At 40.8% G+C, this 57,671-nt stretch carries 52 protein-coding genes, 3 rRNA genes, 2 riboswitches and 1 other annotated feature (2 of these 58 running past the window's edge); of the genes, 33 read left to right on the top strand and 22 right to left on the bottom strand.

Features of this window, described 5'->3' with window-relative positions:
- Both dapF and MKY65_RS17130 read left to right on the top strand, forming a co-directional pair.
- On the top strand, positions 1–514 hold the 3' portion of the coding sequence (gene dapF, locus MKY65_RS17135) for a diaminopimelate epimerase (protein ID WP_339178913.1). Its footprint begins 341 nt before the window's first position; the window shows 514 of its 855 coding nt (coding positions 342–855); its start codon lies beyond the left edge, outside the window; its stop codon occupies positions 512–514.
- Between the two features lie 274 nt (positions 515–788).
- Positions 789–1,145 carry an iron-sulfur cluster assembly accessory protein gene (locus MKY65_RS17130; protein WP_042530651.1) on the top strand — a complete coding sequence of 119 codons (357 nt, stop codon included), beginning with the start codon at positions 789–791 and terminating at the stop codon, positions 1,143–1,145.
- A 216-nt stretch (positions 1,146–1,361) separates the two neighbouring features.
- Here MKY65_RS17130 and MKY65_RS17125 read toward each other — a convergent pair whose 3' ends face one another.
- Complete coding sequence (locus MKY65_RS17125; protein ID WP_339178909.1) at positions 1,362–2,345, bottom strand: NAD(P)/FAD-dependent oxidoreductase; 984 nt, start codon at positions 2,343–2,345, stop codon at positions 1,362–1,364.
- A 301-nt stretch (positions 2,346–2,646) separates the two neighbouring features.
- On the opposite strand from MKY65_RS17125, the gene MKY65_RS17120 reads away from it, so the two are divergent.
- Both MKY65_RS17120 and MKY65_RS17115 read left to right on the top strand, forming a co-directional pair.
- Positions 2,647–3,855: an FAD-dependent oxidoreductase gene (locus MKY65_RS17120; RefSeq protein ID WP_339178906.1), complete on the top strand. Its 1,209-nt coding sequence runs from the start codon at positions 2,647–2,649 to the stop codon at positions 3,853–3,855.
- Between the two features lie 122 nt (positions 3,856–3,977).
- The gene (locus MKY65_RS17115) at positions 3,978–4,289 is read left to right on the top strand and encodes a YuiB family protein (RefSeq protein WP_339178904.1); all 312 of its coding nucleotides are present in this window, start codon (positions 3,978–3,980) and stop codon (positions 4,287–4,289) included.
- Between the two features lie 71 nt (positions 4,290–4,360).
- Here the strand turns inward: MKY65_RS17115 and MKY65_RS17110 are convergent, their stop codons facing one another.
- Together MKY65_RS17110 and deoD are read right to left on the bottom strand one after the other, a co-directional pair.
- The gene (locus MKY65_RS17110; RefSeq protein WP_042530661.1) at positions 4,361–4,840 is read right to left on the bottom strand and encodes a divergent PAP2 family protein; all 480 of its coding nucleotides are present in this window, start codon (positions 4,838–4,840) and stop codon (positions 4,361–4,363) included.
- Between the two features lie 294 nt (positions 4,841–5,134).
- Entirely contained in the window at positions 5,135–5,842 is a 708-nt protein-coding gene (gene deoD, locus MKY65_RS17105; RefSeq protein WP_042530663.1) for a purine-nucleoside phosphorylase, read from the bottom strand.
- 319 nt (positions 5,843–6,161) lie between these two features.
- Here deoD and MKY65_RS17100 point away from each other — a divergent pair, with 319 nt between their 5' ends.
- The 3 genes from MKY65_RS17100 (at position 6,162) to MKY65_RS17090 (ending at position 7,450) form a co-directional block, all read left to right on the top strand.
- Entirely contained in the window at positions 6,162–6,425 is a 264-nt protein-coding gene (locus MKY65_RS17100; RefSeq protein ID WP_339178899.1) for a phosphocarrier protein HPr, read from the top strand.
- 132 nt (positions 6,426–6,557) lie between these two features.
- Entirely contained in the window at positions 6,558–6,770 is a 213-nt protein-coding gene (locus tag MKY65_RS17095; RefSeq protein WP_042530667.1) for a hypothetical protein, read from the top strand.
- 71 nt (positions 6,771–6,841) lie between these two features.
- On the top strand, positions 6,842–7,450 hold the full coding sequence (locus MKY65_RS17090) for a superoxide dismutase family protein (RefSeq protein WP_339178894.1): 609 nt from the start codon (positions 6,842–6,844) through the stop codon (positions 7,448–7,450).
- A gap of 101 nt (positions 7,451–7,551) precedes the next feature.
- Here MKY65_RS17090 and MKY65_RS17085 read toward each other — a convergent pair whose 3' ends face one another.
- The 5 genes from MKY65_RS17085 to MKY65_RS17065 form a co-directional block, all read right to left on the bottom strand.
- Positions 7,552–8,739, bottom strand: coding sequence for a MalY/PatB family protein (locus MKY65_RS17085; RefSeq protein WP_339178892.1), 1,188 nt, complete (start codon positions 8,737–8,739; stop codon positions 7,552–7,554).
- 320 nt (positions 8,740–9,059) lie between these two features.
- Entirely contained in the window at positions 9,060–10,406 is a 1,347-nt protein-coding gene (locus tag MKY65_RS17080) for a glucose-6-phosphate isomerase (protein ID WP_339178890.1), read from the bottom strand.
- A 259-nt stretch (positions 10,407–10,665) separates the two neighbouring features.
- Positions 10,666–11,034, bottom strand: coding sequence for a S1 domain-containing post-transcriptional regulator GSP13 (gene yugI, locus MKY65_RS17075; protein WP_339178888.1), 369 nt, complete (start codon positions 11,032–11,034; stop codon positions 10,666–10,668).
- Between the two features lie 216 nt (positions 11,035–11,250).
- A complete protein-coding gene (locus tag MKY65_RS17070; RefSeq protein ID WP_339178886.1) occupies positions 11,251–12,255 on the bottom strand; it encodes a potassium channel family protein in 1,005 nt (334 codons plus the stop codon).
- A 749-nt stretch (positions 12,256–13,004) separates the two neighbouring features.
- Entirely contained in the window at positions 13,005–13,559 is a 555-nt protein-coding gene (locus tag MKY65_RS17065; RefSeq protein WP_339178884.1) for a thioredoxin family protein, read from the bottom strand.
- 167 nt (positions 13,560–13,726) lie between these two features.
- Between MKY65_RS17065 and MKY65_RS17060 the strand changes: the two genes are divergently transcribed.
- Positions 13,727–14,797 (top strand): M20/M25/M40 family metallo-hydrolase, encoded by a 1,071-nt coding sequence (locus MKY65_RS17060; RefSeq protein ID WP_339178882.1) that lies wholly within the window; start codon positions 13,727–13,729, stop codon positions 14,795–14,797.
- An 82-nt stretch (positions 14,798–14,879) separates the two neighbouring features.
- Positions 14,880–15,003, top strand: a riboswitch (FMN riboswitch).
- Between the two features lie 217 nt (positions 15,004–15,220).
- Positions 15,221–15,802, top strand: a complete 582-nt coding sequence (locus MKY65_RS17055) for an ECF transporter S component (protein WP_339178880.1) — start codon at positions 15,221–15,223, stop codon at positions 15,800–15,802.
- 125 nt (positions 15,803–15,927) lie between these two features.
- On the opposite strand, the gene MKY65_RS17050 is transcribed toward MKY65_RS17055, so the two are convergent.
- Positions 15,928–16,281, bottom strand: coding sequence for a hypothetical protein (locus MKY65_RS17050; RefSeq protein WP_339178878.1), 354 nt, complete (start codon positions 16,279–16,281; stop codon positions 15,928–15,930).
- Between the two features lie 158 nt (positions 16,282–16,439).
- Positions 16,440–17,375, bottom strand: coding sequence for a 1,4-dihydroxy-2-naphthoate polyprenyltransferase (locus MKY65_RS17045; protein ID WP_339178875.1), 936 nt, complete (start codon positions 17,373–17,375; stop codon positions 16,440–16,442).
- A 291-nt stretch (positions 17,376–17,666) separates the two neighbouring features.
- Here MKY65_RS17045 and MKY65_RS17040 point away from each other — a divergent pair, with 291 nt between their 5' ends.
- The 9 genes from MKY65_RS17040 (at position 17,667) to ytkD (ending at position 27,226) form a co-directional block, all read left to right on the top strand.
- The gene (locus MKY65_RS17040; protein ID WP_339178873.1) at positions 17,667–19,067 is read left to right on the top strand and encodes an isochorismate synthase; all 1,401 of its coding nucleotides are present in this window, start codon (positions 17,667–17,669) and stop codon (positions 19,065–19,067) included.
- A gap of 4 nt (positions 19,068–19,071) precedes the next feature.
- Entirely contained in the window at positions 19,072–20,817 is a 1,746-nt protein-coding gene (gene menD / locus MKY65_RS17035) for a 2-succinyl-5-enolpyruvyl-6-hydroxy-3-cyclohexene-1-carboxylic-acid synthase (RefSeq protein WP_339178871.1), read from the top strand.
- The gene (menH, locus tag MKY65_RS17030; RefSeq protein ID WP_339178868.1) at positions 20,775–21,608 is read left to right on the top strand and encodes a 2-succinyl-6-hydroxy-2,4-cyclohexadiene-1-carboxylate synthase; all 834 of its coding nucleotides are present in this window, start codon (positions 20,775–20,777) and stop codon (positions 21,606–21,608) included. Before menD ends, menH begins: the two co-directional genes overlap by 43 nt.
- A gap of 27 nt (positions 21,609–21,635) precedes the next feature.
- Positions 21,636–22,454 (top strand): 1,4-dihydroxy-2-naphthoyl-CoA synthase, encoded by an 819-nt coding sequence (menB, locus tag MKY65_RS17025; protein ID WP_339178865.1) that lies wholly within the window; start codon positions 21,636–21,638, stop codon positions 22,452–22,454.
- 88 nt (positions 22,455–22,542) lie between these two features.
- Entirely contained in the window at positions 22,543–23,979 is a 1,437-nt protein-coding gene (locus tag MKY65_RS17020) for an o-succinylbenzoate--CoA ligase (RefSeq protein ID WP_339178863.1), read from the top strand.
- 118 nt (positions 23,980–24,097) lie between these two features.
- The gene (locus MKY65_RS17015; protein WP_339178862.1) at positions 24,098–25,645 is read left to right on the top strand and encodes a mechanosensitive ion channel; all 1,548 of its coding nucleotides are present in this window, start codon (positions 24,098–24,100) and stop codon (positions 25,643–25,645) included.
- A gap of 100 nt (positions 25,646–25,745) precedes the next feature.
- Positions 25,746–26,066 carry a hydrolase gene (locus tag MKY65_RS17010; RefSeq protein WP_339178860.1) on the top strand — a complete coding sequence of 107 codons (321 nt, stop codon included), beginning with the start codon at positions 25,746–25,748 and terminating at the stop codon, positions 26,064–26,066.
- Between the two features lie 149 nt (positions 26,067–26,215).
- Positions 26,216–26,725 (top strand): hypothetical protein, encoded by a 510-nt coding sequence (locus MKY65_RS17005; RefSeq protein ID WP_339178857.1) that lies wholly within the window; start codon positions 26,216–26,218, stop codon positions 26,723–26,725.
- A 30-nt stretch (positions 26,726–26,755) separates the two neighbouring features.
- A complete protein-coding gene (gene ytkD / locus MKY65_RS17000) occupies positions 26,756–27,226 on the top strand; it encodes an RNA deprotection pyrophosphohydrolase (protein ID WP_339178854.1) in 471 nt (156 codons plus the stop codon).
- A 27-nt stretch (positions 27,227–27,253) separates the two neighbouring features.
- Here ytkD and MKY65_RS16995 read toward each other — a convergent pair whose 3' ends face one another.
- The 4 genes from MKY65_RS16995 to pckA all read right to left on the bottom strand — a co-directional run bounded on the left by MKY65_RS16995 (position 27,254) and on the right by pckA (position 31,621).
- Positions 27,254–28,045, bottom strand: a complete 792-nt coding sequence (locus tag MKY65_RS16995) for an ABC transporter permease (RefSeq protein ID WP_339178852.1) — start codon at positions 28,043–28,045, stop codon at positions 27,254–27,256.
- Positions 28,032–28,838 (bottom strand): ABC transporter ATP-binding protein, encoded by an 807-nt coding sequence (locus MKY65_RS16990; protein WP_339178850.1) that lies wholly within the window; start codon positions 28,836–28,838, stop codon positions 28,032–28,034. Before MKY65_RS16990 ends, MKY65_RS16995 begins: the two co-directional genes overlap by 14 nt.
- A 12-nt stretch (positions 28,839–28,850) precedes the next feature.
- Positions 28,851–29,837, bottom strand: coding sequence for an ABC transporter substrate-binding protein (locus MKY65_RS16985; protein ID WP_339178848.1), 987 nt, complete (start codon positions 29,835–29,837; stop codon positions 28,851–28,853).
- A gap of 197 nt (positions 29,838–30,034) precedes the next feature.
- Positions 30,035–31,621, bottom strand: a complete 1,587-nt coding sequence (gene pckA, locus MKY65_RS16980; protein ID WP_339178846.1) for a phosphoenolpyruvate carboxykinase (ATP) — start codon at positions 31,619–31,621, stop codon at positions 30,035–30,037.
- A gap of 182 nt (positions 31,622–31,803) precedes the next feature.
- A riboswitch (SAM riboswitch) is annotated at positions 31,804–31,909 on the top strand.
- Between the two features lie 168 nt (positions 31,910–32,077).
- On the opposite strand from pckA, the gene metK reads away from it, so the two are divergent.
- The gene (gene metK, locus MKY65_RS16975; RefSeq protein ID WP_042530704.1) at positions 32,078–33,277 is read left to right on the top strand and encodes a methionine adenosyltransferase; all 1,200 of its coding nucleotides are present in this window, start codon (positions 32,078–32,080) and stop codon (positions 33,275–33,277) included.
- A gap of 360 nt (positions 33,278–33,637) precedes the next feature.
- Here metK and MKY65_RS16970 read toward each other — a convergent pair whose 3' ends face one another.
- On the bottom strand, positions 33,638–34,165 hold the full coding sequence (locus MKY65_RS16970) for a gamma carbonic anhydrase family protein (RefSeq protein ID WP_339178843.1): 528 nt from the start codon (positions 34,163–34,165) through the stop codon (positions 33,638–33,640).
- A gap of 503 nt (positions 34,166–34,668) precedes the next feature.
- Between MKY65_RS16970 and MKY65_RS16965 the strand changes: the two genes are divergently transcribed.
- Positions 34,669–35,058 carry a hypothetical protein gene (locus tag MKY65_RS16965; RefSeq protein WP_193065448.1) on the top strand — a complete coding sequence of 130 codons (390 nt, stop codon included), beginning with the start codon at positions 34,669–34,671 and terminating at the stop codon, positions 35,056–35,058.
- An 8-nt stretch (positions 35,059–35,066) separates the two neighbouring features.
- On the opposite strand, the gene MKY65_RS16960 is transcribed toward MKY65_RS16965, so the two are convergent.
- Positions 35,067–35,639, bottom strand: coding sequence for a class I SAM-dependent methyltransferase (locus MKY65_RS16960; RefSeq protein WP_193065447.1), 573 nt, complete (start codon positions 35,637–35,639; stop codon positions 35,067–35,069).
- Positions 35,640–35,877: 238 nt separating this feature from the next.
- Positions 35,878–36,101, top strand: a binding site (T-box leader).
- Positions 36,102–36,211: 110 nt separating this feature from the next.
- On the opposite strand from MKY65_RS16960, the gene leuS reads away from it, so the two are divergent.
- Positions 36,212–38,626 (top strand): leucine--tRNA ligase, encoded by a 2,415-nt coding sequence (gene leuS / locus MKY65_RS16955; protein WP_193065446.1) that lies wholly within the window; start codon positions 36,212–36,214, stop codon positions 38,624–38,626.
- A 98-nt stretch (positions 38,627–38,724) separates the two neighbouring features.
- Here the strand turns inward: leuS and MKY65_RS16950 are convergent, their stop codons facing one another.
- The gene (locus tag MKY65_RS16950) at positions 38,725–39,483 is read right to left on the bottom strand and encodes a hypothetical protein (RefSeq protein ID WP_339178839.1); all 759 of its coding nucleotides are present in this window, start codon (positions 39,481–39,483) and stop codon (positions 38,725–38,727) included.
- A 120-nt stretch (positions 39,484–39,603) separates the two neighbouring features.
- On the opposite strand from MKY65_RS16950, the gene MKY65_RS16945 reads away from it, so the two are divergent.
- The 4 genes from MKY65_RS16945 to rrf all read left to right on the top strand — a co-directional run bounded on the left by MKY65_RS16945 (position 39,604) and on the right by rrf (position 45,367).
- Positions 39,604–39,912: a rhodanese-like domain-containing protein gene (locus tag MKY65_RS16945; protein WP_193065444.1), complete on the top strand. Its 309-nt coding sequence runs from the start codon at positions 39,604–39,606 to the stop codon at positions 39,910–39,912.
- A 461-nt stretch (positions 39,913–40,373) separates the two neighbouring features.
- Positions 40,374–41,935, top strand: a 16S ribosomal RNA gene (locus tag MKY65_RS16940).
- A 254-nt stretch (positions 41,936–42,189) separates the two neighbouring features.
- Positions 42,190–45,111, top strand: a 23S ribosomal RNA gene (locus tag MKY65_RS16935).
- A 140-nt stretch (positions 45,112–45,251) separates the two neighbouring features.
- A 5S ribosomal RNA gene (gene rrf, locus MKY65_RS16930) occupies positions 45,252–45,367 on the top strand.
- Together the 16S, 23S and 5S rRNA genes form the textbook arrangement of a ribosomal RNA operon.
- A 204-nt stretch (positions 45,368–45,571) precedes the next feature.
- On the opposite strand, the gene MKY65_RS16925 is transcribed toward rrf, so the two are convergent.
- The 4 genes from MKY65_RS16925 to MKY65_RS16910 form a co-directional block, all read right to left on the bottom strand.
- A complete protein-coding gene (locus MKY65_RS16925) occupies positions 45,572–46,357 on the bottom strand; it encodes a transposase (protein ID WP_339178834.1) in 786 nt (261 codons plus the stop codon).
- Positions 46,358–46,519: 162 nt separating this feature from the next.
- Positions 46,520–47,689 carry a dicarboxylate/amino acid:cation symporter gene (locus MKY65_RS16920; RefSeq protein WP_339178833.1) on the bottom strand — a complete coding sequence of 390 codons (1,170 nt, stop codon included), beginning with the start codon at positions 47,687–47,689 and terminating at the stop codon, positions 46,520–46,522.
- A gap of 225 nt (positions 47,690–47,914) precedes the next feature.
- Positions 47,915–48,109, bottom strand: a complete 195-nt coding sequence (locus MKY65_RS16915; RefSeq protein WP_042535593.1) for a hypothetical protein — start codon at positions 48,107–48,109, stop codon at positions 47,915–47,917.
- A 116-nt stretch (positions 48,110–48,225) separates the two neighbouring features.
- Entirely contained in the window at positions 48,226–49,497 is a 1,272-nt protein-coding gene (locus tag MKY65_RS16910; protein WP_339178828.1) for an NAD(P)/FAD-dependent oxidoreductase, read from the bottom strand.
- A gap of 255 nt (positions 49,498–49,752) precedes the next feature.
- Between MKY65_RS16910 and MKY65_RS16905 the strand changes: the two genes are divergently transcribed.
- The 6 genes from MKY65_RS16905 to MKY65_RS16880 all read left to right on the top strand — a co-directional run bounded on the left by MKY65_RS16905 (position 49,753) and on the right by MKY65_RS16880 (position 55,794).
- Positions 49,753–51,372, top strand: coding sequence for a polysaccharide biosynthesis protein (locus tag MKY65_RS16905; RefSeq protein WP_339178827.1), 1,620 nt, complete (start codon positions 49,753–49,755; stop codon positions 51,370–51,372).
- Positions 51,373–51,383: 11 nt separating this feature from the next.
- Positions 51,384–52,109: a pseudouridine synthase gene (locus MKY65_RS16900; RefSeq protein ID WP_339178824.1), complete on the top strand. Its 726-nt coding sequence runs from the start codon at positions 51,384–51,386 to the stop codon at positions 52,107–52,109.
- A 12-nt stretch (positions 52,110–52,121) separates the two neighbouring features.
- Entirely contained in the window at positions 52,122–52,697 is a 576-nt protein-coding gene (gene thpR / locus MKY65_RS16895) for an RNA 2',3'-cyclic phosphodiesterase (protein ID WP_339178823.1), read from the top strand.
- A 104-nt stretch (positions 52,698–52,801) separates the two neighbouring features.
- Positions 52,802–53,743 carry a nuclease-related domain-containing protein gene (locus MKY65_RS16890; protein WP_339178822.1) on the top strand — a complete coding sequence of 314 codons (942 nt, stop codon included), beginning with the start codon at positions 52,802–52,804 and terminating at the stop codon, positions 53,741–53,743.
- A 7-nt stretch (positions 53,744–53,750) separates the two neighbouring features.
- Positions 53,751–54,656, top strand: a complete 906-nt coding sequence (locus MKY65_RS16885) for a YegS/Rv2252/BmrU family lipid kinase (protein ID WP_339178818.1) — start codon at positions 53,751–53,753, stop codon at positions 54,654–54,656.
- Positions 54,657–54,975: 319 nt separating this feature from the next.
- Positions 54,976–55,794, top strand: coding sequence for a phosphotransferase family protein (locus MKY65_RS16880; protein ID WP_042535584.1), 819 nt, complete (start codon positions 54,976–54,978; stop codon positions 55,792–55,794).
- 16 nt (positions 55,795–55,810) lie between these two features.
- On the opposite strand, the gene MKY65_RS16875 is transcribed toward MKY65_RS16880, so the two are convergent.
- The gene (locus MKY65_RS16875) at positions 55,811–56,092 is read right to left on the bottom strand and encodes a YtzH-like family protein (RefSeq protein WP_339178816.1); all 282 of its coding nucleotides are present in this window, start codon (positions 56,090–56,092) and stop codon (positions 55,811–55,813) included.
- Positions 56,093–56,181: 89 nt separating this feature from the next.
- Here MKY65_RS16875 and trmB point away from each other — a divergent pair, with 89 nt between their 5' ends.
- On the top strand, positions 56,182–56,826 hold the full coding sequence (gene trmB, locus MKY65_RS16870; protein ID WP_339178814.1) for a tRNA (guanosine(46)-N7)-methyltransferase TrmB: 645 nt from the start codon (positions 56,182–56,184) through the stop codon (positions 56,824–56,826).
- Positions 56,827–57,206: 380 nt separating this feature from the next.
- Positions 57,207–57,671 carry the 5' portion of a uracil permease gene (uraA, locus tag MKY65_RS16865; protein WP_339185286.1) on the top strand. The gene runs 801 nt beyond the window's last position, so the window shows 465 of its 1,266 coding nt (coding positions 1–465); the start codon lies at positions 57,207–57,209; the stop codon falls past the right edge of the window.

Below are 57,671 nucleotides of genomic sequence, written 5' to 3'. Positions count from 1 at the left end.
CGAGCAGAAAGTTAACGAAGTAACCATTGATATGGGAGCTCCGATATTACAAAGAGAACAGATTCCGATGCTTGGAGAAGCAGGAACAACTGTTATAAATGAGCCGTTCGAGGTTGCAGATAAGACACTGCATGTCACTGCGGTTTCTATGGGAAATCCGCATGTGATAACGATGGTGGATGCGATTGATGATGCGCCGCTGACAACGCTGGGACCGGTTATTGAAAAGGATGAACGCTTCCCTGAAGGGGTCAATACAGAGTTTATTGAGGTTGTGTCGGATGAGGAAATACATTTCCGTGTCTGGGAACGCGGCTCCGGCGTGACAGAAGCATGCGGAACAGGAGCCTGTGCGGCTGTCGTAGCAGCAACGTTAAATAAAAAAGTAACCAAAGGTAAAAAGATTGTTGTTCATTTAGCCGGCGGAGATTTAATCATCGAATGGAGAGAGGATGATCATATCTGGATGACCGGCGGAGCAGAAACCATCGCATCGGGGATTTTTTATGCTTAAAATGTGTGTTCAAAAATTGGATCAGCATCAAAATCTATGGTTGGAAAATATAATTAAATGTGATAAATGCAACAAGCTAGCGTAGTGTAGTTCTGCATCGGTCGCTTACAGCAAATTTATAACTACTATGTTACCCATAGATTTTGGTGAAGAGCCCAATAATTCTATTTATTGGACTTTTTGAACAACCTCTTAAAATGAATTACTTGATTCTGACAAGTTCAGGTGTATACTAAACATATAGGATATACAAGGAAAAAAGGAGGTTCAGAAGATGATTATTGAACTGACTGATCGTGCAAGTGCACAGATTAAAGAAATGATGAAAGAGGAATCAGACCAGGCGATGCTTCGTTTTGGCGTGAAGGGCGGCGGCTGCAGCGGCTTATCCTACTCCTTGGGTTTTGCTGATGAAGTAAATGAGGAATTGGATATTATTGAAACCATTAACGGTATTCCAATCGTCTTTTTCAACCAGGATATTCCAATTATTGAAGGTACTAAGATAGATTATAAAGAAAACATGATGGGCGGCGGGTTCAGCATTGATAATCCGAACGCGATTATTTCCTGCGGATGCGGTTCTTCCTTCCGCACTGCACAAAATGCCGGCGCGCCTGGTGATTGCTAATAAAGAAAGATTGGCAGCGTTTCTCTGCCAATCTTTCTTTTAAATCTTGTATCTAAATTTCTACTAAAACATCTCCAAGATCCTCAAACTAAACAATGCTGTGTTCAAGCTCTTTTTACCCCCAGGATTTAATGAAGTGAACTGTGTAAAAAAGAAAATCGCCTGAAGCAGAAAAAATTCTCATTCAAACGATTTTTCCATCATGTATTCCCCTTGTTAAAACATTGCTGTTGAGTGTTTCGGTTGAATTCTTGCTTTTGGATCGATGTAATTTTTAGCATTATTGATTGCTGTCGGCCCTTCGCCAAATCCTGTTGCAATCAGTTTAACTTTTCCATCATACGTACAAATATCTCCAGCAGCGTATATTCCCGGAATATTTGTCTCCATTTTAGAATTTACAACGATACTATTTTTTTCAATTTCCAATCCCCAATTTTTAATTGGCCCGAGACTGGAGATGAACCCATAGTTACAGATAACATCATCGACTTCTAATTCAATTAATTCTTCTTCTTTTATCTTTTGTAAAATAAGCTTTTCAATCTTCTCATTTGCTACAATGGCTGTTGGAGCATATGGCGTCAGCTTTTCTACAGCAGATGCGTTTAATTGTTCTACACTATGTTCATGAGCACGAAATTGGTCTCTGCGGTGAATCAATGTCACTTTGGAAGCAACTTTCTCAAGCATCAAAGCCCAGTCTACAGCGGAATCTCCGCCGCCTAGAATAGCAACATGCTTGTCCTTGTATTTATTCATATCCGTCACATAATAGTGTAAGTTCGTATTTTCGTAGGCTTCGCTGTCTCCTACGTTTAATCTTCTAGGCTGAAAAGCCCCATTGCCGGCCGTGATAATCATTGTTTTTGTCAGATGAACTTCCCCGGTGTTTGACACAAGACGAAAGCTGTCATCTTCTAATCGTTCCACTGTCTCTATGGCCTGTCCAAGCACAATTTCAGGGTCAAATAGATTTGCTTGTTCTTCCAGCTGGTCGACAAGCTCCTGCGCACGGACTTTTGGAAATCCTGCAACATCATATATATATTTCTCTGGATATAGTGCTGTTAACTGTCCTCCAATATGAGGCAGGCTTTCAATTATCTTAACACTAGCTTGACGCATGCCGCCGTAAAAGGCTGTGAATAAGCCAGTGGGTCCAGCTCCAATGATTGTTACATCAAAAACTTTCTCCATACAATACCTCTTTTCTTTCTAGACGTTTACCCATCCTATGGTATCACAAACTTGTTTTAGTTTGAATTATATCGTTTCAAAAGGGAAGAAATTTTCATTTAGATAATAGCATGTCTAAATGCTTTCTTCATAGGTATAGATAAAAAAGATGTTTTAAAGCTTGCTATTTTTGATTAAAGCATTTAAGATAAGTTAGTATTATTACAGTTTGATTACAAAACGAAGTTATTTATATGACAAAATGCGTTTTGTTTCGCATTTTAGTGATAAATTACAAAATTAATAGGAGTAGTGAAAAACCATGATTAAACCGCATATTGTAATATTAGGGGCGGGTTATGGAGGTATAATGACGGCAGTTAAGCTTCAGAAACAGCTTGGAAAGAATGAAGCAGAGATAACGCTGGTTCATAAATATGACTATCATTTTCAAGCAAGCTGTCTGCATGAAAATGCTGCTGGTACAAGGCATCAGGATCGCTCCAAAATAAAAATCAAAGAAATTATTAATCGTTCTAAAATAAATTTTATTATAGATGAAGTTGTTTCTATCAAAAGAAATTCTAAAAAGATCAAGTTTAAAAATAAGGAATTACACTATGATTTACTTGTTATCGGTCTTGGCTTTGAGCCGAGGGCAGAAGGAATTCCGGGACTGGATGAACATGCTTATTCTATCACCGATATCAACAGTGCCCGTTTTGTCCGTGAGCATATCGAATATAATTTTGCCAGTTATGCGAATGCTGTCAAAAAGGATGAGAGCAAGTTAAATATCGTTATTGGCGGCGGCGGAATTCTAGGTGTTGAATTTGCGGGAGAGCTGATTAATCAAATACCAGAGATATGCAGAGAATTTGATATTGAAAAAACGCAGGTGCATATTTCCATACTGGAGGAAAGTAAATCCCTTCTACCAGGGTTTGATGAGAAACTGGCACATTACGCAGCTACGTCTCTACAATCCAGAGGAGTAGAGATTATCCATCAAGCTAAACTGAAGGAATGTCAGGATAATAAAATTATTTATGAAACAGAAGGAAAAGATCATAAAATTTGTACACACACATTTATTTGGACGGGAGGGGTACAAGCCAATCCCGCATTTGAAAAAGCCGGACTGGCTTTGAAAAATAAAAAAATTGAAGTGGATCCCAATATGCTTTCTACAAAAGATGATTCGATATTTGCCGTTGGAGAATGTGCATATACAGCAGATGAAAATGGGGAGGAAGTCCTTCCAACTGCAAAAAAAGCAATCGAGGAAGCCGCTGTTGTCGCAAAAAATGTTTCTTCCAGATTACGGAATAAAGAACTTACTGCTTGTCAGCCGGTCAGACAAGGGATGCTTGCTACGTTAGGACGAGATGACGGGGTTGCGGTCATACAGAATCGTAGGGTGTTTGGCTGGAAAGCTGTATTAGTAAAAAGAGTTTTCGATAATCATTATTTATTTCAATTAGGTGGATGGCAACTATTACTGAAAAAGGGATACTTTCATTTATTATAAATAATAATAGATAGAAATATAGTGACAAAAAAGCAAAGGTTGGCAGATGCTGCTTTGCTTTTTTGTCATTTTAAGATAAAATGTGCTTTGTATGCATCCTTAGAAAGGACGGAGGGAAGAAAATGGTTCAACTTGTTGTTTCTGTTGTATTATATTTTGTTATCTTTTTTGGAATTGCATTTATATTGAATATGTTATTAAGAAAAACATGGCTGATGGCGTGCTTATATCCGATTCTAATGATTTTTATTATAGATAATGTTTCTTTTTTCAGCTATTTCACAAGTCCGGGAGAATCTTTTTCGGCGCTTGGAGAACGAATTGTTGCGTTAACAGTTGCTGATATTGTGATTTTATTATCTGGTTTTATTGGAACGATTGTATCTGGTTTTGTTATCCGGTTTTTAAGGAAAAGCGGCTATCAAATGTTTTAACAGAGAAACGAGATTACATAAAAAAAGACCAATGCTCCGAGCAGAAGCATTGGTCTTTTGGTTCTTATGGATTAATAAGAAAAAAACGGTGCAAGGGAAAAGGCAATAATAATTCCTGTGATGGCGCCAAAAAATACTTCAATCGGCTGGTGCCCGAGTAATTCTTTCAGTTCTTGTATTTTTTCGTTTTCCTTCTTTTTACTCCAGTCTTTGGCGCTGGAGGTAATCAATTGAAAATCACGGACGAGCTGATTAATCACAATTGCCTGTTCACCAGCCTGCCTGCGGACTCCGGAAGCATCAAACATGGTAATGACACTGAATATACAAGCAAGCGCAAATACACTTGATGATACACCTTCTGCAATGCCGACAGCAGTTGCTAACGATGTCACTGCTGCAGAATGGCTGCTGGGCATTCCCCCTGTACTGAAAGCAAGTCCAGGCTGAAATTCTTTGGTGAAAATCAGTTTAATTGGTATCTTTATAACTTGTGCGAACACAATCGCAATGAGTGCAGCCCATAATGGGAAATTCGTTAATAAAGTCATGGATGAGGGAACTTCCTTCCTAAGTAACGCATCAATTTTTTGGCAGCTAAGAAAGTATAAGCTTTCTTACTGCATAAGTGTAACTAAGGTTATCACCTACAGGCTTGATGACAATCAAGTTTTCTAATTATTTTACCATAGTTTGTACCGGAATAAAAGAAAGGCTCAGATACTATCAGGAATATGCGGTTTTGCAGATTAAAAAAGTGTATTCCTGGAAGTGCTTGAGCCTTCTCTGTACTAATTTATCACGGAGAATCGTCCGGAAAAACTCCCGCTGAATGAAGTTTCGTGTTATTGAATAATCGTATCTAATGCTATTTCCATCATTTCATGGAATGTGGTTTGACGCTCTTCTGCTGTTGTTTCTTCGCCGGTGATGATGTGATCAGAAACAGTAAGAATCGATAATGCCTGACGTCCGTATTTCGCAGCCAGGGTATATAACGCAGTAGATTCCATTTCAATGGCAAGTACTTGATATTTGGCAAGTAATTCATTTACTTCTTTGGCATTATCACGATAGAAGGTATCGCTTGTAAATACATTTCCGACACGGAGCTGCAATCCTTTTTCTGTTCCGGCATCATAAGCATTTTTTAATAATTCAAAGTCAGAAATTGGCGCATAATCAATGCCGTTAAAAATAAGCTGATTTATTTGCGAGTCTGTTGTAGCTCCCTGTGCCAGGATTACATCACGGACCTTGACATCTTTTTGAATTGCGCCGCATGTGCCGACACGAATCAGTTTTTTGACATCATAACTTTGAATCAGCTCATTCACATAGATGGAGATAGAAGGCACCCCCATGCCGGTTCCCTGTACAGAAACACGCTCTCCTTTGTAAGTACCGGTATACCCGTACATGCCTCTGACTTCATTATATAATACAGCATCCTCTAAATAATTTTCTGCGATGTATTTTGCCCGCAATGGATCGCCCGGCAATAAGATTTTATCTGCTATTTCTCCCTGTTTTGCTCCGATATGTACACTCATTTCATATCCCTCCATTATTAGTTTTCGTCTTTAAATTAAAGGTATCATAAAGATTTTTGAAAAACAAATGAATCCATTTTCAAAATAAAAAGCAGAAAAATTCAAAGATTGGAACATAAACCTGTGTACGTCATAGTTGTTTCTAACTAAGTGTGAATCCGAAATGAAAGCGCATCCGATTCTTTATTTCATAAAAAAAGCAGTTATGTATTTCATATTTCGTGTTTTTTGTATATAATAGAACATAGGTTTATGTGAATTAATTAATTTGGTACATAAACGATACAGGTTTTCAAAAAAAGAAAGGATGTTGTATATAATGAAATCGCAAACTTTTACAATCACTGCAGAAACTGGAGTACACGCACGTCCGGCTACTTTGTTAGTAAACAAAGCTGGTCAATTTGATTCAGAAATTGAAGTGAGCTACAAAGGTAAAAATGTTAACCTTAAATCCATCATGGGCGTAATGTCTTTAGGAATTCCAAAAGGTGCTGAAATTGAAGTAAGTGCAGACGGAAAAGACGAAGCGGATGCTTTAAAAGGTATCGCTGACGTAATTAAAGAACATTTAGGTGAATAATTTTACATGACACATAAAAGCGTCCTGATTTCAGGGCGCTTTTATGTATATACATATGGTTTTCAAAAATGCTCATATTTACATGCATTGGATATTTGATATAATTGTCTTCAGAAAGGTGTGAATAGCTTTATGATGCCATTTCTTTATTTCCCGGAAGATAAAATGGAGTATATTCCTGCAGTGATATCACTAATTATTTTTATCGCATTGGCCGTCACAGTGATGCGGTGGATGATGAAAAAGTCGAAAAAAGATCAGGAACGTTTTGAGCAGGAGTACCAGGATGTTCTACAGCAAACGCAAAAAAATAATAATGTGACAAATACCTCCTCTAATCAATAAGATTTGAGGAGTTTTTTGATTAAAAATTACTTCTTTGCCTAAACTATTAAAAAAGGTAAAGGAGCTTATCGATGCAACGACGGAATAAAAAGTTATGGATACTTTCTCTGATGATGCTGTTTTTTTTATCAGGATGCTTGCTGCCGCATGAAAACTCAGAAACGTTGGAGATGTATAATGCGGATGGAGATCGTGTAGGAACAGCCAGATTAAATGAAACCGATGGCGGGGTTTCTGTAAATGTGGAAGTAGAAGGTTTAAGTCCTGGTTTTCATGCAATACATGTTCATGAATATGGAAAATGTGAGGGGCCTGATTTTTCTTCCAGCGGAAATCATTTTAACCCGGATGGAAAAGACCATGGTCTGATGCACACAAGTGGGCCGCACGTCGGCGACCTCCCGAATATTGAAGCAGATGCGGACGGGACTGTTCAGGAAGAACTTATTATTAATGAGGCTACATTAAAAAAAGGAAAAAATAGCCTGACTGCAGATAATGGAACTTCTTTAATTATTCATGATGGGGTAGATGATGGGATGAGCCAGCCGGCAGGTAATTCAGGAGATCGTATCGTTTGCGGAGTAATCAGCGGAGATTCACAAAGCGGGGAAGAGCAGGACGCACCGACTGATCCGACGGAAAATAATGATAAACAGAAAAACGAAGAAAACGGCTAAAGATGTAATTGCATTTGGCTATGAAATATAATAATGCCTGATTTCATGATAATAAAAACTGCATTCTCCAGGGGGTTGAATGCAGTTTTTACTCTTTTTAATTAATTAGTGGATGCTCTCCATGCTTCGACTGCATGAATAATTCGCTGTACGCCTTCTTCAATGGTTGCCCGCGGACATGCCACATTAATACGCATAAAAGCGTCTCCTTCATCTCCATAGTCCTGTCCGGGATTCAAACCGACACGTCCTTTATCGATCATAAATCGATTTAATTCTTTTTTATCCATATTCAGCTCCGAGCAATCTACCCAGACAAGGTAGGTTCCTTCCGACTTGATTACTTTTAGTTCAGGTGCATGAGCGGCAAACTTTTCTTTAATATATGCTGTATGGCTTTCAACAACTTCGAGCAGTTCTTCCAGCCAAGGCCCGCCATGACGATAGGCAGCTTCCATAGCTGTAATAGCCATTCCGTTTAAAGAGTTATTTAAACCTTGACGGAGAAATGCTTTTTCTAATTTTTGTTTGTTTTGCTTGTTTGGCGTCACGGCATAGGAAGCTTGCAAGCCTGCTAAATTAAAAGTTTTAGAGGGAGCCATGCAAGTAATGGTTTTATCAGCAATTTCTTCTGATAAGCTGGCAATTGGCAGATGTTTATGTCCTTTGAAAACTAAATCAGCATGAATTTCATCAGAGAAAATCATCGCATCATATTGTAAACACAGCTCTGCCATTTTTCGGAGCTCTTCCTCTGTCCAGACACGGCCTACCGGATTATGAGGTGAACATAAAATAAATGCCTTCACACCACTTGCTAATTTCTTTTCCATATCCTCAAAATCTATGGTGTAATAATCATCTTGTTGAACTAATGGATTCTTTACAACTTCACGGTCTAACACCTTTATAATGTTATAAAAAGGTGTGTATACAGGTGTTTGAATCATAATCTTATCACCTGGTTCAGTGAATGCCTGCAATGCCATATGTAGCGTATTGATCACGCCAGGGCTGTAGTTAAGCCAGTCCGCTTGGATATCCCATCCATGTCGGTTTTTAACCCAATCTGTGATAGAAGATGTGACATCTTCATCGATTACTGTATATCCGTAAATCCCGTGCTCTGCACGTTTAATAAGCGCTTGATTCACAGCTTCCGGGGCCTTAAAGTCCATATCTGCTACCCACATTGGGATAACATCTTCCGACTGGAACCTTTTTTGAAGCATATCCCATTTCATTGATTTGGTTTGCTTACGGTCATGTACCTCTTCAAAAATACTCATTCTTCGTTTGCCTCCTTACATGATTTCATTTTTCTATTATAACAAAGATTCCTCAGAAAGATAGAAAGCTAACCTGAAACTTACTGTTATTCATTTTTGGACAAAAAAAAGCAAAGCGTGAATACGCTCTGCCTACAGGGGGAATACGAGAAAGCCTTACAATTATAGTAATACCCGCTGTTCACAAAAATAAACCAAAAACTTTTAAAAAAGTTTATTAAATTTATTTTTACTAAAGTTTGCTTATTTAACGGTGCTCACAGATGCAAAAAAACCTTCCTTTTATAGAGAGAGTCCATAAAAGGAAGGTTTTCTATTTTTTACAATCTCTTTTCAAGTTCTTCTTTTTCTTCTTCAAAACCAGCTTTTCCAAGCAGGGCAAACATATTTTTCTTATATGCTTCTACGCCAGGCTGGTCGAATGGGTTAACACCAAGCAGATAGCCGCTGACAGCACATGCTTTTTCAAAGAAGTATACTAAATAGCCAAAAGTATATGCATCCAGTTTTGGAACTTCGATAATCAGGTTTGGAACATCACCATCTGTATGTGCTAATAAGGTTCCTTGGAATGCTTTATCGTTAATTTCATGAATACTTTTGCCAGCCAGATAATTTAAGCCATCCAAATCATTTTCTTCTTCTTCCACCTTCAAATTCTTCTTAGGCTCATTCACATGAAGGATGGTTTCGAAAATATTTCTTCTTCCTTCTTGGATATATTGTCCAAGAGAGTGTAAGTCTGTAGAGAAGTTGGCAGATGACGGATAGATTCCTTTTTGATCTTTCCCTTCACTTTCGCCAAACAGCTGTTTCCACCATTCAGAAAAATATTGTAGTGCCGGCTCATAATTAATGAGCAACTCAGTTACTTTTCCTTTTTGATACAGAATGTTACGCACGGTTGCATATTGATATGCCGGATTGCGATAGACGTCAGGAACAGCCAGGTCTTCCATGGCAGTTTGTGCCCCTTTCATCATGGCATCTATATCAATATTGCTTGCTGCAATCGGTAATAGACCTACTGCAGTTAATACAGAATAACGTCCGCCGACATCATCAGGAATAACGAATGTTTCATAACCGTTTTCATCAGCTGTAGTTTTTAAAGCGCCGCGTTTACGGTCGGTTGTTGCATAGATACGTTTTTTAGCCTCTTCTTGACCATATTTTTCTTCCAGCAGCTTTTTAAAGATACGGAAAGCAATGGCAGGTTCCGTAGTTGTTCCGCTTTTAGAAATAACATTAATAGAGAAATCTTTATCTTTCAGTATGTCCGTCAATTCACTCATATAAGTAGAGCTTAGGTGGTGGCCAACAAAAATAACCTGAGGTGCTTTTCTCTCTTCTGAGGAAAGCAGATTTTGGAAGGAGTGGTTGAGCATTTCTAACGCTGCTTTCGCTCCAAGATAAGAACCGCCGATACCGATAACAAGCAGGATATCAGAGTCACTTTTAATTTTTTCTGCACTTTTCTTGATACGTGCATATTCTTCCTGATCATAATTTTTAGGAAGGTCCACCCAGCCTAAAAAGTCATTACCTGCACCGATTTTTTCATGAATCATCTGGTGCGCGCGCAATACAAATGGAGACAGGTTTTTAATCTCTTCTTTGCCGAAAAATGAAAGTGCTTTATCATATTTAAACGTTACATGTGTCATTTAGATTTCCCCCTTAAAAATTGATTCCATATCTGATTCTACTTTAATCTATTAATGTGATGAAATCAAGGCTAAGGGTCTGAAACGGGTTTGCCAGAAAGGAAAATAACGTTCTGAAAAAAGGTTAAAAATAACGGGATGCTTTTAAAAAAGAGGATAATAGTAGGCTGTTTTGAAGAAAAACAAAGCCCGAAGAACAGAAGTAACAGAATATGAAAAACACCCAAGAGCGTTAACGCACTTGGGTGATGATTTTGCCTTACTTATTCTGTGTCTGGTCAATCCAGTCCTGGAGTTTGTCCTTCAGAATATTAAAACCGCTTGAGTCATTATTAGAATCATAATTGTTTGCGGTATTCTCTTGTTTCACTGTTTCTTTTGGTGCTTCCTCGGTAGCGCGGATAGATAAAGAAATTTTTCCTTTTTCTTCATCAATTTGAATGACTTTCACATTAACTGAATCACCGACACTCAAGTGTTCATTAATATCTTTTACATAGCCGTGCATGATTTCAGAAATATGAACTAACCCCTGAGTGTCTCCATCAATTGCAACAAATGCGCCATAAGGCTGGATACCAGTTACTTTTCCTTCTATTACTTGACCAATTTCTACGTTTGCAGTCACATTAAACATCTCCTATACCTTTTTATACCTTTTATAAGCTATCCAAAGCGGATGGAAAAAGAAAAGCCAGATTTTAGCGGGGGTTTTATCAATTATTGCTGAGAACCAGCTGATCAAAACCGTTATCTTTTTCTGCATCTTTTGAACACGTACTTTTTCAACAATAAAATAGTATATCATAATCTATAGGAAATGGCTAATCTAACAATTGTTCTTTCACTGCTGCCGTTTGCTGAGACAGATAAGTGTATCTTTTTCTTCAAGTATATATGTTGTCTCCGGATGAAGGATATAATCTTTTTCACGAACAATACCAATTACTAGAATCTCTTTTCCCAAGAAAAAAGTGACTGCTTCTGTATAGGTTCTTCCTGTTAAAGAAGGAGGTACAGCCCGATGAACAAATTTTTGCTGGGTGAGAAGGTGATAAACATCTTCAAACGGCGTTGATTGCACCTCAGGATCCAATTCATGAAAAAACAGGCTGCTCATAAAATCATTTGACCGGATAATCGTTGTTGCTCCAGCGCGGGCAGCATTATCGATCTGCTTTTTGGATAGAATCTCAGAAACAATGGGGACATCCGGATTATTTCCGCGTATAGCAATCGTAGTCAGAATGGTATGTGTATCCGAGTCATAATCTGATTTTTGATTATCTGCAGCAACAAATACACAGGACGCCGCCTTAATATTTGCCATATGCAGGATGGCATCTTCGGTTGCATTGCCTTTAATATAATGGACTGGCAATTTGGTATAGGAAAGGTTATTTAATGTCCGATCAATGATAACGATTTTCTTATTGTAGTAATGCTCGATGATTAAATGGACAAGCTGGCGGGTACGTTCATTAAAACCAATAAAGACATAGTGGCCTGCTCCGTGAAAAGCAAGCTTCCCTTCCTGTGATTTTTTTTCACGTTTAATCACGGTCGTAGATAAGGATGCAATATAGAATGCAATTAACCCGCCTCCGCTTAAAATTAAAAATGCAGCAAGTAATCTCCCGATTAATGTTGCCGGCACATAATCTCCATAGCCGACAGTTGCCCCGGTAACGAGCGCCCACCAAATGCCGTCTGTTACCGTTGGAAAGGTTTCCGGTTCAATTAAATAAATAAGGTATCCAAAGAGCGGCATAGCAACCAGTACAAGCAGCAGCAATTTCAGGATATTGGGTATACGGTAATAAAGCAGTCTGAAAAAACGTACATTCATCGGGAGCCCTCCAATCTATATCGATTAGTATGTGCAAAAAGAAGGGATAGTTATTCGTTTTTTCTTGAAAGCTATGAAAGTATAAAAAAATGCTGAATATAGCCGCTCCAACAGGTTTCATGGGGTAAGTAATCTTCGATGTTGTCAGGTTAATGCGACCGCTGCGACGGGTTATGGTGGGGTGAGTAATCGCAACCCCAGAAAAACACTACGCTTTCCATGGTTGCGCTCAGCCTCCTTTAAAGAAGCATAGTTGCACTTATGCCCCGCAGAAAAAAAGAAGTTCGCTTTTTTTCTGCGGGGTCTTCACACTGGGACTGGGACTGCGATTACTCGTCCCATCGAAGAGCTTTTGCGCTTTCCCATAGGAGTCTCCGTGTTTTCCTCCACTAGATAGGTTTTATTACTATCTGTATAATATTTAAGAAAATTCATTAACCTGACAACATTGCTTCAATTGCTTGTCCTATCCCAAAGCGTCGCTAGAATTTGTGTTATTTCTTTGTAAAAAAGTAAATAAAACATAATTCCTCTTAGATGGGAGCGGATGTTGTCGACTCCTGCGGGAAAAGCAACAGGTGAAGACCCCGCAGGAAGCGGTTTTCTTCCGAGGAGGCTAAGCCGTTGCCCGTGGAAAGCGACTTCCCGGAGCGGACATCTCTTTGGCTAGAACACCAATGTTTTAATGCTCAAGTGATGTAACCTAAAAAACATCCATCACACAGGCGAATGGATGCTTTTAGAAAATATTATATTGCTTTCAACGTTTCTTTCATACTTTCATAAACAATGGACCAATTATCTTGGTCATCCCGATAAGATTTGGAGATAAAACGATGCATTTGTTTTTGTTTTTCCTCAAAGTCATCGGCATCCTTAGAAGGAAGCTGCGCACGTGCTTCATCTATATAAGCTTGAATTTTAGACGCTCTCGGTCCCCATTTGCCAGCTTCATTTCCTTCTGAATCGATAAAGATGATAATCGGAATCGATCTGGCTGTTCCGTTTGTCAAGTATTGATCCATCAATTCAAGATTATTATCCCGAAGCAAAGCTTTAACAGGCATATTGCCAGCTTCTGAAATTTTAAGAAGGATCGGCATATTTAACATTGCGTCGCCACACCAATCTTCTGTAAGAATAATGGCTCTTAAGTTCATATTTTTAACTTCTTCAAAAAAGGCTTCATCAGCTGGTAATGAAAAATTATCATAGATGTATAATAAATCCTCTTTATTTACTTCCATTGCTTCAATGTATTCATCTGGATCAAGTCCTTTGTCATACCACTCGTTTAATGACATCTATATCCCTCATTTCAATTATTTGATATAGTAAGTGTACCTTCTTCTGTAAATTTGGTAAACAGTTGTTACTTATTATGGAGAGGTTCTGTAAATCTTCCTCCTTCAAATGAAGCGTGAATGGTAAATCACTTTAGATGGAAGAATAGTTGATAGGAGGCTATAAAATGGCAGATACACAATATGATTTTTTAATGGATTTACTTGATACCCCATCTCCATCAAGTATGGAAATGGAAATTCAAAAGAAATGGATCCACTATGTTAAGGAGTTTGCGGATGAAATTAGAACAGATCATGTCGGCAATGCAATCGCAGTATTGAATCCGGATGCTCCATTTAAAGTACTTTTAGCAGGTCATTGTGATGAAATTGGCTTAATGATTCAACGCATCGATGAGCGCGGCTTTTTATTTTTTGAAAAAATGGGCGGCATCAATCCAAAAGCAGCTGTAGGGATGCGGGTAACGGTGCTGGGCTATCAGGAAACCTTTACAGGTGTTGTTGGGGTAAATGCGCAGCATCTCGGCGGAATAAAGGGTGATTTTGATGTACAGGACTTATACATTGATTGCGGCTTCCAATCAAAGGAAGAAGCACTCAGGAAGGTGCAGGTTGGCGATCTCTGTGTGTTCAAAACGGAGCCTGAAATATTACAGGACCGTTATGTTTCAGCGAGAGGATTGGATAATCGTACCGGAGCTTTTATGGTCGCAGAGGTAATTCGCAGGCTCTCTGAAAAGGATTTGTCCATTGGCGTTTATGGCGCAAGTACGGTCAATGAAGAAACAAATATGGGAGGGGCGTATTTTGCCGCTGCTGGTATAGAGCCGGATTTTGCCATCGCTATGGATGTAACCTTTGCAACGGACCACCCTAATGTAAATACGAAAAAGCAAGTGGAAGTTGAGTTAGAAGGAGGTCCGGTTTTGGCTAAAGGCGCTCCAATTCATCGTAAAATCAATCACTGGCTGGAAAAAGCAGCGAAGGAAAAAGACATACCTTTACAATATGAGTTAACACCTAAGGCAACAAGTACAGATGCAGATAAAATGCGCTATACAGGCAAAGGTGTACCAGTAGCGCTGGTGTCTCTGCCGCTCAGGTATATGCATTCACCTGTAGAAACAGTAAGCAAAAAAGATATGGAAATGGAAATTGAATTATTAATAACGATGCTTGAAAATATGACAGGAAAAGAAAATTTAAACCCATTATATGATGAGAAAAATGGATAATGTGAAGATATATTGAATTAAAAATTTTTCTCTTGTCAAATGCGTTTTATATGGTATACTATACCTAAATTAAATATTCGATTCCAATCTTCGGGGCAGGGTGTAATTCCCGACCGGCGGAAATAGTCCGCGAACTGTATAACGTTACAGTTGATCTGGTGAAATTCCAGAACCGACAGTGATAGTCTGGATGGGAGAAGATGTCGAGCTTATTTTATTCACTATACGTGTATGTTTTTGCGTATTTATTTAGCGATGACACAGAACCCTGAAGCCTCAAGAGCTTTAGGGTTTTTTTAGCGGGATAGGCATGATAATGTTTAGTAAAGAGATACCGCTTTTCTGGGTTGTGCACAGAATAAAGAATAGTATCGGACCTTCATCACGAGTTGGAATCGGAAAAATGATGGAGGAGGCAGACTGATGCAAAAAAAGAAGAAAAATCAGCTGTTAAAGTTAATTATTATCGCATTATTAAGTACTATTTCACTCGTGTTATTTTTTATTAATTTTCCGTTGCCGTTTTTACCAACACCTTATTTAAAGGTGGATTTCAGTGATGTTCCTGCGTTAATCGCATCGTTGATATTCTCGCCGTTAGCCGGAGTGCTTGTCGTAGGATTTAAGAACTTGTTATATCTGGCTGTATCAGGTTCTGGAGAGCCGATTGGCGTGTTATCTAATTTTGTGGCAGGGATTATGATTGTATTGCCGGTATCACTCATTTATCATCGGGTCAAAGGCTTAAAAGGCCTTATTACAGGGCTTGCAGCGGGTACCGTTATCATGGCGGTTGGCATGAGCGTACTCAACTATTACTTCATTTTACCGGCGTACGGCTGGTTTATGGGCTGGGAAATGTCTGAGCAAGTGAAGTGGGTTACCGTTATCGGCGGGGTGCTCCCGTTCAATTTTATTAAAGGAATTATTATCGCGATTTTGTTTATCCCGTTATTTAATAGAATGCAAAGCTGGATTCAGCAGCAGCGGACCAGATTTATATAAAGAGAAACTTCTTCAGCCGGGAGCCGAAAAGAAATTTTCCGCTGAAGGTTACATGCAAAAAAAGCAGAGACTTGGATAAAATAAGTCTCTGCTTTTTTTGTAATTCTGTTTTTAGTCCCAGACAATTATTCTGTATCGGTCGCTTCCTCCACAAGAATGCTTGCAGTAGGCAATACCTCAAGTCTTTCTTTAGGGATAGGCTTTCCGGATTTTTCACTGATTCCGTATGTGCCGTCTTCTATTCTTTGTAACGCATCGTCAATCTCCGTAATCTCTTCTTTTCGCATCAGGTTGAACCCGGCCTCCCGCTGCTGTTCAAACTGCTCTGTTCCTAAATCAGCCGGATGATTATTGACGGAAGCGAGTTCATCATCTTGATTATTATCTGTTTCTAAATGGGATTCCGCTTCCTCTTTCATGTCTAAAAGTCTTTTTTTAAAATAAGTGATATCTTCTTTCGTTAAATGTTCCGCTTGCATGATTACCATCCTTTCTAAATGATTTATCCACAAATGCTTATAAAGGTTGTTCAAAAAGCCCAATCAACATGACATACCAAATCTCTATCGGCCTTTTTGAACAAGCACTTTTATCACAGAGAACTGTCCGTAAAACTCCCGCTGCGTGAAGTTTCGTTTTAGAACAATCCGGAAATTAACAAAGAGAGACCTAACAGCATCCCGTAAATCGTATTTGTTTTCGCTGTTTTAGCCATCGCCGGCATCATTTCAATCGCTTTTGTCTTTCCTTTAAATTGGATGATGACACTGGCTGCCGGTGGAATACTCAGCAAAGTAAGGAAAGACCATAAGGGCAGAGCGCCTGTCAATATAAGAATAATAGTGATTGAAAATGAAACAATAAACAACAAAGCAAGCAGCTTGATTGATTTTGGTCTGCCAAGAAGAACGGCAATGGTTTTTCTTCCGCCTCTCTTATCTCCATCACGATCCCGGATATTGTTGGCAAAGTTAATACAGCCGATAAATATCGTAATTGGAAGGGAAATCCAAATCATTTCCGCCGTAACGGAAGCCGTTTGAATATAATAGGTAATCCCAATAATAACGGATCCCATCAGCACACCAGAGAACAATTCTCCAAAAGGTGTGTAGGAAATCGGAATAGGACCTCCAGTATATAAATAACCGATTGCCATGCAAAATAAACCAATAATTGCAATCCACCAGCTCGATGCGATACATATGTATACACCGATTCCAACGGATATAGCATAAAAAAGTAAAGCAATGTTACGAATCCGCTTCGGGTGCATGCCGTCCCGGACAATGGAACCGCTGATTCCGACCGATTGATCGTTATCTAATCCGCGTACAAAATCGTAGTATTCATTAAACATATTGGTAGCTGCCTGAATTAGTAAAGAGGCAACCATCATCGCAAAAAACAGCAGCCAATCAATGGTACCTTCATTAAAAGCAATCATTGTCCCGACAAAAACCGGAACAAAGGATGCTGTGAGCGTATGCGGCCGGATTAATCGCCACCATTTATGAAATCCTTCCCGTTCATTCAGTAATTCTTTTATATCAGCCGAATCTTTCGTCGTCATTACCTGCTTCCTCCTAAAAAACAATATCGTATTTATTTTAGATAAGGGACAGAGACGTGTCAAACCTATTTTACGGGAGGAATAGACAGTTATGGATGGAAAATGAGAAAAGCATAGCAGATTTAAACGAATTAGTAGGCTTTTCTTGAGAAAGTAACGAAAAGGGCATAAAATAGGAGGGGATAAAAAATACCTGTCCAACTTATGAAAGGATGTTCAAGAAGTATAATAAAAAAGAGGTTATCTCTTTTGTGATTCTTGAACACGTACCTATTACGGAGGTTTATCAACATGATCGAAGTAAAAGAAAAACAGTTTACTGCTGAATTGGAAGCTGCTATACAGTCCGTTCATACAGATCAAAAAAACAAACTGTTTAGTTATACGGAAAAAATCAATCCAGTTAATTTATATAGATTTTTAGAAAAATCGGCTGATTTAAAGCTTCCCCGTACATTTTGGTCCAGTGCAAATGAAGATTTTCAAATGGCGGGGGCGGGGCATGCTTTTGAATTATCTGCTAAAGCCTCTTCCTCTCGCTATGAACAAGTGGAGCAGGAATGGCATGCTTTATTAAGTGATGCTGTTATTTATAACCCCTATCATGTTTCAGGTACCGGGGTTGTCGCACTTGGAGGTTTTTCTTTTGACCCGTTAAAGCCGCAGACAAAGCTGTGGGAAAACTTTCCCTGCAGTCATTTTTCCATTCCAAGCTATATTCTGACTCATGCAGAAGGGAATTATTACCTTACCCTAAATCGCTTCATCCGCACAGACGAAACGTATGCCGTTGTATTGGAGCAATTACAAGACCATCGTCAGGCCCTGCTGAATAATGCAGAGAATAAGAGGGATGGATCTGCATTGCACATTCAACGTAAAACAGAGATTGATCCGGAACAATGGAAGGAAACAATTAAAAAAGCTACGGATGTGATGAAAAATACGGCAGTTGATAAAATTGTGCTGGCAAGAGAGGTACGGCTGCATTTTAATCAATCAGCAAACATTCCCGACATTCTCAAGCGTCTTGTAGATACGCAGCCAAATACCTATGTGTTTGGCTATGAAATGGGAGAGGATTGTTTCCTTGGAGCAACGCCGGAGCGTCTCGTTAAAGTGAAGGATGACGAAGTGCTTTCTACCTGCTTAGCCGGTACGGCACCGCGCGGAGAGACAATGGAAGAGGACGAGCAAATTGCTGATAATCTGTTTAGAGATCCAAAAAACCGTGAGGAGCATGATTATGTCGTGCAGATGATCCGCAATACGATGGAGGCTTACTGTACGGATGTTAATGTTCCTTCTGAACCGGCTGTGCATCAATATAAAACACTTCAGCATTTATATACTCCGGTGCGTGCCAAGCTGAAAAAAAATCACCGTATTTTTTCCATTATCAGCGGACTGCATCCGACGCCGGCTCTTGGAGGAACGCCGAGACAGGAAGCATTGGCATTTATCCGCGAAAACGAGTTGTTGGACCGGGGCTGGTACGGAGCGCCTATCGGCTGGATGGACAGTAATAATCATGGTGAATTTGCTGTAGCCCTGCGTTCGGCACTTATCCAAAAGGATGAAGCCTCCCTGTTTGCAGGCTGCGGAATCGTCGAGAATTCGATTCCAGAAAGTGAATATGAAGAAACTAATATTAAATTGATGCCGATGTTATCTGTTTTAGGAGTGGATTAAAAAAATGAACTACACAGAAAGCTTAACACGTTATACTGCAAACTTTATTGATGAGCTGGAAAAGAACGGGATGACTGATGTTGTGATTTCTCCCGGCTCCAGGTCCACTCCGCTGGCACTGGTATTTAGAGAGCATCCTTCTATCAAAGAATGGATAATTATCGATGAGCGTTCAGCAGCATTTTTTGCATTAGGATTAGCGAAAAAAACAAATCGGCCAGTAGCTCTGGTCTGTACATCGGGAACTGCTGCTGCAAATTATTACCCGGCTATTGTAGAGGCTTTTTACAGCAGAGTGCCCCTGCTTGTTTTGACGGCGGACCGTCCGCATGAATTACGTCAGGTTGGTGCCCCGCAAGCCATTGAACAAATAAAAATGTATGGAGATTATGTAAAATGGTTTCATGAAATGGCAACCCCGGAAGGAACGCCGCCAATGCTGCGTTATGCGCGTCAAAAAGCAGCCCAGGCTTTTGCTTTTACAGAGCAGGGGAATAAAGGACCCGTTCAAGTAAACTTTCCCTTTAGAGAACCGCTCACACCAGATTTCACACTTCCTGATATTTGGGGCGCTGAAAAAGAGAAATCTATTGCCGGCATAAACAGAATGGAAGGCATGAAGTATTTAGGCGAAGAACAAATACAGGAACTTACAGCTCTTTTTGGTTCTTCTCAAAAAGGGCTCCTTGTGTGCGGGCCAGAGATGAATGTAAATTTTGCAGAGCGTGTATGCGAACTGGCTCAAGCTTGGAATTTGCCTGTTCTGGCTGACCCCTTATCACAGCTGCGGACAGGGGACCATGATAAAACTCATGTCATTGAAGGGTACGATGCGTTCTTACGAGATTCAGAAATCCGTGAGCGGCTGCAGCCGGATTATATTATCCGCTTCGGAGCGATGCCGGTCTCGAAAGCATATTTGTTTTATGTCAAAGAGCATAGCCATATTCCGCAGTTTGTTGTAGAAGAGAATGAAGGTTTCCGTGACCCGACCGGCAATGATACAGCTTATATCTATGCTGACCTAAGACAACTATGCAGCCAGCTGATTGAAAAGGCGCCGGATAAGCTTCCGACTGCAGCATGGCTGGATGAATGGCTGCATTATAATCAAATTGCTAAGAATCATTTATTATCTGGAGAAGAAACGCACGTAACAGAAGGAGAAGCTGCCCGCGGAATAGCAGCTGTTATTCCAGAGCAGACAACGTTATATGTCGGAAACAGTATGGCTGTCCGTGATGTGGATAGCTTTTTTATGGTGTCTTCGAAGGCTGTTTCCATCCTTTGCAATCGGGGAGCAAATGGGATTGATGGTGTGATTTCAAGTGCTGTTGGTGCTGCGGCAGCTGGCCAGCGGGTTACACTGCTGATTGGAGACCTCTCCTTTTTCCATGATATGAATGGACTGCTGGCGGCAAAACAATACCAGCTTCCAATCACCATTGTATTAGTAAATAATAACGGCGGAGGAATTTTTTCTTTTCTTCCGCAGGCTAATGATAAGAAGCATTTTGAAGCACTTTTTGGCACACCGGTCGATCTGCCATTTGAAAAAGCCGGTTCGTTATACGGCGCAGCTTATCAGATTGCTTCAACAGAAAGTGTTTTAAAGGAAAAGCTGAAGCAAAGCTATCAGCAATCCGGTTTATCCATCATTGAAGTAAAAACAGATCGTGATGAAAATGCTGTCTGGCACCGGGAGAAATGGAATCGAATTATGGCAGAGATAAAAGAGGGATGGCAATGAGTCCAGCCGGCTTACCATACGAAATCCTCGGTGAAGGAGAACCTGTGCTGTTTTTACATGGATTTACCGGAACGCGTGAGACCTGGCGGGAAACCTGCTCGTATTTACCCGGGTATCAATGTATTTTAGTGGATTTGCCAGGACATGGAGAAGCAGACAGTACCATTACTTCGATGAAGGATTGCTGTACCCTGCTTGCAGAGCTTTTAGATAAATTAGGAATAAAAAAAGCACATGTCGTCGGCTATTCTATGGGAGGAAGAACCGCACTGAGCTTTGCGATGTATTATCCGGAGTATATTGCTGCGCTTGTATTAGAGAGTGCTTCTCCGGGATTAAAGGAGGAAGCTGCCCGCCGTGAACGAATAGAGAAGGACGAGCAGCTGGCACAGCGTATTTTGGAAAATGGCGTCGAAGCATTTGTGGATACATGGCAGAAGCTTCCTTTATTCGCCACCCAAAAAGAGCTGCCGGATCATGTGCAGCGGAATCTCCGTAAGGAACGTCTTTCTCAAAAGGAGGAAGGCTTGGCGATGTCTCTGCAGGCGATGGGAACAGGAGCTCAGCCCTCCTGGTGGGGGCATTTATCAGAGCTTGCGAAACCGGCTTTATTGATTGCCGGCGAAGAAGACGAAAAATTTGTCGCTATGAATCAAATGATGCAAAAAGAAATCCCACAGGCAGCGTTCATGCTTTGTCCGAAAGCCGGTCATGCTGTTCATGTGGAAAAATCGCGAAACTTTGGTAAAATGGTAAATGTGTTCTTAAATGAAAATCATATTACGTCATAAGCCTTGCGCTTGAAAGGAGTCATTAACATGACAGTGGAATGGCAAAAAGTGAAGAACTTTGAAGAAATTATTTATGAAAAATACAACGGGATTGCAAAGGTAACAATAAATCGGCCTGAAAAACGTAATGCCTTTACACCAAATACCGTAAAAGAAATGATTGAAGCTTTTACAGATGCAAGAGATGATTCTTCCATCGGCGTGATTGTGTTAGCTGGAGAAGGAGATAAAGCATTCTGTTCCGGCGGAGACCAGTCTGTCCGCGGCCATGGCGGCTATGTTGGCGGCGATGAAGTTCCGCGTTTGAATGTACTTGATCTGCAGCGCTTAATCCGTACTATTCCGAAGCCGGTGGTTGCGATGGTTTCTGGCTATGCAATCGGAGGCGGACACGTGCTTCATGTAGTGTGTGACTTAACGATTGCTGCAGATAATGCAATCTTTGGACAAACCGGACCAAAAGTTGGCAGCTTTGATGCTGGTTATGGTGCAGGCTACTTGGCTCGTATGGTCGGTCATAAGCGCGCACGTGAAATCTGGTACCTGTGCCGTCAATATAATGCGGAAGAAGCATATGAAATGGGATTGGTAAACACCGTGGTACCTTTGGAAAAATTAGAACAAGAAACCTTACAATGGTGTGAAGAAATCTTAGAGAAATCGCCAATGGCATTACGCTTCCTGAAAGCATCCTTTAATGCAGATACGGATGGCTTAGCAGGACTGCAGCAGCTTGGCGGGGACGCAACCCTTCTTTACTACACAACAGATGAAGCAAAAGAAGGCAGAGATGCATTTAAAGAAAAAAGAAAACCGAACTTTAAACAGTTCCCTAGATTCCCTTAAGTCAGTATGGAAGAAACCTTTGCAGATTACGCAAAGGTTTCTTTTCGCAAGGGAAGGAATATATTTTAATAACGACGGAGGAAGTAAAATGAGTACAGTTATTCCCCATTGGCTTGATAAACAAGCCGATTTATCCCCCGATGAAACAGCCGTAGAATGGAAAGATGGCACTACCGTGACGTTTAGCCAGCTGGCTGAAAAGAGCCGGGAAAAAGCAAGAAAGCTTGCTGCCGCTGATGTAAAAAAAGGCGATCATGTGGCGGTGCTTTCAGGCAACAGCATCGAAATGATGGAGGCCATTCATGCTTGCAGTTATTTAGGTGCAGTGGTTGTTTTATTAAATATGCGCTTAACTGCTTTTGAACGGAAACAGCAAATGGAAGATGCAGGAGTCACGCTGCTGATTGCAGAAGCAGAAGAGGAGACTTTGACAGAAATAAAACAGCTGACGTTTGAACAGCTGAATCAATTAAAAGCTTCCCCTCATGTACAGCTTTTGGAAGAGATAGAGCTGTCTAATGTATTTACAATGATGTATACCTCAGGGACATCCGGTTTTCCGAAGGCTGTCCAGCATACGTATGAAAATCACTGGTGGAGTGCAACAAGCTCCAGCTTGAATTTCGGAAAGCACAATGACGATAAATGGCTGATTCCACTCCCGCTATTTCATGTGAGCGGACTGTCTACCATGTTAAAAGGAATTATTTATGGCATGCCCATTTATTTATTGGAAAAATTCAATGTGGAAGATGTGCATGATGCGATTATGAATAAGAAGGTAACCATCGCTTCTGTTGTTACAGTCATGCTGCAGCGCCTGGTAAGTTATCTGGGGGAATCAAGCTATCCGGAGGCTTTCCGCTGTATGCTTCTCGGAGGAGGACCGGCGCCAGAATCGCTGCTGCAGCAAACGAAAGCGAAACAAATTCCGGTGTTTCAGTCCTATGGTATGACGGAAACGGCTTCTCAGATTGTGACATTAAGCCCAAGAGACGCACTTCGAAAAGTGGGTTCAGCAGGAAAACCGCTGTTTCCGGCACAATTAAAAATACGCGGAAAGCAGGCGAATGAAGTTGGGGAGATACTTGTTAAGGGGCCAATGGTGACACCTGGTTATTATAATAGACCAGAAGCGAATGAAAAATCTTTCTTAAATGGCTGGCTGGCAACAGGCGATGTGGGGTATTTAGATGAAGAAGGCTTCTTATATGTGGTTGATCGCCGCAGTGATCTAATTATTTCCGGCGGGGAAAATATTTATCCGTCAGAAATTGAAAATATATTGCTGCAGATAGAAGGAATTCGGGAAGCGGGGGTAACCGGCTTGACGGACAAGGAATGGGGAGAAATTCCGGTTGCTTTTGTTGTTACGGACAAAATGATTACAAAAGAGGAGATTCTTTCTTTCTTAAAGGATAAATTAGCACGTTATAAACAGCCGAAGGAAATTCATTTTATGGATCAATTACCGAGAAATGCTGCAAATAAGCTGGTTCGTCAGGCATTAAAGAATTATCGATAGGCGCATAGCAAGTTTGTAACAGAATTTTTGCTGTTTCTTTACAGTTTCATAAAATAGGTTTGGCTCTTTTTAATGACGGGTAGCGCTAACTATACTGTTTAGAAAGGGGCAAAAATCAATGGGAAACTTTATGAACGATTATTTTACAGCAAACTTTTGGACTGGACTCCAAAATGTGGTTATAGCGCTTATTGTTCTTCTTATCGTATGGCTGCTTGCTAAACTGATAAGCAACGTAGTAGAAAAAGCGTTAAAGAAAACGAACTGGGATGATAAGCTATTTAATCGGTTCCGGTTAAAAGGGGAACCGGTGAAGTCAGAAAAGGTTATTGCAAAAGCAGTTTATTACATACTGCTGATTGTTGCATTTATTTTGTTCTTCAATATTCTTAATCTGTCGATGATTGCTAATCCATTATCGGATTTGATCTCAACATTCTTAAATTTCATACCGGCAGTAGTGAAGGCAGCATTAATTTTACTATTGGCTTGGGTCATTGCAACCGTTGTCCAATGGATGATTGTTGAAGGAAGCAAGAAACTGCGCATTCAGCGCCTGTTTTCCAAAATAGGAGTTGCTGATTCTGAGGATGGAATCCGAAAAACAACAGAAACTATCGGGAAATTTGCGTTCTATCTTATTTTACTCCTATTTATTCCTGGTGTACTGCAGGCTTTAAATATTCAGGGGGTTGCCGAACCGTTTAGCGGTCTGTTGGCGTCTGTTTTAAACTTTATCCCTAAACTTGCTGCAGCCGTACTTATTTTTGCAGTAGGCTGGTTTGTCGGCAAGATTGTCCGCAGTGTAGTGACAAATTTATTAGACGCAGCAGGTACAGAAAAATGGATTCAAAAATTAAAGCTGTCCAATTTATTTGAAGGGACATCTTTTGCAAAATTTGTCGGAAACATTGTTTTCATTCTTATTCTGATTCCAATTACGATTTCTGCGTTGGAACAATTAGAATTAGCAGGGATTACGGAGCCGGCAATCGGCATGCTGCACAGTGTCGTGCAGATGATTCCGAATATCCTGATTGCAATTGGTTTAATTCTGGTGGGAATCTGGTTAGGCAAGCTGATTGGTGAATTTGTCAGCAGTTATCTTGCTAAATTAGGATTTAATCGTTTTGTTTCCACTGTCAGCAATAATAAAGCAGTGGACCAGGCGAAATGGACGCCATCTTATATTGGCGGCTATGTTGTACAGATTTTAATTATTTTCTTCTTAACGGTGCAGGCATTGTATATTATTCAGCTGGATTTCCTGGTAGGAATTGCAACTGCGATTACTGCTTATCTGCCAAATGTTCTGGCAGCAGTGCTTATTTTGGGTATTGCTTTATTACTTGGTTCGATGGTGCAAAAAGTATTGCTGCATCTGTTAAATGGACCGGCAACTGGTGTGCTTGCAGGGTTTGCCAAGTATAGTATTTTGATTCTGGCAGCATTTATGGCTGTATCCCAACTGGGTATTGCATCAACTATTGTAAACAGTGCATTTATCTTGCTGCTGGCCGCATTAGCATTGGCATTTGGACTTGCCTTTGGTTTGGGAGGAAAAGATTTTGCAGCAAAATATCTGCAGAAATTTGATAGAACAATTGATAATACTTCCATTAACCAGGAGCAGCAGAATCGTACGGACAATAATGATAATCTGTAATAACAGTTTGAAAAGGCGTGTGTACCTTCAAAGGTATATGCGCTTTTTTCATATTTAAGAGATTATTTTCGTTTTTTGCGGAGAATATAATCGTGAGGTGATGAAATTGGATAAACAAAAATATTTTATCAGTGTTGGACAAGGTGAAATTTCCCGGACTCCGTACCAGGGAAATGATGATTTTGTGATTTATGCAACGGCAGAAGAAATACTCATGCTGCGCAGAAAATTTGAAGGACTGCATGAAGCGAGTTTTGACAGCTACAAACGGTCTCACATCCCTTTTGTACCTTACCATTTGGATACTGCCAATGATGTCTATGATGAAACGATGGCAGGAGTGTATCAAGCGTTATATGACCTGGGGGATGAAAATACGAAGAACCATATTCGGACTATGGGAATATTAGATGAAGAATAGGTAAAAAAGTACTTTAGTACGAAAATGTTTAGATGATATAATAAAAAGGTATAGTATAGTATATGAAAAATCAGAAATAAAGAATTTTTCATCAGTAAAAACAGGTTTTTTTAGACAGGAAACATAGATAAGAAGAGGGAGTGCTGTATATGAGAAAGCTCGCTTTAATTCTTTGTTTTACAATGATGACAGCCGTTATTTTATCTATCACTGTACCTGGAGAATCTGCTGTCGAAGGAAACAATCAGATCGGTGCATCTGCAGAAGCAGAAGAAATGCAGCCGGATAAGGAAGAAGTTATTCGCGTTATGAACGGGTTAGAAGATACATTGAAGCAGGATGCGGATGATTCGTATAAGCTGAAGCATTATGCAACAGAACAGGAGCTTACAGAAGCTTTTGAAGCATATGTTACACCAGAATTAGCCGCAGCCTTTGTTGACTATTACTTCCGGGCTGAAGCGGACGGCGTTTATGTTATCCCGACACAAACGGAGCCATGGTTTCAAGAAGAAAATGAATATGATATGATAAATATATCAAATCATTCTGTACAAGTAGTACAGGAAAATGAAAATGACATGGTAGGGAGTTACACTCTTGTGGTGGAGATGGCATTTCAAAACGGCTGGAAAATTCAAGGTATAAGCTATAAGTGATAACAGCCCTGTGGGAAAGTAGTGGAAGTAGTGAACGTTTTTAAGGATTTTTACAATAATACGGTACAATTATCTTTTTTAGATCATCCATTTTCGAAAAGTCCGAAGCATGTATGGGTGATTTGCAGATATAAAGATAAATGGCTGTTAACGGACCACAAGGAAAGAGGAATTGAGTTTCCTGGAGGGAAGGTCGAACCAGGAGAAACTGCAGAGCAGGCGGCTGTCCGGGAAGTTATGGAGGAAACAGGGGCAACGGTAAACAAGCTTCATTACATTGGACAATATAAAGTGGACGGGCGTTATGAAACAGTTATTAAGAATGTCTACTATGCGGAAATTGATGAATTGATTCCGCAATCTACTTATTATGAAACGAAAGGTCCGGTATTCCTAAAGAATATCCCGGCGAATGTAAAAAGGAAAACGGATTTTAGTTTTATTATGAAGGATGCTGTACTAGAATCCTGTTTGCTCCGGATAAAAAAATCGTATGTATAAAAATAGCAGTCAGCTGAGCGCTGGCTGCTATTTTCGAATCAGCATCTGCTCTATTTTTTCTACGGTTTTGTACATAATCGCCGCAAGGATAGCGATGATGACAAGGCTGGACATAACAAGCGTAAAATCAAATACTTGAAAGCCGTAAATAATTAAATATCCTAACCCCTGTTTGGAAACTAAATATTCTCCGACAATAACTCCTACCCAGGATAGCCCGACATTTACCTTTAAGGTGGAGATAATAGCCGGTAAAGAGGCAGGAAAAACCGCTTCTTTAAAGCATTGCCATTTTGTTGCTTCAAAGCTCCGCAATACTTTTAAATAGTTTTGGTCGACCTCGTTGAAAGCCGCAAATACAACAAGGGTGGTAACAATAACAGAAATAATAAATCCCATCGCAATGATGGATAAATAGCCGGGACCAAGTGCTACGATGAGTATCGGGCCGAGAGCCACTTTTGGCATTGCATTAAAAACTACCAGATAAGGATCCATGACTTTCGCAAAACGATGAAAGCTCCAGAGCATAGAAGCAATGATAATCCCGGCAATTGTGCCGATCAAAAAGCCGAGGATGGTTTCAAACAGCGTAATCTGAATATGACTGAGTAAGGATCCCTCTAAGAGCCGGCTCCATATTGAGCTGAATACACGGCTGGGCGAGCTGAAGAGCAGCGGATCTATCCAGTAAAACCTGCTGGCTGTCTCCCAGAGAGCAAAAAATAAAATTAAAATAGACAGCTGCCAGGTCAGTACAATCTTAGCTTCTTTTTTTAATTTTTGCTGATAGAGTGCAAATAACTTAGGACCGTTCATAAGCATCCTCCTCTAGAGGCTTTACTGTATCTTTTTGCTGGTCTAAGTCCGCCCAGATTTTATCGAAAAGCCGGCTGTATTTTGGATGCTTTCTTGCCATAAACGGTGATTCATTTCGTAATTCAACAGGCACGTCATATACTTTTTCAATTGCACCGGGATGCGAAGACATCAGAATAATCCGGTCGCTCATTGAAATAGCTTCCCCGATATCATGTGTTACCAGAATGGCTGTTTTTTGATAAGCTTTTAATAAATCAGCTACCAATACTTCCAGTTTTAGCTTTGTCTGAAAATCCAGAGCAGAAAAGGGTTCATCCAGTAAGAGAATTTCCGGCTCTGTGATAAGTGTTCTGATTAATGCCGCCCGCTGCCGCATCCCCCCTGATAATTCATTAGGGTATTTATCAGCGACATCTTCTAGTCCGACTTCTTCCAAAAGGGCAATTGCTCTTTGCTTTAAATCCTCTGGCTTCCGTTTTCTGATTCTGGGTCCAATGAGCACATTATCAATAATGTTTTTCCAGGGAAACAAATAATCCTGCTGGAGCATATAGCCGATTTCTAAATCGCTTCCGTCTATATTCTTCCCGTTTACTAAAATATTGCCTTCAGCAGGTTGCAGCATTCCAGAGATAAGAGAGAGCAGCGTAGATTTACCACAGCCGCTTGGTCCGAGCAATGAAATGAATTCATTCTTTTTCACAGAAAAAGAGATATTGTGCAGCGCTTCTGTATATTGTTTTTTGGAGAAGTAATAATGAGATACCCGCTCTAATGTAAGATAAGACATTGTTGACCTCCTTTATTCCCCGATGATCCGCTCTGCATACTCTGTGTTGACGAGATCTTCATATGGAGCATCTCCAGGGAGCTCCCCGGCTTCATCCATAATATCTTTTAGGTTTTCCCAGGCATCCTCTTCCAGCAGCGGAGATGTCGCAAAGGAGCCTTGCTGTTTATAGCGGTCGATGGCATTAGCGAGCATTTCTACATCGGTATCTTCAAAATAAGGCTCTACCACTTCTGCAATTTCTAACGAATCTGTCTCCTCCACCCATTGCTGTGCTTTATAGATTGCTCTGGTAAATGCTTCGACAGTTTCCTCTTCTTCCTCTAAAAAGCTTTGCTTTGCCATGAAGACAGTATATGGCACTTGCCCGGATTCTTCTCCGAAAGAGGCGACAATCTCACCCTGGCCATTTGCTTCAAAAATACTTGCGGTTGGTTCAAATAACTGCACATACTCATAATCCCCGCTGGCAAAAGCGCCTGGAATATTTGCAAAATCAATATTCTGAACTAAATTTAAATCTTCTTGAGGGTTGATATCATGCTGCTTCAAAACATACTCCCCAACCATCTGAGGCATTCCGCCGACACGCTGACCGAGAAAATGGCTGTCGCGTAAATCCTCCCAATTAAATTCTTCATCTGCGTCCTTGGCTACTAAAAATGTTCCGTCCGTCTGAGTCAGCTGGGCGAAGTTCACAGCGTAATCCCTGGAATCCTGAGCATAGACATAGATAGATGTTTCTGAGCCGACCAGCGCAATATCTGCGCTGTCAGATAACAGTGCTGTCATTGTCGTATCGCCGCCCCATGTTGTTTGCAAATCGACCTCCAGTCCTTCTTCTTCAAAAAAGCCTTTTTCTAAAGCAACATATTGCGGTGCATAAAAAATGGATCGTGTGACTTCTGCAAGGTCTATCTGGGTCATTTTATTTTGATTACAGGCACTAATGAGAAGCAGAGAACAAATCAATAGAATGAAACAAGCGAGCTTTCTCATTTTCTTCTTCCTTCCTTTCTCAAAAAACTGTTCTTGAACATCTTGTATAAATATATGTTTCGCGGGATGATTGTGTGAACGCCTAGAATTTGGAGATTTTGTGAGGTGAAAAGAAAAGAGCAGCAAAAAAAGGATAAACCCAAATTGGAGTTTATCCTTTTTTTGCGTGAACATGCTATTTTGGAGAAGCTGTTTGATTATACTGGACGATACAGCGGACCAGCCTGTTGAATTGTGTCGCTGACTTCCGTGAATTTCTCGAAATTCATATGGAATTTTCCGGCTAAATTTTTAGCTTCCAGTTCATAACTTTCCTTATCTGCCCAAGCATTTTTAGGAACAAGAACTTCATCAGGAACACCTGGAATGAATTTTGGGATAGCCAACCCGAAAATTTCATCTGTTGTTGTTTCCGCGTCATTTAACTCGCCGATTAAAGCGGAGTGCACCATCGCACGCGTGTAGGATAATTTCATTCTCGTTCCTACACCGTACATGCCGCCGGTCCAGCCGGTATTAATCAGGAACACGTTAGCATCAAATTTATCAATTTTTTCTCCGAGCATTTCTGCATAGACAGATGGATTTAATGGTAAAAACGGAGATCCGAAGCATGCTGAGAATGTAGCGACAGGCTTAGTTACACCACGTTCTGTACCAGCCAGCTTGCTCGTGTATCCGCTTAAGAAATGATACATTGCCTGCTCTTTTGTCAATTTACTGATTGGCGGTAAAGTACCGGAAGCATCTGCGGTCAGGAAAATAATTGTATTTGGATGTCCGGCTACACTTGGCTCTAAGCTGTTATCAATATTTTCTAATGGATAAGCCGCCCGTGTATTTTCTGTTAACAAAGTATCATCATAATCCGGGACGCGTGTATCTTCATCCAAGGCGACATTTTCCAAAACAGATCCGTAGCGGATAGCATCAAAGATTTGCGGCTCTTTTTCTGCAGATAAATTAATGCATTTTGCATAGCAGCCGCCTTCAATATTAAAGACACCTTCGTCACTCCAGCCATGCTCATCATCACCGATTAACCTTCTGTCAACGTCAGCTGAAAGTGTGGTTTTTCCAGTTCCGGATAAACCGAAAAATAAAGCGACATCGCCATCTTCTCCGACGTTAGAAGAGCAATGCATGGACAGAACATTTTGCTCGGGGAGGAGGAAATTAGCTACAGAGAAGATAGATTTTTTTATCTCTCCCGCATATTCTGTTCCGCCGATAAGCACAATGCGCTGTTCAAAGGAAATGAGAACAAAGGCTTCGGAGTTTGTACCGTCAACTTCCGGGTCTGCTTTAAAACCGGGAGCAGAGATTACTGTAAAATCAGCTTCATGTAATTGCTCCATTTCTTTTTCAACAGGAATAAATAATTGTCTTGCGAATAAATTATGCCAGGCATATTCATTGATTACCTGAATAGGCAGTTTGTATTTTTCATCCGCACCCGCATAAGCTTGCAGATGAAAAATTTCTTCTTGGTTATCTAAATAGGCAATCACTTTGCCAATCAGCCTATTAAAGACTTCCTCTTCAATAGGCTGATTAACATTTCCCCAGTCTACCTTATCCGCTGATAAAGCATCTTTTACAATAAATTTATCTTTTGGAGAACGTCCCGTGTATTTTCCAGTGGTGGCACGGACCGCACCAGTAGATGTTAATTTTGCTTCATCACGATGAATAATTTTTTCGATAAGCTGGCCAACAGAATAGTTGCTGTAAATATTAGTTAAAGTGAGCTCCTCCAGTATACTTCTCCGCAATATTTTCATAAAGCAATTATTCACTCCTTATTAATGGTTTAGAATTGATTTTATCTTGAAATATGTTTATTAGTATAACACATTAAATATAATAGTTCATACTAATTTATGAAAAATTATTTTTTCTGTCACAGATGATAATAAGGTTGACAGGAGAGGCTTGTTTCGTTAATCTAAATATTGAACGGATACTCTTATTTGGAGATGGTGGAGGGACAGTCCCGATGAAGCCCAGCAACCTCACTTTAAGTGAAAGGTGCTAACCTGATGCAAGGATCATTCCTTGAACAATAAGAGCGAAAGGCCAATAAGTTTTCCTTTCCTCATATATTTTGAAGGAGAGGTTTTTTTGTTTTTAGGAGACTTTTTAAATATCCTCTAAAAAATGAAACCACATTGGGTGGAATGATAAATTTATATTGAAATAGAGTTCCGTAACATTATTGGAGAAGGGGAGTTAGCCTTATGGCTGCAAATCGTCGTTTATTTACTTCTGAGTCAGTTACTGAAGGGCATCCGGATAAGATGTCTGACCAAATTTCAGACGCTATTCTGGATGAGATTCTCTCGAAGGATCCGAATGCCAGAGTGGCTTGTGAAACTACGGTTACAACTGGAATTGTTTTAGTTGCCGGAGAGATTTCTACAAGTACATATGTAGATATTCCTGCAATTGTACGTGAAACAGTACAAGGAATTGGCTATACACGGGCAAAATATGGTTTTGATTCAGAAACATGTGCTGTATTGACTGCTATTGATGAGCAGTCTCCTGATATTGCCGGCGGTGTGGATGTTGCGCTGGAAGCAAGACAAGGACAAGAAAGTGAAGAAGAAATCGAGGCAATTGGTGCCGGTGATCAGGGATTAATGTTTGGTTATGCATGTAATGAAACTGAAGAGCTGATGCCTTTACCAATTTCTTTAGCACACCGTTTATCCAAAAGATTAGCAGATGTTCGAAAGGAAGAGATTATCGGCTATCTGCGTCCAGACGGGAAAACACAGGTAACCGTTGAGTACGGTGAAGATAATCAGCCGCTGCGTGTAGATACGGTTGTCATTTCTGCGCAGCATCATCCGGATATTACGAATGAACAAATCGAAGCGGATATTATTAAACATGTTGTCGAAGCTGTTGTACCCGGTGAATTACTGGATGAAAAAACAAAGTATTATATTAATCCGACCGGGCGCTTTGTTTTAGGCGGTCCACAAGGCGATGTCGGCTTGACCGGAAGAAAGATTATTGTAGACACTTATGGAGGCTATGCCAGACATGGGGGCGGCGCTTTTAGCGGTAAGGATGCAACGAAAGTGGATCGTTCTGCTGCGTATGCGGCCCGTTATGTTGCTAAAAATATTGTTGCTGCAGGTCTTGCTGATTCTTGTGAGGTTCAGCTGGCTTATGCGATTGGCGTTGCCCAGCCCGTTTCTATCTCAATCAATACATTCGGTACAGGGGAAGTCAGTGAAGAGAGATTAGTGGAAGCAGTCCGGGAGCTATTCGATTTGCGGCCGGCAGGTATTATCCGCATGCTTGATTTAAGAAGACCAATTTTTAAAAACACAGCTGCTTACGGCCATTTCGGACGTACAGATATTACATTCCCATGGGAAAAAACAGATAAAGTAGAAGAATTAAAAGCGTTGACTGCAAAATAAAAAAACGTCAGGTGTCTGAAGATGCCTGACGTTTTTCTTTAAAGAATAAAAGTATATAAAAAATGCTGAATATAGCCGCTCCAGAAATACACTCCGCTTTCCGTGGGCTTGAGCTCAGCCTCCTCGATAAAGAAGACTTAGCGATTGGCAAGCCATCAGGCGCAGACAGAGCTAAAGTCGTACTTATGCCCCGAGGGTAAAAAAAGAAGAACACTTTTTCCTGCGGGGTCTTCCCACTGGGACTGCGATTACTCGCCCCACCGAAGCCCGTCGCAGCGGATATCTCTTCGGCGAGAACACTGATGTTTTAAAGACCAAGCGGTGTTCTTGGTTTTTCTTTATAATGGAAGGAAACTGGTTTTATTCCTTTCCGCCCATGTTTGTTTCTTTTAAATAATATTGTCCTTTTTCCACATAGGATTTACGGATGCGGTCCATTTCTTGATAGTCTTTATCGGTTAATTCACGGACCACTTTAGCCGGCCTGCCCATAGCTAATGTGCGGGGCGGTATTTTTTTGCCCGGCGGCACCAGGCTCCCGGCGCCGACAAAAGCATGTTCCCCAATCTCTGCGCCATCTAAAATAATAGAACCCATGCCAATCAGCGCATGATGGCGTATAATCGCAGAATGCAAGGTGACTTGATGTCCGACAGTTACATCATCTTCAAGAATCAACGGCATATCAGGACTCTGATGCAGCATAGAGAGGTCCTGAACATTGGTACGCTTGCCGATTTTTGTCGGTGCCACATCACCGCGAATCACCGTGTGGAACCAAATACTTGCTTCTTCTTCAATCGTCACGTCCCCGTTGATTACCGCATTTTTGGCAATGAATGCGGCAGAATCAATAGACGGGGTTATTCCTTTATATGATTCAATCATCTGTATTCCTCCAACTCAGTCATATTGATTAAAGTATATCAAAGGAAATATTATCTGGAAAGGCAGCTCTAAATGAGTTGATTTTGGTACTGAATGAAGGAGAAAGAATTGTTATTCCTATCGCAATCTCCTAATTGTAGGCATATATTCTAAGCCATTTGTTTGATGTGGATAATAAGTTTGAATGTAGATATATTTCTTTTTATCCTCTACAGATACGCATCTTTTTATGGTAGAATAAATAAGCTGGTTACTTAAGGATAGTAATAACATAAAGAGATAAACAGGAACACTATTCTAAGTAATTTCCACGTTGTTGATTTGACAATGGGAGCAGTAACAGATGTTCCAGTAATAACTGGAATAAGTAATTGTATAAATCTGTTTTAATCTGGCTATGGATAATGGGGCATCCATACAAACAGGCGGACTTTTACAGAGAGAGAAAGTTTTGCATGTGGCGCAGAGAACTGATTTATCGTTAAAAATGGGGTTGTACTTTCATGTTGATTCAAATTGTAATAGGGATTTTATTTTTTATCGGTGTCTATATACTGATAAGCGATGAGCAAAAATGGCTGCGTCTGACAACATTTGGTTATTTTATTTTGTTAACTATTATTTTTGCAGCCGGATATATGAATCAGTTGAACAACCTGCAAGACCCTGAACTGGGCGAACTTTCTGCATTGCGCGACTGGGTTTATCTATTTGGATATTTATATTCTGTCCCGCTCATGGTTGTATCAGCTTATATTTGGATTCCCTATCCCAAAAAATATAAGACACTTCGATCCCGTGCGCTCATGATTTCTTTTATTATATTTATTATCATGACAGCCGGGCATTTCTTAAATTTATTCTTTCGATTACTATTTTTAGGAATTGCATAAGAAACGCTCTATGACACAGAGCGTTTCTTTTTTTCGATAGCGATTAAAAACGGAGCTTGATTTTGCTGATTGATAAATTGGTACCTGAGCACTTGATATTCTTTTTGATTTAATTGTGAGGCGTAAGAAAGAACCGCTTCTTTTTCTTCCTCGCCGCCCGGATGCCCATAATAAATAACCAGAACGACCAGACCGTTTGTTTTCAGTTTTTCCAATATCGCTTCAATCGAGGCGATGGTGGAGGGCGCTTTCGTAACTATTGATTTATCGCTTTTTGGTAAATAGCCAAGGTTAAAAATAGCACCGCCGAAAATATCTTCTTTAATATTGCTATGTATCTTTTCATGGCTGTCCTGAATAAGGGATACATTATGACAGCCATTTTTGTAAAGTGTCTCTTTCGTATTTTGAATGGCCTGCTCCTGGATATCAAATCCATATACCTTGCCGGAAGGACCGACAGTCTGGCTTAAAAATAATGTATCATGTCCGTTTCCGCAGGTCGCGTCGATAGCTGTATCTCCTTCTTTCAGGCTTTCTTTTAAAAGTGTATGTGCGCAGGTTAAAACATTTAATAGCATGTTACTGTCTCCTTCTGTATTTTTTCCAATGTAAATATGCTGTATTTCATTATAACAAGAAAAACGGTAAAATGTTTATTGCTCCGCTTTCAATTGAATAGTCAACAGTCTGTATTATATTTTTCCTCGAGATATGGTTTCCAATTATAAAAATAAGTGTATACTAAGAAGTAAGATACGTCAGGTCAACTTGACACGGGATATTTATTTCATTATAATTCCAGTATCTATCATAAAATGAAAGACGATGAAAAAGGATTAGTAATAGGTTTTATCAGTTTTAGAGAAGCGGTGGGTGGTGAAAACTGCTACTGATAGACGTATGAACTCACCTTTTTAGTTTGCAGTAATGAAATCAGAGTAATTACTGTCGTTTCATCAACGTTACCGATGTCAAGCGAACGCTTTTTAGCGTTAATTTGGGTGGTACCGCGGGAATAATCACAGCTTCTCGTCCCTTTATTGGGATGAGTGGCTTTTTTTATACCTGATTTTATAAAAAATCAGGATATAGATGTCCGTGCCGTATGTGATTGAACGATATAAGAGTCAGGACGAAAGGAAGGATTATAATGAGCTTTCAACATCAGGAAATCGAGAGAAAATGGCAAAAATATTGGGATAACAATCAAACTTTCAAAACAAATACATTTTCTAATAAAGAGAAATTTTATGCGCTTGATATGTTCCCTTATCCATCCGGCCAAGGGCTGCACGTTGGCCATCCGGAAGGTTATACGGCAACAGATATTTTAGCCAGAATGAAAAGAATGCAAGGATATGAAGTTATGCATCCGATGGGCTGGGACGCTTTTGGACTTCCGGCAGAGCAATATGCCATTGATACAGGAAATAGCCCTAAAGAATTTACAGAAGCAAATATTCAAACCTTTAAGAGACAGATTAAAGAGTTAGGCTTTTCTTATGATTGGGACCGGGAAATCAATACAACAGACCCCCATTATTATAAGTGGACACAATGGATTTTCAAAAAGCTTTATGAAAATGATTTGGCTTATATGGATGAAGTGGCTGTCAACTGGTGTCCTGCTCTTGGAACGGTGCTTGCCAATGAAGAAGTAATTGATGGGAAGAGTGAACGCGGAGGGCATCCGGTAGTCCGTAAACCGATGAAGCAGTGGATGCTTAAAATAACGGCGTACGCAGATCGACTGCTTTCTGATTTGGAAGAATTGGATTGGCCGGAAAGCCTGAAGGAAATGCAGCGTAACTGGATTGGGCGTTCAGAAGGGGCTGAGGTGACCTTCTCCATTGAAGGACATGAGGAAACCTTTACTGTATTTACAACACGTCCGGATACATTGTTCGGAGCAACGTACGCTGTTATGGCACCAGAACATGATTTTGTTAAAAAAATTACAACCGCAGCACAAAAAGAAGCTGTGGAAAAATATTTACATGACGTACAAACGAAGTCTGATTTAGAGCGTACAGATCTTGCCAAAGAAAAAACAGGTGTATTTACGGGAGCCTATGCGATTAATCCTGTTAATGGAGAGAAGATGCCGATTTGGGTAGCAGACTATGTATTGATGAGTTATGGAAGCGGAGCAATTATGGCAGTTCCTGGACATGACGAGCGTGACTATGAATTTGCTTCTGTATTTAATCTGCCAATCAGAGAAGTAGTCGCTGGCGGAAATATAGATGAGGAAGCTTATACAGGAGACGGCCCCCATGTTAATTCTGGATTTTTAGATGGACTGGATAAAGATGAGGCTATTTCTAAAATGATTGAATGGCTGGAAGAAAATAAAAAAGGAACAAAGAAAATCACGTATCGTTTGCGTGACTGGCTTTTTGCAAGGCAGCGTTATTGGGGAGAGCCGATTCCGATCATTCATTGGGAAGATGGCAGCATGACTGCTGTGCCGGATGAGGAGCTTCCATTGGAACTTCCGGAAATGACCGAGATTAAACCATCGGGAACTGGAGAATCTCCGCTTGCCACGAATGGAGATTGGGTAAATGTAGTTGACCCGGAAACAGGAATGAAGGGCAGAAGAGAAACAAATACGATGCCGCAATGGGCCGGCAGCTGCTGGTACTTCCTGCGCTATGTTGATCCGCATAATACGGAACAGCTTGCTGATCCAAAAGCATTGGAAGAATGGCTTCCAATCGACATATATATCGGCGGAGCAGAGCATGCCGTGCTTCACTTGTTATACGCACGTTTCTGGCATAAATTCCTTTATGATATCGGAGTTGTTTCCACGAAGGAGCCTTTCCAAAAATTATTTAACCAAGGGATGATTCTTGGAGAAGGTAATGAGAAAATGAGTAAATCAAAAGGAAATGTTGTTAATCCGGATGATATTATTTCTTCTCATGGCGCAGATACGTTAAGATTATATGAAATGTTTATGGGGCCATTAGATGCTTCTGTTGCCTGGTCAACAAATGGTTTAGATGGATCCCGGCGTTTCTTGGATCGTGTTTGGAGACTGTATATCAATGATGATAATTCATTAACAGATAAGATTACAGATGAAGCTGCAACAGAATTGGATAAGGTTTATCATGAAACGGTTAAGAAAGTGACAGAGGACTTTGAGAATCTTCACTTTAATACTGGTATTTCTCAAATGATGGTATTTGTGAATGAATGCTACAAAGCTGAATCAATCCCGAAAAATTACGCAGAAGGCTTTGTGAAGCTTCTTTCTCCAGTCGCTCCGCATATGTGTGAAGAGATTTGGCAAAAGCTAGGCAATGAAGATTCTATAAGCCTTGCTGGCTGGCCTGCTTACGATGAATCGAAGCTGGTGGAAGAAGAAGTAGAGGTTGTTTTACAGGTGATGGGCAAGGTACGTGCGAAACTAAGCGTTCCAGCAGGCACTGAAAAAGACGACCTTGAAAAACTGGCTTTAAATCAAGAAAGTATAAAAAAATGGCTGGAAGGAAAGACAATTCGAAAAGTGATTGTTGTTCCAGATAAACTTGTTAATGTTGTAGCTAATTAATCCATTTTTTCTCTAACTGAAAACCGGACTATAATCATAATTCGCTTGGCGGGAATTGATTATAGTCCGGTTTTTCTATGTTTTCTTTATAAAAAATACTAACTGGAGGAATTATCCAAACGCGGAAGATCTGTTTGCAAGTCTGTTTCTAGCAGCATCCATTTCTCCTCATCATACATCCAAATCGATTCCACGGTTCCAATTCCGTCTGCATGATAAGCACCACTTATTTGCTGAAAGCTTTTAAGACCTTTTTGACCTTCATCGTCTAAGTCAATGATGTCAAAAAATGCAACAGGATCAATCATGAGTGTTGTAGGTTCCAGAAGTTTACCCTGCTTATCGTATAGCTTTAAGCGGATATATTCTTCTTTTTGACCCGAGACATCTAAAATGATGGGGTCTTCATTTGGAAGCAATTGAATGGACGCTCGAAAACCATCCATAAATTCCCCTTTTACCGGCTGCTCTATTGGAAGTGGAAGCTCGATAAAATCATCTTTTTCCCATTGATTTAACTGAGAAGTATATAATCCGCCGCTTCCGCCGGTAGGACTCTGATAAAGAATATCCATGACACCGCTGTGAGTTAAATCCGCAAAATGTAATTCGGGATCGTAGCCTCCGCCATAGTTTATCCGCCATGTTTTATCAGTAGAAGGACTGGAAATCTCAACCCAAATATCTTGATAATAAACACCATCTGCAGCAAATAATTTTCCTTTTAACTCTAACAGTTCTTTCTCTCCATCTCCTGTAACATCCTCTTCATACGTTTGGATTAGCATCGTATCATTTGAAGCTGCTTCTGCCGGAGCGAAAAAGAGAGCTAAAAACAATAAACTGATATAAGCCATCAATAACACCTTCTATTCATAAAATGATTAAGTTTTGCCTTAGTTTAATCAAACGATTTGAATCCTATTCATAATGCATTTAATATAATAAAGAAGGAAAATAGAAGGAGATGAGAGAAAATGGCAGATATAAAAGAGCTTACCCCGGCAGAAGTGGATACTATCAGAGAAAACGATAATATTCAGTTGATTGATGTCAGAGAAGATGAAGAAGTAGCGCAAGGAATCATTGAAAATGCTTTGCATATTCCTTTAGGCGATATACCGGCTGCTTATGAGGAATTAGATAAAGATAAGGAATATATTATGATTTGCCGGTCTGGAAGAAGAAGCCACAACGCTACCGCTTTTTTACAAGAGCAAGGGTTTAATGTATCAAACATGAGCGGCGGAATGCTGGAGTGGGATGGAGAAATTATTATTAAATAATTCCATAAGTGTGATGAATATATAGACTTTATAGAAGATATTCCGCGGGAAAATAAAATCTCGCGGGATTTTTAGGTTTAGCAGGAGTAAAGTAACCAGACTATACGAGATTTATAATTTAATGAAGGGAGTACAAAAAAGGACATAATACAGCTTTATTTAATCCCTTCAGTTAGATAAAAAGAAATTTTCTCGTTTTGTGTTGACTTAATTTGTCGATAATGATATAATAAATTTCCAACGTTGAGTTAACGCTTTTGTAAAAATAATTTTATAAAAAAGTTGTTGACGCAGCATTGGTTATCTGATATATTAATAAAGTTGCTGATTTGAAACAGCGACAAACAAATTGCTCTTTGAAAACTGAACAAAACAACCAGTACGAAAGAAGAAAAACACCTCGTTTTTCTTAAAGAAATAAAGTCAGAAGTTGACTTCTGAAAGCTAAAGTTTCAAACACTTTTATGGAGAGTTTGATCTTGGCTCAGGACGAACGCTGGCGGCGTGCCTAATACATGCAAGTCGAGCGCGGGAAGCGAACGGAACTCTTCGGAGGGAAGTTCGTGGAACGAGCGGCGGACGGGTGAGTAACACGTAGGCAACCTGCCTGTAAGACTGGGATAACTCGCGGAAACGCGAGCTAATACCGGATAACACTTTCTATCACCTGATGGAAAGTTGAAAGGCGGCTTTTGCTGTCACTTACAGATGGGCCTGCGGCGCATTAGCTAGTTGGTGAGGTAACGGCTCACCAAGGCGACGATGCGTAGCCGACCTGAGAGGGTGATCGGCCACACTGGGACTGAGACACGGCCCAGACTCCTACGGGAGGCAGCAGTAGGGAATCTTCCGCAATGGACGAAAGTCTGACGGAGCAACGCCGCGTGAGTGATGAAGGTTTTCGGATCGTAAAACTCTGTTGTCGGGGAAGAACAAGTATGATAGTAACTGATCGTACCTTGACGGTACCTGACCAGAAAGCCACGGCTAACTACGTGCCAGCAGCCGCGGTAATACGTAGGTGGCAAGCGTTGTCCGGAATTATTGGGCGTAAAGCGCTCGCAGGCGGTTCTTTAAGTCTGATGTGAAATCTTGCGGCTCAACCGCAAACGTGCATTGGAAACTGGAGGACTTGAGTGCAGAAGAGGAGAGTGGAATTCCACGTGTAGCGGTGAAATGCGTAGAGATGTGGAGGAACACCAGTGGCGAAGGCGACTCTCTGGTCTGTAACTGACGCTGAGGAGCGAAAGCGTGGGGAGCGAACAGGATTAGATACCCTGGTAGTCCACGCCGTAAACGATGAGTGCTAGGTGTTAGGGGGTTTCCGCCCCTTAGTGCTGAAGTTAACGCATTAAGCACTCCGCCTGGGGAGTACGGCCGCAAGGCTGAAACTCAAAAGAATTGACGGGGACCCGCACAAGCGGTGGAGCATGTGGTTTAATTCGAAGCAACGCGAAGAACCTTACCAGGTCTTGACATCCTTTGACCACTCTAGAGATAGAGCTTTCCCTTCGGGGACAAAGTGACAGGTGGTGCATGGTTGTCGTCAGCTCGTGTCGTGAGATGTTGGGTTAAGTCCCGCAACGAGCGCAACCCTTAATCTTAGTTGCCAGCATTCAGTTGGGCACTCTAAGGTGACTGCCGGTGACAAACCGGAGGAAGGTGGGGATGACGTCAAATCATCATGCCCCTTATGACCTGGGCTACACACGTGCTACAATGGACGGAACAAAGGGAAGCGAACCCGCGAGGTCCAGCAAATCCCATAAAACCGTTCTCAGTTCGGATTGCAGGCTGCAACTCGCCTGCATGAAGCCGGAATCGCTAGTAATCGCGGATCAGCATGCCGCGGTGAATACGTTCCCGGGTCTTGTACACACCGCCCGTCACACCACGAGAGTTCGTAACACCCGAAGTCGGTGAGGTAACCTTTTGGAGCCAGCCGCCGAAGGTGGGACGAATGATTGGGGTGAAGTCGTAACAAGGTAGCCGTATCGGAAGGTGCGGCTGGATCACCTCCTTTCTAAGGATTAAAAGGAACGTCGATTAAGTTCGCCACATCCTGTGGCAACATCGACATAACCCACATCGTGTGGGCCATCGTACGTGGTTGTTTGGTTCAGTTTTGAGAGAGCAATTCTCTCAAAGGAAGCTTGTACCTTGAAAACTAAATAAGAGTAACAACGACATCAAACTTTAAAAATAAGGCAAAAAAGCTATTGATATAGCGACACAACTGATTACATTCTGTAATCAGCCATCTTATTCAAAAACTTTAGTTAAGTGAATAAGGGCGCACGGTGGATGCCTTGGCACTAGGAGCCGATGAAGGACGGGACTAACACCGATATGCCTCGGGGAGTTGTAAGTAAACGTTATATCCGAGGATTTCCGAATGGGGGAACCCACTGTTCGTAATGGAACAGTACATCTATCTGAATACATAGGATAGGTGAGGCAGACCCGGGGAACTGAAACATCTCAGTACCTGGAGGAAGAGAAAGAAACATCGATTTCCTGAGTAGCGGCGAGCGAAACGGAAAGAGCCCAAACCAAGAAGCTTGCTTCTTGGGGTTGTAGGACATTCCATTGGAGTGACAAAGAAATTCTTTAGATGAATCGATCTGGAAAGGTCAGCCAAAGAGGGTAACAGCCCTGTAATCGAAAAAGAATTTCCTCCGGAGTGTATCCTGAGTACGGCGGAACACGTGGAATTCCGTCGGAATCCGGGAGGACCATCTCCCAAGGCTAAATACTCCCTAGTGACCGATAGTGAACCAGTACCGTGAGGGAAAGGTGAAAAGCACCCCGGGAGGGGAGTGAAATAGAACCTGAAACCGTGTGCCTACAAGTAGTCGAAGCCCGTTAATGGGTGACGGCGTACCTTTTGTAGAATGGACCGGCGAGTTACGATCGTATGCAAGGTTAAGTGGAAGACACGGAGCCGTAGCGAAAGCGAGTCTGAACAGGGCGAATGAGTATGCGGTCGTAGACCCGAAACTGTGTGATCTACCCATGTCCAGGGTGAAGGTCAGGTAACACTGACTGGAGGCCCGAACCCACGTATGTTGAAAAATGCGGGGATGAGGTGTGGGTAGCGGTGAAATTCCAATCGAACACAGAGATAGCTGGTTCTCTCCGAAATAGCTTTAGGGCTAGCCTCAAGATAGAGAGTACTGGAGGTAGAGCACTGATTGGACTAGGGGCCCCTACCGGGTTACCGAATTCAGTCAAACTCCGAATGCCAGTTACTTACACTTGGGAGTCAGACTATGGGTGATAAGGTTCATAGTCGAAAGGGAAACAGCCCAGACCGCCAGCTAAGGTCCCAAAGTATACGTTAAGTGGAAAAGGATGTGGCGTTGCACAGACAACCAGGATGTTGGCTTAGAAGCAGCCATCATTGAAAGAGTGCGTAATAGCTCACTGGTCGAGTGACGCTGCGCCGAAAATGTACCGGGGCTAAACGTATCACCGAAGCTGCGGATTGTTCTTACGAACAATGGTAGGAGAGCGTTCAAAGTGCAGTGAAGTCAGACCGTGAGGACTGGTGGAGCGCTTTGAAGTGAGAATGCCGGTATGAGTAGCGAAAAAAGAGTGAGAATCTCTTTCACCGAATGCCTAAGGTTTCCTGAGGAAGGCTCGTCCTCTCAGGGTTAGTCGGGACCTAAGCCGAGGCCGACAGGCGTAGGCGATGGACAACAGGTTGATATTCCTGTACCACCTCATGATTGTTTGAGCAATGGGGGGACGCAGGAGGATAAGGAGTGCGCACCGATGGATGTGCGTCCAAGCATGCGAGGAAGTCAGACAGGCAAATCCGTCTGACATGATTCTGAGCTGTGACGGGGAGGGAAATAGAGTACCGAAGTTCCTGATTTCACACTGCCAAGAAAAGCCTCTAGTTAGATCATAGGTGCCCGTACCGCAAACCGACACAGGTAGGCGAGGAGAGAATCCTAAGGTGAGCGGGAGAACTCTCGTTAAGGAACTCGGCAAAATGACCCCGTAACTTCGGGAGAAGGGGTGCTCACTTGTGAGTGAGCCGCAGTGAATAGGCCCAAGCGACTGTTTAGCAAAAACACAGGTCTCTGCGAAGCCGAAAGGCGAAGTATAGGGGCTGACACCTGCCCGGTGCTGGAAGGTTAAGGGGAAGAGTTAGCTCTTCGGAGCGAAGCTTTGAACCGAAGCCCCAGTAAACGGCGGCCGTAACTATAACGGTCCTAAGGTAGCGAAATTCCTTGTCGGGTAAGTTCCGACCCGCACGAAAGGTGCAACGACTTGGGCACTGTCTCAACGAGAGACCCGGTGAAATTATACTATGCGTGAAGATGCGCATTACCCGCGACAGGACGGAAAGACCCCGTGGAGCTTTACTGTAGCCTGATATGGAATGTTTGTGCAGTTTGTACAGGATAGGTGGGAGCCTTTGAAGCGTGAGCGCCAGCTTACGTGGAGGCATCCGTGGGATACCACCCTAACTGTATGACCATTCTAACCCAGGACCGTAATCCGGTTCGGAGACAGTGTCAGGCGGGCAGTTTGACTGGGGCGGTCGCCTCCTAAAAGGTAACGGAGGCGCCCAAAGGTTCCCTCAGAATGGTTGGAAATCATTCGAAGAGTGTAAAGGCAGAAGGGAGCTTGACTGCGAGACCTACAAGTCGAGCAGGGACGAAAGTCGGGCTTAGTGATCCGGTGGTTCCGCATGGAAGGGCCATCGCTCAACGGATAAAAGCTACCCCGGGGATAACAGGCTTATCTCCCCCAAGAGTTCACATCGACGGGGAGGTTTGGCACCTCGATGTCGGCTCATCGCATCCTGGGGCTGTAGTCGGTCCCAAGGGTTGGGCTGTTCGCCCATTAAAGCGGTACGCGAGCTGGGTTCAGAACGTCGTGAGACAGTTCGGTCCCTATCCGTCGTGGGCGTTGGAAGTTTGAGAGGAGCTGTCCTTAGTACGAGAGGACCGGGATGGACACACCGCTGGTGTACCAGTTGTTCCGCCAGGAGCATTGCTGGGTAGCTACGTGTGGTAAGGATAAGTGCTGAAAGCATCTAAGCATGAAGCCCCCCTCAAGATGAAACTTCCCATCACTTTAAGTGAGTAAAATCCCTCAGAGACGATGAGGTTGATAGGTCCGAGGTGGAAGCGTGGCGACACGTGCAGCTGACGGATACTAATCGATTGAGGACTTATCTAAGTTTTTTCATGTCACGTTACTCTTATTTAGTTTTCAGGGTGCAAATTCTTGAAAAAAGTGTTGCATTTTTATTCTAAAATGCATATAATATAACTTGTCCTTGTTTTTTAGGAAACATCTTCAAGTTACATATTTTATTGTCTGGTGGCGAGAGCGAAGAGGTCACACCTGTTCCCATGCCGAACACAGAAGTTAAGTTCTTCAGCGCCAATGGTAGTTGGGGGCTTCCCCCTGCGAGAGTAGGACGTTGCCAGGCATATTGAAAAAGAGTTAAGCATCATGCTTAGCTCTTTTTTCGTTTAGAAACATATGAAAGATTGTTTCTAAACGAAAAAGCGTGGTTCTTTGTCAAATGAGGTGGTGGAAAATCATTCCTCCATCTCTTTATTTATAAGCTTGCTTCAGCACAAGCTTGACCTCTTGTTGCCATAGGATTTTCTTTCTCATTCGTTCAAAATTTTTAATTCCATAATCGAATCCGATCTTTTTTAGGAAGCTCCTTTTGAACTTCACGGCGCACCTCATCCAAAGCCCAATAGACCTGACGCATGAAGTGAAAACGGTCAGCGATAATCAGGGGATTGCCCAATGCTTTTCGAATGGCTTGTTTAAACGCTTGAGATAAATCCATCACAACCATTTCTACTTTACCTGTATCACAAGACTTTAGATGCTTCTCAATCGTTTCTACTTTTCGATTAGGTAAGATATCGATGATTCTTCTATTCTCCACATCGACCACATTCAATTGAAACCTCTCTCCATCCGCATCGCCTTTAAATTCATCGATCGCAATAACTCGCGGCAATATTTTACTGGAGGTTAGTTCCTTCCGATCAAACCACCGTAAAACACGATTCACTGTTACACCAGTTACCAGTGCTGCCGTACGAAAGGAACTCACCGCTGCATGCTTCATCGCTATGGTCTGAACACTTGCCATACACCGTTGATAACGGTCTATCATCTGAAGATGTTCATAGAAGGTGCGATGACAGAACGCACAAATGTAACGCCTTTTCCATAATGAAATATGAACTTCTTTTGTCGTAAAAGCAGACCCTTGAATGCTTTGCCAACGGTAACCATGAATCCGTTTGGTTCTTCCTCCACAAAACGGACATTTCTGCATGCGCGGTTTTGTGAATAACTCTGCAACGAAATGACTTTCTTCTTCTCTGATATCCCACACATCTACATGAGAATCTTTTATTCCTAATAACTCTGTGATAAAATGATGATGCACTCTTTTCCTCTCCCATTCCTTTTGTCTCGACAACTCAAGGTTATCAGAGAGAGGAAAAGGAGTGTATTTTTTGCTTCGTTCCCCTTTGTATAGTTGAATTTTAAATTACATACTAAAAAGACGAGAAGTACCCAGGTTTAATGGTACTTCTCGTCTTTTTCCTTATTTAGATATGTTCCATCGGTTATTGATGGAATCTGTTATACTTGTAATCGCTCCGTCTCCGGTAACATTACATGCTGTACCTAAGCTGTCTTGAGCAAGATACAATGCAATCATTAAGGATACCATTGTCGGCCCGAAGCCTAACATGGATTCAAGCAGGCCGATAGAAGCCATAACCGCTCCGCCAGGTACCCCAGGCGCTGCAATCATCGTCACTCCCAATACAAGTAAGAAAGGGAAAACAGATCCAAATGAGATGGAATCTCCCTGTAAAAATAAAACTGCAGTTGCACAGCTTAACAGGGTAATGGTGCTTCCTGATAAATGAATATTAGCAAGTAAAGGAATCGTGAAATCAGCAATATTGTCTTTTACCTTTAATTTTTTGGACTGTTCTAATGTAACAGGTATCGTAGCAGCGGAGGATTGAGTTCCAAGCGCTGTGAAATAAGCCGGCAGCATGTTTTTTAACATACGGAAAGGATTCTGTTTACTCAATGCTCCAGCAACTGAATACTGAAAGATTAAGTATAAAACATGTAACAGAATAATCATCACAAAGACAACTGCGAATACTTGTAAAATAGAAGCTACCTGTCCTGCATGTGTCATGTTGGCAAAGATTCCAAAAATATGAATTGGCAGTAATGGAATAATTGCTTTACTGATAACTAATTCGACAATAGATCGAAAATCAGTAAATACTTTTAATAATGTATCATTTTTTAATGCTGCCATACCGATTCCTAAAATAAACGAAAGAATAAGTGCGGTAATTACTTCAAAAGGCGGATGAAGCTCAAAATCCAAAAAACCTTCCAGCAGTGCGCCGCTTGGGTCATTAAACATCGTTAATGACTGTCCGCTTAAAATAGATGGATACAGATTGCTTGCAGCTGTATATGCTATAAGACCAGCGAAGATCGTTGATACATAAGCAATTAGAGCTGTAATCGATAATAATTTTCCGGCTCCTTTTCCCATATAACCAATTCCGGGTGCGATAAACCCTAAAATAATAAGCGGGATGATAAAGCTGAGGAATCCGCCAAAAATATCATTAAATGTGGCGAACAATCGAATAAGCCAATCATTTGCAATTATTCCGACAATAATACCAAGAGCAATCGCAATAATAATACGAAATAATAAACCAAAGCGTTGCATAAAAAACTCTCCAATCTGGTTTGTAAATAATATGTAACGGACATAGTATAACTCAAAATTAAGATGATAGCTAGACCTTATTAAGTAAAATGAATGGGAAAATAAAGGAAGTCAGCTATTTATTCATATGTTTCAGATGGTTTAGAAATGCAACCCATAATCATTATATTTTTGTGGAATATAGAAAAGAGAAGCACCCCGGAGGATACTTCCCAGTCTGAGATATTAACTCATTCCAAATGGTCCTAATGTTTCCGTCTCCTTGTTTCCTGATCCTGATTTTTGTTTGGAGCTGAAAAAAGGAGCTGCTTGCTGCAAAGCCTGACCTACATTTTGCTGTTGATTGGTCATAGAGTAAAAGGTGGCTGCACCAATACCAACAGAGGCAACCAATGGAAGCCAAATTGAGTTTTTTTCCATACTAATCCTTCCTTTCAACATATGTGAAAAAGACAGTTAGTAAAAGCTGGCCGGTTGATAGATGGCCAGCTCAGACAAGTTTATTATTTCCAGAGGAAAATAAATTATGAAAGACATTAATTAACAGCATCTGCAGTTGTATCCAAGGCTGCATTCATGCCGGCTATTCTGCCGGTAACGAGTGCAGAAGTAATATTATATCCGCCCGTATAGCCATGTATATCTAAAATTTCTCCGCAAAAATATAGGCCGTGCATGATTTTTGATTTCATGGTGTTCGGTACAATTTCTTTAATTGAAATACCTCCGCCAGTAACAAATGCTTTTTCCATTGGAAGACTGCCGTGTACTAGGAAGGAGAAATTTTTAATATCTTTTGTAAATTGAAGCATGGTATTTTTCGAGATATTGGCACATTTTTGTTCAGAGCCGATGTCATGCGTTTCCATTAAATAGTCAAGAAGTCGTTCAGGAATCAGTCCTTTGACTGCATTTTTAAACGCTTTTTTTGGATTCTCTTCAAGAGTATGCATTATTTGTTTAAATAAATCATCTTCGGTTATTTCGGGTAAAATATCGAGATGCATTTCTACAGAATCTCTGCCCCGCATCAGCTCTTTAACGACAAACTGGGAACAGCGCAAAACAGCAGGACCGGAAATACCGAAATGGGTGAAAATCATATCCATCTGATGAGTGATAATTGGTTTTCCCCGTTTATTTAATACACTTAAACGAATATTTCTTAGAGATAAGCCTTGAAGTTTTTTTTGCTTAATAAAGACTTCTTTCGAGGTGAGCGCTACTTCTGTCGGGTAAAGTGTCGTTACCGTATGACCAGCAATTTTAGCCCACGGATAAGCATCACCTGTCGAACCAGTGTGAGGCACCGCTTTTCCACCTGCTGCCAGAACGATGGCGGCAGCTTCTATAGAAGGTTCTTCATCAAAGTGTACCTTATGCAGACTCTCCCCATATTCTATTGCAGATGCTTTTGTATTCATTTTTACGGTGACACCTTGTTCTTTTAATTGATTAATAAGTGCATTAACCACATCCATTGCTTTGTTGGATTCGGGAAACATTCTGCCATGATCTTCTTCCTTTAAAGCAATTCCAAGACCTTCAAAATAATCAATAATATCATAATTATTAAATACTGAAAAAGCACTATATAAAAATTTACCATTGCCAGGAATATGTTTTATTACTTCTTCCTGCGGTAAACGGTTTGTTACATTACAGCGGCCTCCACCGGAGATGGCTAGTTTCTTGCCCAGTTTTTTACCTTTTTCAATCAGCAGTGTTTTGGCGCCGTGCTCTGCTGCAGATATAGCTGCCATTAATCCAGATGGTCCTCCGCCGATGACGACAACATCATAATCCAAGGTTTCTCATTCCTTTCTTTTCCTTCCGTATCGTAGCACTTTCTATAAAAATGTACAATCCTGATAAAAAATTCTTCTATATATCATAAGGGAAATGAAGGCTGCTTAGGATGTAATAGAATGAAACGAAATTTATTTGTCGTTTTTTAGCAGATTAAATCAAGCAATGCAGACAAAAAGTATGCTAAAATTAATAGGAAGTGCTAAAATAAAGCAATCTATTTTATTAATCTAATTGTAGGTGAAAAAGTTACAATGTCAAATATGCTACGAGGAACGATGCTTTTATCAGGTGCGTCGTTCCTGTCCAAGTTTTTAGGAATGATTTTTGTTATCCCGTTTTTTGCAATCGTTGGTACGACAGGTAATGCGCTGTTTGTATATGCGTACACACCTTACAGTATTTTTATTAGTTTATCCACAGTCGGGATTCCGGCGGCAGTATCAAAATTTGTATCCAAATATAATGCTTTAGGGGATTATCAAATTGGGATGCGGATGTTTCGAGCTGGCAGCGCATTAATGCTTGTCACTGGGATTATTGCATTTCTTGTTATGTTTTTATCGGCTGATTGGATAGGAGCACGGCAAATTAAAGGAGAAGGCGGACCAATAACTCCGGATGATATCGCTTTTGTTATTCGGATGGTCAGCTTTGCACTGATTGTTATTCCGGCAATGAGTATTGTACGAGGTTTTTTTCAGGGAAATCAATCGATGGGACCGACTGCTATCTCCCAGACCATAGAACAAATTGTGCGCGTCATTGCTATTCTGCTGGGCTCTTATATTATTGTAAATTACTTTAACGGGTCGATTACTTTAGCAGTAGGCTTTGCTGCATTTGCAGCTTTAATCGGCGCCCTGGCAGCTTGTTTGGTTCTTTTCTGGTATTGGAGAAAAAGAAAGCCGTTTATTGATAAGAAAATTGCAAACCAGAAGACGACACATGATTTTCGCACGATCGATTTATTTAAGGAATTATTTCGATATGCCGGTCCATTTGTATTAGTTGGTCTAGCTATCCCGCTATATCAGCTTGTTGATCAGTTTACATTTCAGCCTGCCATGGTTGCCAGCGGCAGAGGAGCGACATATGATACAGAATTAGCTGTTATCAACAACTTGGGACATAAAATAGTTATTATACCGATGACTATCGCTACAGGGTTATCTATGGCGATGCTGCCATCGTTAACGAATGCTTTTACACAAAATGATCAAACTACTTATACAAAACTAATTAACCAGGCTTTACAGGTTATCATGGTATTTGTCATTCCGGCAGCTGCAGGAATTGCAATTCTTTCCGATGAAATTTTTGGCTCGTTATTTACGCTGGAAGACATTGAAATTACAGGGAAATTGATGGCTTTATATGCTCCAGTGGCATTGCTCTTTGGCTTGATTACAGTAACAGCGGGGATGCTGCAGGGGCTGGATCAGCAAAATTATGCGGTTATCAGCTTATTGGCCGGTCTTTTGGTAAAAGTATTATTCAACAGTCAGTTTATTCATATGTTCGGCGGACAAGGGGCCATTTTAGGTACGGCAATTGCAGCAGGAATCGCTGTTTTGCTGAATTTGATTCGAATAAGAAAAAGTGCTGATTTTTCTTACAAACAAACGATAAAGCGCACAATCTTAATTTTGATTTTTACAGGAATGATGTGCTTCGTTATTGCAGTATTAAAATTTGGTTTCAGCTTCGTTCTGCCGTACCAGGAAGAACGCTGGGCAACGACGATAATGCTTTTTATCGGTATATCTGCAGGCGGATTGTTCTATCTATTTTTAGCGTATAAATCAACATTGTTAGAACATATCTTTCAAGGGAATATACCAGGCTTAAATCGATTGAAACGCAAAAAATAAGGAGTTCTCCTATGCGATTAGATAAATTGTTGGCAAACATGGCTGTGGGAAGCAGGAAAGAAGTAAAACAGCTGTTAAAAGCGAAAAAAGTCACTTTAAATAATCATGTGGTCAAAGACGGTTCGATAAAGGTAAATCCAGATTCAGACAGTATCCATGTGGATGGATATCCTGTCATTTATCAGGAATTTATTTATTTGATGCTTCACAAGCCTCCCGGAGTTGTATCGGCAACGACCGATGCAAAGGATAAGACGGTCATTGACTTGTTATCCGAACAGGAAAGGCATTTCCAGCCTTTCCCAGTAGGGAGGCTGGATAAAGATACAGAAGGTTTATTATTAATTACGAATGATGGAGACTTAGGCCACCATCTGACTTCTCCGAATAAAAATGTACCGAAAATGTATCGTGCCAAGGTAAAGGGCGAGCTGCCTCAGGATGTAATCCAACAATTTGCTGATGGAGTTACGCTGGAAGATGGTTACTTTACTAAACCAGCTAAACTGGAAATATTATCTGTAGATGAAGAATCGGGAGTTTCTGAAGTACAAATAGAAATTACGGAAGGAAAATTTCATCAGATTAAACGGATGTTTGAAGCGGTTCAGGGGAAGGTTATCTATTTAAAGCGACATCGAATGGGAGAATTAACCCTGGATGACCAATTGGCGCGGGGGGCTTACCGCCCGCTGACCGAGGAGGAAGTAGCTTATTGCTACAGTTTAAAAAAATAAGGAGTTATGACCATGTCTCATTATTTTATAGGTATCCAGGTGAAGCCAGTGTTGGCAGAGCAGCTGGCAGAATGGCAGAAGCATTTCATGCAGTATCTTCCTTATAAGCAATGGACAGATAAGGAAGATTTTCATATTACGCTTGTTTTTTTAGGAGAAGTGGACGAAAAGTCGATAGAAACTCTTCGGAATGAGCTTTATTCTATCACAGCTCACACATCATTTGATTTAAACAGAAGCGGTTTAGGTACTTTTGGAAATAAGCATCAGCCAAGGGTTTTATGGCTGGGGGTGGAAAGTAATCCAATGTTGAACCGCATACAGCAGCAAGTAGTACAGATCTGCGAAATCATCGGATATAAAAAAGAGAAGAGAGCGTATACTCCGCATATTACTATCGCTAAGAAATGGGCAGATCAAAAGAAAACCGTAACAGAAGACAGTTGGAATAAAATAATATCCGATATGCCTTCCCTGGCAGAAGCATTTAACGTGGATGCGGTGGAGCTATACAAGGTACATCCTTCTTCCACTCCGAAATATGAAATTATTCAGCGTTTTCCATTGCGTCATGAGTCATTTAGCTGAATCTCATTTACAAATATGTGTGTGAAGAGGCAGTTTGCAGACTTTTCAATGACAACTAGAAGCGTAGCAGGTTTTCTGATGAGAAAAAGGAGAGAACAGGATAGATGGCACAGTTAATTAAGCTACAGGATTATATTTCCAGATATGAGTGGGATACCTATCGTTACCCTGCTCAATATATCAGACAAAAGAAAGAACAGTGGGAACGGTTCTATTCGGAATGGCTTGACCCTTCTCTTAAGGAGAAGGTCAAAGAAGAAGTGCAGCCGGAAACAGAAGAGGTAAAGGAAAAAAATTCACTGCTGCAAAAATGGAAAGAACGATTTATCAAATCACCGGTTGTTGTAGAGGATTTGACTCCAGACGAAGAAATCGTAAAACGGAATAAACCGTTATTAAAGCTTCCTGATACAGAAGAGGAATTAAAGCAGGTTTTTCTGGATCGCATATTGGAAATTCAGATGAAATGGGCGTCATCCACTGTTTCGCAGGTTTCGGTTGTTGATTCGAATTATTATAATGATCCATTATTACGATTTTTGCTGCAGCGCTTTCCGGATACATATCTTGTGATGTACCGTCCTATTTTTGAAGTGAAGCAAGCGGCTGTGGAGACAGATATTATACTTATCACACCAATTGGAGTAGAAATACTATCATTTGTCGAACTGGATACAGACGAAGTGATTATGGCCGGAGATGAACGTACCTGGACCATTACTGCTAAAAATAATGAAGAGCCCGGCCGGCTGGTCAATCCATTAATCTCATTAAAACGGTCGGAAAAATGGATTGAACGTTTTCTGAAGGAAGAAAATATCGATATTCCGATTAAAAAAACAGTGATATCCAGGATTAATCGTATTTTATATGCTACAGCACCTTACCAGACAGAAATTATCGATAAGCTCTCATTCCCGGAATGGTTTCAAGAGAAGCGATCGATTCATTTACCACTGAAAAAGAGACAGCTCAGCGTGGCTGAATCCTTGTTAAGAAACAGCTTATCGCATTCTTTTCTGAGACCGGAATGGGAAGCGGAGTAAGCTGAGGATGTATTTATTGATTGTGAATCCCCATGCTGGGAATGGGAGAGCAAAGCAGGCCTTTGAGCGTATTCAAAAGATGGAAAGTTTTCACAGCATCGAACAAAAAACTTTATTTACTGACGCACCTGGGGAGGGCAAAGTGATTGCTGCAAATTATTCCAAGGATAGAAGGATAAAGCATGTTATCGTTATCGGCGGAGACGGAACCATGCATGAAGTAATGAACGGCTGGGTTAACCAAGAAGTGCCGATTTCTTTTATTCCGGCCGGTTCTGGAAATGATTTTGCCAGAGGGACCGGTCAAAACCAGAAAGCAGAGAACCAATGGCAGAAAATCATTTCAAATCCGGATAGGTACATCTATTGGAATGGCAGGGTTCAACTGGACAACAACGAGAATAAAAGGTTTATTAATAGTATCGGTGTCGGGATAGATGCAATAACGACAGAAAAAGCAAATAAATCTCGATTAAAGGGCTGGCTTAATCGTCTGAGGTTGGGGAAGTTAATTTATCTGATCGCATTAATCCGGGTAATCTGGAGCTTTCAACCGATGGATATTCGTTTGAAATATGATGGAAAGGTAAGGACATTGAAAAATGTCTGGCTCATTTCTGCAGCAAATCATCCCTATTGCGGCGGCGGATTAAAGGTAGTGCCGCATGCAGCCATGCATCAGGAATATCTGTCCATCCTGATTGTTCATCAGATATCCAGAAAGAAAATTCTATTATTATTCCTGCTGATTATTTTTGGCCTGCATCGTTTTTTAAAGGAAGTAGAATTATTTCGGACGAAGGAGCTGGTGATAGAGGCTGATTCAACAGTCCGCTATCAGGCAGATGGAGAAACTGGAAGCCTCCGTACTTGTCTGATTACAAAGGATAAACGGGCAGTACATATTATATAAATAGAAACTTCATTCAGTGGGAGATTTACGGACGATTCTCCGTGATAAATAGTACAAAAAGCAGATTGATTGAAATTTTATTATATTTTAATATTATTGATAATGCATGTAGATATTGTAATTTTGATCATTTCTAGATACAATAAAGACTTAACACATGAAAAAGAATCATATTATTTATCGGAAATAGAGAAGGATTGCTTGTCTATCTGATTTATAACCAGATAAAAAGCAAGAATGGTCTATTGATGAATAAAGATTTTTCGGATGTTTCTTGAACACGCACTTGAATGCTAATTTTGAAAGATGGGAAGACATTATGATTAACTGGCTCGAACATGCTTTAGGTACAGGGTGGCTTGTCAGACCGGCTGGAGGTTTGACCGGCGAGGCATTTATAGCTGAAAAAAATGGGAAGCGATTGTTTTTGAAACGGAACACATCGCCTTTCTTAGCTGTACTCTCTGCGGAAGGAATTGTACCAAAGCTTATTTGGACAAAGCGAATAGAAAATGGTGATGTTATTACCGCTCAAGAATGGCTGGAAGGGCGTTCTTTGAATGAAGAAGAAATGAAGCAGCAATCTGTGGCTGATTTATTGTATAAAATACATCATTCCTCGGAATTAATGCATATGCTGTTAAAAATGGGGAAAAAACCGGTAACCTCAGATGAAAGCTTCACCCAGCTTTGTTTACAATTAGAAAATAATGGCTTAATGCATGAGCGGGAAGAGGTACTGGAAGCAATTGGTTTGCTGGAAATGATGCTTCCTTATACAAGAAACCAAAGGCTCGCAGTATGTCATTGTGACATGAACCATAATAATTTAATCTTAACAAAAGAAAACATCATTTATTTAATTGATTGGGATAATGGAACCATTGCTGATCCTGCAACGGATATTGGTATGCTCTTAAAATGGTATATTCCAAAGGAAGATTGGAAAGAGTGGCTTATCAATTACGGAATAGAGCCGGACAGACAATGGTTTATTCGTATGTACTGGTATCTCCTGCAGGACAACCTCCAATTCTTATGCTGGCACTTTGACCGTAATGAGAAAGGGAAAGTCCAGCAAAGATTGAAGGAATTACAGGAAATCAACCAATCCATTAAAGATTTTATTGTTTCTTAGCACATCGGGATATCAATCAGAGATTTTGCTGGACCGTATTGATCCAATGCTGAAACTGATCCTGATGATCACCAATATGTTTTGTCAGATCGGATGCAGCAGTCCCATCTTTGCCATATTGGTAAATGCGCGTCAGGACGTCCTGGATATCCTGATCAGATAATTCTTGTTGAGCTAATAGGGAAGCAGTGAGCCTCTCCAACTGAGCATGTTCATTCGGAGACACAGAGGAATCAGATTGATGCTCGTCTAAAATATCACACAGTAATTGCAGTTTGTTTTGCAGAGATAGTTGCATCTAATTTCACCTCGTTCCTGAGCATAGTTTAAACGGATAATGCATTATTATTCACATCATCAAAAGCAATAAAAGTGAGGAAAGCGTATATGAGACAAAGATATAAACCATGGGCAGATGATTATTTAAAAGAAAAAAATCATATTGTATTAGAGAACCCGAGCGTACATAAAGGAGAATGGAAAAAAGTTTTTGGCAACGATAATCCGATTCATGTAGAAATTGGTTCAGGCAAGGGGCAATTCATTACAGGAATGGCAAAACAGCACCCGGATATAAACTTTATCGGCATCGAGGTAGCGAAAAGTATTATTGTTTCCACAGTTCAAAAAGTGGATGAAGAAGCGTTAGATAATATTCGCCTCTTGAATGAAGATGCGAATGATTTACTTGCTATATTTGAAGAAAATGAAATCGGGCAGATTTATTTAAATTTCTCCGATCCTTGGCCTAAAAATCGTCATGAGAAGCGTCGATTGACCTTTAGAAGCTTCTTGGAGCAATATCAGCATATTCTGCCGAAATCCGGTCAAATCGTTCTCAAAACCGATAATCGCGGATTATTTGAGTATTCATTAGTCAGCTTTTCCGACTATGGAATGAAGCTGAAAGAAGTGAATTTAGACTTGCATGCTATTGAGGATGAAACGAATGTGAAGACAGAGTATGAAGAAAAATTCGCTTCCATGGGACATGTCATCTATCGCTGTACAGCACAATTTTCATCATTATAAAGAAAGCTGGAGGCACAGCAAATCTTCAGGCGTAAGCCACGCTTTCATCTGGCAGATGAAAATAAAGGATTGACAGTACTTCTGTTTATTTGTCATAATATATACGATATGAATGGATATGATGAACCTTTAATTCAGTCCCGCGAGGCTGGTAAGGAATACGGATAAAGCAAAATAAATATGTCCTTTAAAGAGAAGTTTCCAAAGCTTAATAAAAATGATGTTGAAGATTTTATGGTCTTTTTTATCATCCTTTTGGAATACATATTTAATGGATAATGTTCCTTTGTATATTCTGACACCTTACCCCCGGACTGGTAAGGTGTTTTTTAGCTAGAGAGCAATTGGATATAGAATACATACAGAAGGGACAGGTATTGATGAAATCAAGAGAAATACAAGTACATGAACGGCTGCCATTATTACAGAGCTTGCCTTTAAGCCTGCAGCATTTATTTGCGATGTTCGGCTCCACGGTTTTAGTACCGCTTTTATTTAACGTAGATCCAGCAACCATTTTAATGATGAATGGGTTTGGCACACTGCTGTATATCTTTATAACGAAAGGGAAAATTCCTGCTTATTTAGGATCGAGCTTTGCTTTTATCGCACCAGTTACGCTGGTTCTGACAGACGGGGGAGGTTATGGTGCCGCTTTAGGCGGTTTCTTCGTAGTGGGCCTTGTCTTGACGATTATTGGAGTGATTGTCAAATATGCGGGTACAAGCTGGATTGATGTTATTTTCCCGCCGGCAGCGATGGGAGCCATTGTAGCCGTTATTGGGTTGGAGCTTGTGCCTACAGCAGCAGATATGGCTGGATTATTGCCGGCAGCGGATGCGCCG

The sequence above is a fragment of the Oceanobacillus sp. FSL W7-1293 genome (genome assembly GCF_037969815.1).
Taxonomy (GTDB): Bacteria; Bacillota; Bacilli; order Bacillales; family Amphibacillaceae; genus Oceanobacillus; species Oceanobacillus oncorhynchi.
This window is presented reverse-complemented; position numbering and strand designations above follow the sequence as displayed.

Bases quoted from the DNA above. Each gene is read 5' to 3' on its own strand.
- MKY65_RS17130 (WP_042530651.1), top strand. From the start codon at position 789: ATGATTATTGAACTGACTGATCGTGCAAGTGCACAGATTAAAGAAATG.
- MKY65_RS17125 (WP_339178909.1), bottom strand. From the start codon at position 2,345: ATGGAGAAAGTTTTTGATGTAACAATCATTGGAGCTGGACCCACTGGC.
- MKY65_RS17120 (WP_339178906.1), top strand. From the start codon at position 2,647: ATGATTAAACCGCATATTGTAATATTAGGGGCGGGTTATGGAGGTATA.
- MKY65_RS17115 (WP_339178904.1), top strand. From the start codon at position 3,978: ATGGTTCAACTTGTTGTTTCTGTTGTATTATATTTTGTTATCTTTTTT.
- MKY65_RS17110 (WP_042530661.1), bottom strand. From the start codon at position 4,840: ATGACTTTATTAACGAATTTCCCATTATGGGCTGCACTCATTGCGATT.
- deoD (WP_042530663.1), bottom strand. From the start codon at position 5,842: ATGAGTGTACATATCGGAGCAAAACAGGGAGAAATAGCAGATAAAATC.
- MKY65_RS17100 (WP_339178899.1), top strand. From the start codon at position 6,162: ATGAAATCGCAAACTTTTACAATCACTGCAGAAACTGGAGTACACGCA.
- MKY65_RS17095 (WP_042530667.1), top strand. From the start codon at position 6,558: ATGATGCCATTTCTTTATTTCCCGGAAGATAAAATGGAGTATATTCCT.
- MKY65_RS17090 (WP_339178894.1), top strand. From the start codon at position 6,842: ATGCAACGACGGAATAAAAAGTTATGGATACTTTCTCTGATGATGCTG.
- MKY65_RS17085 (WP_339178892.1), bottom strand. From the start codon at position 8,739: ATGAGTATTTTTGAAGAGGTACATGACCGTAAGCAAACCAAATCAATG.
- MKY65_RS17080 (WP_339178890.1), bottom strand. From the start codon at position 10,406: ATGACACATGTAACGTTTAAATATGATAAAGCACTTTCATTTTTCGGC.
- MKY65_RS17070 (WP_339178886.1), bottom strand. From the start codon at position 12,255: ATGAATGTACGTTTTTTCAGACTGCTTTATTACCGTATACCCAATATC.
- MKY65_RS17065 (WP_339178884.1), bottom strand. From the start codon at position 13,559: ATGTCATTAAACGAGTGGTATGACAAAGGACTTGATCCAGATGAATAC.
- MKY65_RS17060 (WP_339178882.1), top strand. From the start codon at position 13,727: ATGGCAGATACACAATATGATTTTTTAATGGATTTACTTGATACCCCA.
- MKY65_RS17055 (WP_339178880.1), top strand. From the start codon at position 15,221: ATGCAAAAAAAGAAGAAAAATCAGCTGTTAAAGTTAATTATTATCGCA.
- MKY65_RS17050 (WP_339178878.1), bottom strand. From the start codon at position 16,281: ATGCAAGCGGAACATTTAACGAAAGAAGATATCACTTATTTTAAAAAA.
- MKY65_RS17045 (WP_339178875.1), bottom strand. From the start codon at position 17,375: ATGACGACGAAAGATTCGGCTGATATAAAAGAATTACTGAATGAACGG.
- MKY65_RS17040 (WP_339178873.1), top strand. From the start codon at position 17,667: ATGATCGAAGTAAAAGAAAAACAGTTTACTGCTGAATTGGAAGCTGCT.
- menD (WP_339178871.1), top strand. From the start codon at position 19,072: ATGAACTACACAGAAAGCTTAACACGTTATACTGCAAACTTTATTGAT.
- menH (WP_339178868.1), top strand. From the start codon at position 20,775: ATGGAATCGAATTATGGCAGAGATAAAAGAGGGATGGCAATGAGTCCA.
- menB (WP_339178865.1), top strand. From the start codon at position 21,636: ATGACAGTGGAATGGCAAAAAGTGAAGAACTTTGAAGAAATTATTTAT.
- MKY65_RS17020 (WP_339178863.1), top strand. From the start codon at position 22,543: ATGAGTACAGTTATTCCCCATTGGCTTGATAAACAAGCCGATTTATCC.
- MKY65_RS17015 (WP_339178862.1), top strand. From the start codon at position 24,098: ATGGGAAACTTTATGAACGATTATTTTACAGCAAACTTTTGGACTGGA.
- MKY65_RS17010 (WP_339178860.1), top strand. From the start codon at position 25,746: ATGAAATTGGATAAACAAAAATATTTTATCAGTGTTGGACAAGGTGAA.
- MKY65_RS17005 (WP_339178857.1), top strand. From the start codon at position 26,216: ATGAGAAAGCTCGCTTTAATTCTTTGTTTTACAATGATGACAGCCGTT.
- MKY65_RS16995 (WP_339178852.1), bottom strand. From the start codon at position 28,045: ATGAACGGTCCTAAGTTATTTGCACTCTATCAGCAAAAATTAAAAAAA.
- MKY65_RS16990 (WP_339178850.1), bottom strand. From the start codon at position 28,838: ATGTCTTATCTTACATTAGAGCGGGTATCTCATTATTACTTCTCCAAA.
- MKY65_RS16985 (WP_339178848.1), bottom strand. From the start codon at position 29,837: ATGAGAAAGCTCGCTTGTTTCATTCTATTGATTTGTTCTCTGCTTCTC.
- pckA (WP_339178846.1), bottom strand. From the start codon at position 31,621: ATGAAAATATTGCGGAGAAGTATACTGGAGGAGCTCACTTTAACTAAT.
- metK (WP_042530704.1), top strand. From the start codon at position 32,078: ATGGCTGCAAATCGTCGTTTATTTACTTCTGAGTCAGTTACTGAAGGG.
- MKY65_RS16970 (WP_339178843.1), bottom strand. From the start codon at position 34,165: ATGATTGAATCATATAAAGGAATAACCCCGTCTATTGATTCTGCCGCA.
- MKY65_RS16965 (WP_193065448.1), top strand. From the start codon at position 34,669: ATGTTGATTCAAATTGTAATAGGGATTTTATTTTTTATCGGTGTCTAT.
- MKY65_RS16960 (WP_193065447.1), bottom strand. From the start codon at position 35,639: ATGCTATTAAATGTTTTAACCTGCGCACATACACTTTTAAAAGAAAGC.
- leuS (WP_193065446.1), top strand. From the start codon at position 36,212: ATGAGCTTTCAACATCAGGAAATCGAGAGAAAATGGCAAAAATATTGG.
- MKY65_RS16950 (WP_339178839.1), bottom strand. From the start codon at position 39,483: ATGGCTTATATCAGTTTATTGTTTTTAGCTCTCTTTTTCGCTCCGGCA.
- MKY65_RS16945 (WP_193065444.1), top strand. From the start codon at position 39,604: ATGGCAGATATAAAAGAGCTTACCCCGGCAGAAGTGGATACTATCAGA.
- MKY65_RS16920 (WP_339178833.1), bottom strand. From the start codon at position 47,689: ATGCAACGCTTTGGTTTATTATTTCGTATTATTATTGCGATTGCTCTT.
- MKY65_RS16915 (WP_042535593.1), bottom strand. From the start codon at position 48,109: ATGGAAAAAAACTCAATTTGGCTTCCATTGGTTGCCTCTGTTGGTATT.
- MKY65_RS16905 (WP_339178827.1), top strand. From the start codon at position 49,753: ATGTCAAATATGCTACGAGGAACGATGCTTTTATCAGGTGCGTCGTTC.
- MKY65_RS16900 (WP_339178824.1), top strand. From the start codon at position 51,384: ATGCGATTAGATAAATTGTTGGCAAACATGGCTGTGGGAAGCAGGAAA.
- thpR (WP_339178823.1), top strand. From the start codon at position 52,122: ATGTCTCATTATTTTATAGGTATCCAGGTGAAGCCAGTGTTGGCAGAG.
- MKY65_RS16890 (WP_339178822.1), top strand. From the start codon at position 52,802: ATGGCACAGTTAATTAAGCTACAGGATTATATTTCCAGATATGAGTGG.
- MKY65_RS16885 (WP_339178818.1), top strand. From the start codon at position 53,751: ATGTATTTATTGATTGTGAATCCCCATGCTGGGAATGGGAGAGCAAAG.
- MKY65_RS16880 (WP_042535584.1), top strand. From the start codon at position 54,976: ATGATTAACTGGCTCGAACATGCTTTAGGTACAGGGTGGCTTGTCAGA.
- MKY65_RS16875 (WP_339178816.1), bottom strand. From the start codon at position 56,092: ATGCAACTATCTCTGCAAAACAAACTGCAATTACTGTGTGATATTTTA.
- trmB (WP_339178814.1), top strand. From the start codon at position 56,182: ATGAGACAAAGATATAAACCATGGGCAGATGATTATTTAAAAGAAAAA.